Raw genomic sequence first — 56,988 nt, forward strand, 5'->3', positions numbered from 1 at the left:
TAAGAGGGTCCATGCCGACGTAAACAACGTCAGGCAGTGCTTCGATCTCTTCCGCAGGCGCCGATTCTTCGGCCACTTCAGCAGAATCATCCCCCAAAATCATGCCCGAATAGACGGCATAAAATCCGCCGCCGCCGCCAACCAAAGCCAGCACGAGCCCAATGATTAAAGGGAGTTTTGACGCTTTTTTCGGTGCGTCTTCTGTCTCGACAGTTTCGTCAGTCATCACAGGTTCCAAATTCTTTGTCCCTGCAACTTCTCCCATACAGAAACTAACCGATTATTAAGTCTGTTGAGAGAAACAGTTCGTGACGGTCGTGCAGAAGGTGCGATCCCACGGAGAAGAAACGTGCAACAATTTTTGAATATGTGGACAGCAATGGACAATCGGCGAAAGGTGATCGTCGTATTGGCCACGATTGCGGTTTTTGCGACCGTATTGTCTTTGGGTCGGGTCGCCACCAAACCGGGAATGGCCCTTCTATATAGTGGTTTGGAAAGCGGAGCGGCTGGCGATGTCGTCACAGCTCTGGAACAACGCGGCGCCATTTATGAAGTGCGCGGCGGATCTATTTATGTAGCTTCCGGTTCCCGGGATGAGCTGCGCATGACGCTCGCCAGCGAAGGTTTGCCTGCCAATACGACTCAGGGGTACGAGCTTCTCGATTCGCTTTCGGGTTTTGGCACCACCTCGCAAATGTTTGACGCAGCCTACTGGCGCGCCAAAGAAGGTGAGTTGGCTCGAACAATTGTTGTGAGCCCTCTGATCAGCCAGGCACGTGTGCATATTGCAAACGCCTCCTCCAATCCTTTTCAACGGCATATCAAACCGTCCGCCTCCGTGACGATCACCACACCTGCCGGAGATTTGCCCAACAAACATGCGCAAGCGCTGCGGTTTCTTGTGGCCTCTGCGGTCTCCGGTCTCTCTCCCGAAGATGTTGCCATTATTGATGGCAGCGGCGGTCTGGTGGGCGTGGCGGATGAAACCAGCACCAAAGTGGGTGACAATAAAGAAGAAGAAACCCGTCTGGCGGTTCAGCGTATGCTGGAAGCCCGCGTGGGTCCGGGCAATGCGGTTGTCGAAGTCAGCATCGAGACGGTGACCGAGACCGAATCTATCACCGAGCGTATTTTTGATCCTGCGAGCCGTGTGGCGATCAGCACCGACACCGAAGAGCGCAGCACCGATTCTCAAAACGCGGCCGGTCAGGTGACCGTGGCCTCCAATCTACCGGATGGGGATGCCGCCGGAAGCTCTGGCTCCACCAACCAGAACCGCGAAACCCGCGAGCGCATCAATTACGAGGTGTCCGAGACCCAGCGTGAAATTCTGCGTCAGCCTGGCGCGGTGAAACGTATGACTGTGGCGGTGTTGGTGAACGGCACACAAACCGAAAATGATCTTGGCGAGCCTGTTGTAACCCCGCGTCCCGACGAAGAACTCGAAGCGCTGCGTGAACTGGTGGCCTCTGCGGTGGGCTTTAACGAAGCCCGCGGGGACGTGATCACCCTGAAGTCGATGAACTTCCAGCCGGTCCTGCCAATGGGCACCTCTGCCGAATCCTCCATGTTTAAAGGCATGGAACTTGACCTGATGTCGATCATCCAAACCGCGGTGCTGGCGATTGTGGCGCTGGTACTGGGCCTGTTTGTGGTCCGTCCATTGCTGGCCGGTGGCGGCAGTCGCGAACTGAACGAACTGGGTGACGCCCCAATGTTGCCGGATCTTGGCGGTGAAGACGGTGACTTCCCGGCCATGGCGCCAATGATGGGCGACATGGGTGGCGACATGGGCATGCCAATGGCGATTGGCGACATGGGTGGCGACGTTGGTGGCCTGCCTGATCTGGGTGGCGGCCTGCCTGCGCTGGGCGGTGACGGTGGTGGCATGTCGCAATCTGATGCCGCAGACCGTCTGCGTGGCCTGATCAGCGACCGCAAAGATGAAACCGTGGAGATTCTCCGTAACTGGCTCGATGATCGTGAGGAAGCCTGATGTCGATTTCCCATCTGTTTGAAGACTTTGGCGGCATCACCGCCCCAGAGCCGGAACCTGTCGCAACACAGGAGGACGGCAATGAAGATGACATGCTCGAATCCTTTGAGCAGGGCTACAAAGCTGGTTGGGACGACGCGATCAGCGCCAAGTCGGAGGAACACGCCAGTGTGTCTGCTGCCCTCTCCACCAAATTGAACGATCTGTCTTTCACCTACCACGAGGCGCGCGAAGCGATTCTCGCCGATCTCGCCCCCACGGTGGAGAAAGCCATCATGACTGTGCTGCCAGAGGTGGCCCGTCAGGCCGTTGGCGCCTTGGCCGTGGAACAGCTGCACAAAATTGTGCGCGATAACAGTGAAACCCCGGTGGTGTTGTCCACAGCGCCGGATTGCTACCAGCCGGTCATCGACGTCATGCCCGAAGACCAAACATTCCCCGTCGAAGTGGTGCGCGACGAAAACCTGGCAGAAGGCCAGGTGCGTTTTGAATTTGCCCAACGCGAACGCCTGATTGATCTCAGCGAGGTTCTCGAAGCTGTTGCTGAAGCAATGGCTGCGTTCACACATGAAACACGCAAGGAGGCCCAGAATGGCTGATCCAACTCTCAAATCTGAATCCGGCAACCCGTTCACCTCTGTACCTGTGGAGATCACCATCTCCGTGGGCAAGGCACGACCGTTGATCGGCGACCTGCTGAACATGAACGAAAACTCGGTTCTGCCGCTCGACAAACGTGTGGATGACCCGGTGGAGCTTTATGTGGGCGACAAACTCATCGCCCGCGGCGAGCTTGAGGAAATGGAAGGCGGACAGGAAGGCCAGCTGGCCGTGCGCCTAACCGAAGTGGCAGAGTTCGAAAGCGGTCTGTGATGATCCGCGCGGCTTTTCTTGCCGTCACCTTCTCCACCGTCTTTCTCTTTATGGCAGATTCGGCCTCGGCGCAGGATCTGTCCATTCCGATCACCCAAGACGGCTCGCTGACGGCACGCAGCATTCAAATCTTTCTCCTGATCACGGTTCTCAGCCTCGCGCCGGGGATTGCGATCATGGTCACCTGTTTCCCTTTCATCGTGACGGTGCTCTCGATCCTGCGTCAGGCCATTGGTCTGCAGCAATCTCCGCCCAATATGATGATGGTCTCGCTGGCGATGTTCCTGACCTACTACGTCATGGAGCCGGTTTTCACACAGGCCTGGACCACTGGCGTCGAGCCCCTGATGGCGGAACTGATCGACATCGAAACCGCCTTTGAGCTGACCGCGGAACCCTTCCGTCAATTTATGGCCGCCCGCTTGGACCCGGACACCTACACCCATCTGGCGTCGTTGCGCCCGGATACGGTGGACACCGCCCCCGGCCCGGACTCGCCCCTATCGGTTCTGGTGCCCAGCTTCATGCTCTCGGAAATTGCCCGCGCGTTTCAGATCGGCTTCCTGATCTTCCTGCCGTTCCTGATCATCGACCTCGTGGTCGCCGCCGTGCTGATGTCCATGGGGATGATGATGGTCCCGCCCGCGATTGTGTCTTTGCCATTTAAACTGTCTTTCTTTGTGATCGCAGACGGCTGGAGCCTGATCGCAGGCAGTTTGGTGCGCAGCTACTTCTAAAACCGCACGCGCCGCTTCCCTTTTGAGGCGGCGCGTGGCACACATCGGATGACTCAATCCGTTAGCGCAATCAGGCGCGGAGCAGCCCCATGAATCTGAAAGCGACCTTGCTGGCCCTGCTGGCCTTTGCGATCTATTCCACCCACGACGTTGTGGTGAAACACCTCGGCGCGACGTTTTCGCCGTTCCAGATCGTGTTCTTTTCGTCGCTGTTTGGCTTCCCTTTGATCACCCTGATGCTGGTGCGCGACCCCACCCATGGCAATCTGCGCCCGGTGCACCCATGGTGGGTGGCGCTGCGGTCGCTCTGCGTGGTGATCTGCCCCACGGCTGCCTTTTACGCCTTTTCGGTGCTGCCATTGGCGCAGGTTTATGCGCTGCTGTTCTCCACACCTTTGCTGGTCACTGTCCTGGCGATTCCCGTCCTCGGCGAGAAAGTGGGCATCTGGCGTATGTTGGCGGTTCTGGTGGGCCTTTTGGGGGTGATGATTGTTGTTCGCCCCGGGGCAACCGAGTTGAACCTTGGCCACCTCGCGGCTTTGGTGGCTGCAGGCACCGCCGCATTGCAATCCGTTATCGTGCGCAAAATTGGCCAGGACGAGCGCCGTGTGGTGCTGATGCTCTATCCGCTTCTGATCAGCGTGGCCGTTATGTCCGTGGCGATGGCTTTTGTCTATCAGCCGGTTGCCGCGCCAGATCTGGCAGGATTCGCCATTGTGGCGGTGTTTGGCTTCATCGCCACCTTGCTCATGGTCTCCGCCTACACAATCGGCGAAGCCGCCTTGGTGGCGCCGATGCAGTATTCTCAGATCATCTGGGCTGTGATCTTTGGCATGCTGCTGTTTGACGAAACCCCGGATGCGCCGACCTTGATCGGCGCCGCGGTGATTGTTGCCAGCGGCCTCTTCATTATTGCCCGCGAGGCCACCGGCGGCACGTCCGAACAAACCCCCGTTCTGCGCACCCGCTCGCGCGGCCTGTCGCCCGGCAGCTTCCGCGTGAGCCAGGCTCTACGCCGTCCAGCACGCACTGATTTGGACTAGCCCAAGCCACAACGCCGCCGCGAGAGGCGCATAGCAATCACAGGTCTCATTTGAGGGTGCCAAAACAACAAAACCCCGCCAATGGCGGGGTTTTGTTTGAAAGTGGTGAGCCGTATAGGATTCGAACCTATGACCCACTGATTAAAAGTCAGTTGCTCTACCAACTGAGCTAACGGCCCACTCTCTGTGTTGGTGCGCGGTTACTATGCCGACTGACCGAGGGGGTCAACCCGATTCTCGAGAAAAATTTCACGATACTGGAAAAGGCTGTGCAACGGGCGTATATGCGCCCAATGGATACACGTGTTGAAACCCCTTTGGCGTTCATGAAAATGCATGGGCTGGGCAATGATTTTGTCGTTGTCGATGGCCGCATGCGCGCATTTGATCTGACCGAAGGTCAAATCACCGCCATCGCGCACCGGCAAAAAGGTGTGGGATTTGATCAGCTTGCGGTGATCACCCATGGCACAGAGGGCAGCAACGCAGACGCGCATCTGACGTTTTATAACGCCGATGGATCGACCTCGGCCGCTTGTGGAAATGCCACCCGTTGTATTGCGCGGCACCTGATGGATGTGTCGGGCGCTGAGTCGCTGACCCTGACCACGGATCGCGGCACTTTGTTTGCCCGTGAAGCCGGAAACGGTCTGGTGTCTGTGAACATGGGCCATCCGCAGCTTTTGTGGCACGAAGTGCCGCTTGCGCAGGAGATGGACACGTTAGAACTTCCCATCGACGGGACCCCTACGGCCACAGGCATGGGCAACCCGCATTGCACCTTCTTTGTCGACGATGTGGAAAGTGTGGACCTGGTGACCTTTGGCGCTGCACATGAGCATCACCCGCTTTATCCTGAGCGCACCAATGTGCAGGTCGCGCAGGTCATTGGCGAAAACCACATTCGTATGCGGGTCTGGGAGCGCGGTGTCGGCCCAACGCTGGCTTCAGGCTCTTCCAGCTGTGCCACCGCTGTGGCCGCCGCCCGCCGTGGTCTGACCGGCCGCGAGGTTCAGATTGATCTGGACGGCGGCACGCTTTGGATCAACTGGGCTGACGATGGCGTCTGGATGACGGGTGAGACCGAACATGTCATGTCCGGTCAGTTCAACGCTGCCTTTCTGGAGCGGCACAAATGACCGCCGCCGCGCCAAAGTTCACCACACTCGGCTGTCGTCTGAATTCTTACGAATCAGAGGCGATGAAAGACATGGCGCAATCCGCCGGTCTTGAGAACGCCGTGATCGTGAACACCTGCGCGGTGACGGCAGAGGCCGTGCGCAAAAGCCGTCAGGAAATTCGCCGCCTGCGCCGCGACAATCCTGATGCCCAGATCATCGTCACCGGCTGTGCCGCGCAAACTGAGCCTGAGACATTTGCCGCCATGGGCGAGGTCGACAAGGTCATTGGCAACACCGAAAAAATGAACCCCGCCACATGGCAGGGCATGGCCGCCGATTTCATTGGGGAAACCGAAAAGGTCCAGGTCGACGACATCATGTCGGTCACCGAGACCGCCGGTCACCTGATCGACGGTTTTGGCACCCGCGCGCGCGCTTATGTACAGGTGCAAAACGGCTGCGACCACCGTTGCACCTTCTGTATCATACCCTATGGCCGCGGCAATTCCCGCTCGGTCCCGGCCGGTGTGGTGGTCGATCAGATCAAACGGCTGGTGGACAAAGGCTTCAATGAAGTTGTGCTGACCGGCGTGGATCTGACCAGTTGGGGCGCGGATCAGCCGATGCAGCCCAAACTGGGCGATCTGGTCATGCGCATCCTCAAGCTGGTGCCGGACCTGCCGCGTCTGCGGATCAGCTCGATTGACAGCATCGAGGTGGACGAGAACTTGATGCTGGCCATCGCCACAGAGCCGCGCCTGATGCCGCATCTGCATCTGAGCTTGCAGCATGGCGATGATTTGATTCTCAAACGCATGGCGCGGCGGCATCTGCGGGATGACGCCATCCGCTTCTGTGAAGAGGCCAAAAAGCTGCGGCCGGAGATGACCTTTGGCGCGGACATCATTGCCGGCTTCCCGACTGAATCGGACGCGCATTTTGAAAACTCGCTGAAGCTGGTGCAGGAGTGCGACCTCACTTGGTTGCATGTTTTCCCCTATTCCAAGCGCGAAGGCACCCCGGCGGCCAAAATCCCAAGTCAGGTGAACGGCAACGTCATCAAGGCCCGCGCGGCGCAATTGCGCGACGCTGGGGCGGCGCAGGTGGAAAAACATTTGTCTTCGCAGCTTGGCAAGACCCATCACATCCTGATGGAAAACCCCACCATGGGTCGCACGGAACAGTTTACCGAAGTCGCCTTTGGCACCCCGCAAGAGGAAGGGGCGATTGTGACCGCATGTATCCTTGACGTGCGTGGGCAACAGCTGGTGGCCTAACCGCTTGGGGGCCAGCCCCCAAACCCCCGAGATATTTCTGGAATGAGAAAACAAGATGACTGAATTGCCCGCTCTCTATTCCTTTCGCCGCTGTCCTTATGCAATGCGCGCGCGTTTGGCCGTTGCGGTATCTGGCGTGGCAGTTGAACTGCGCGAGGTTCTACTGCGTGACAAGGCGCCTGCGTTTTTGGAGACCTCACCCAGTGGCACAGTTCCTTGCCTGAAAGCGGGGGATCTTGTGATTGACGAAAGTCTCGACGTGATGGTCTGGGCGCTGCAGCGAAAGGATCCGGAAGGCTGGCTGGATATGCCGGACTTGGGACATGAGTTGATTGCCGAGGCAGATGGTCCTTTTAAGGCCGCACTGGATCACACCAAATACCACAGCCGCTATCCGGAGCTGGACCCGGAAGAGTCGCGCGCTCAAGCCATGGCGTTTCTGTCCAAATTGGATCAGCAGATCGGTGACAAACTCTGGCTCTTTGGCGATATGCCGAGCCTGGCCGACATGGCGATTCTGCCGTTTGTGCGTCAGTTCGCATTCATCAACAAATCCCGCTTTGGTGTTGACGCCGGTCCCAATCTGTCCCGCTGGCTGGAGGCCTTTATCGCGTCCGAGCGTTTTGCGGCGATCATGCCCAAACTGCCCATGTGGCGCGAAGGCGATGTGCCACTGCGTTTTGAACGTGCAATTGCGGTTGCCAATCTCTAATCGCCCCTGCACGATCGCGCCAAATCAGAGACGAGGCGCATCATGCATCCCAATCCGGCGTTCCGCGGCACCGCAGAGGACAAGAACCTGGCTTTTGCCAAGGAGCGTGGCTTTGGCATGCTTGCAATCTCCGCAACCGATGCCGCCCCGATGGTGAGCCACGTGCCGTTTCTTATATCCGAAGATGGAAAAACCGCAGACCTGCACCTGGTGCGATCCAACCCAATGGCCCGCGCCGCAAAAAACGCCACACTCGCGCGATTGGCCGTGAGCGGGCCGGACAGCTATGTCTCCCCGGATTGGTACAACGCAGACGATCAGGTCCCAACGTGGAACTATGTCGCTGTACACCTCACCGGCCAGCTGTCCCCGTTGCCTCAGAACGACTTGCCCGATCTTTTGGACCGTCTATCCGCGCATTTCGAAGCCAACCTGTTGCCCAAACCGCCCTGGACCCGGGCTAAGATGACCGGCGACAGTTTCGATCGCATGTTGCGTATGATCGTGCCTTTTCGTCTGACAATCGACGATGTGCAGGGCACCTGGAAGCTTGGCCAGAACAAACCCAATGATGTGCGCCATGCGGCGGCGGATCAAATGGCCGCCTACGGTTTTGGCAGCGAGGCCCGTGAGCTCGCCGCCCTGATGCAATCCCCTTTTGCCGACCACGAAACGGAGTAATTGAGATGTCCAAATTGCAGCTGATCCATTCCCCGGCCTCGCCTTTCGTGCGCAAGGTGCGTGTGACCCTGGCAGAGACCGGCCAGACCGACGACGTCGAACTCACCCGCGTGCACACCACTGCGCTCAACACAGCGGATGAAGCCGCCGCTGCCAACCCGCTTGGCAAAATCCCCGCTTTGGTGCGCCAGGACGGCCCGGCGATTTACGACAGCCGCGTGATCTGTCGCTATCTGGTGGCGCGTGCCGGGGCGGACCTCTACCGAGAAGAGCGCCTTTGGGATGTGTTGACCTTAGAAGCCACCGCGGATGGCATTCTCGAAGCCGCCGTCTTGATGGTCTACGAAAAGCGCCTGCGCCCCGAAGAAATTGTGTTTGACGACTGGCTCACCGCGCAATGGGGCAAGGTCGAAGGCGCGCTGGATGCCCTAAATGAACGCTGGATGAGCCACCTGTTTGGACCGCTCGACATGGGGCAAATCGCCGTCGGCTGCGCGTTGGGCTATCTGGATTTCCGCCATGACGCCCGCAACTGGCGCCAAGGACGGGATGGGTTGGCAGGCTGGTACGCAGAGTTTTCAAAACGCGAAAGCATGCTAACCACGGTGCCAAGTGACTAAATCCCCACGCGTGGAGCCTGTCTAATCCTGGGGTGAACCTGTGGTCAAAATGCTCTAGGCTGATAGCCATAGATTTTTTGACCGCGCTTTTTCTGTTCGGTCCACTTGATTTGAGAAAGAGACTTGGATGCACGACGGACCCGATCCTGTCGAGGAAATGCGACAGGTGAATGTGCAGCAAAAGGCCTATTACGAGGCCACAAGCGCAGGCTGGATTTCTCCGGTGAATTCCTTCGCCACGAACCTGTGGTCCCGCCTGCGCCGCCGCGCGATGGTGGCGGTGTCCCATGAAGCACGCGAAGCTGTCTATGACACGCACAAGGCTTGGTTGGGCGACCTGTCGGATAAGAAAGTGTTGGATCTTGGTGCCGGCGCCGGGTCGCCTCTAAGCGGCTATCTTGCGCACCATGCCAAAGCGTACCACGCGGTGGAACTGAGCGGCATGCAGTTGGATCAGCTACGCGCCAACATAGGCACTGGCCCAACGCGTCATTTTATTGAGGCAGATTTTCTTGATCCAGCCTCAACGGACAGCGATTTTGACGTGATCTATGCCCATGCGGTGGTGCATCATTTTAGGTATCTCGATGTTTTGCTGGATGCATCACGTGACAAGCTGGTGCCAGGTGGGCAGATGATCACTTACGATCCTTGCCAGACCTGGCTTCCGATCCGGCTGTTTCGGGCTCTGTTCCGCCCTTTTCAATCGGATGCTGCATGGGAATTTCCGCTCACGCGTCCCGCAATGAACAGCATCGAAACCCGGTTTCTGGTGTCGCACAGATTGGGGGTCTTCAATCGGGGAAAGTGGGCGTTGATCTTGGGAATCTTTGCACCGAAGCTTGCGCAAAAGCACGGGGATCGCCTGTTCCTGGCAGACTTTGAGCCGGGCGCGGACACCCGGCTCACATCCAGTTTGCATGTGTCTTATGATCTTAGAAAACCCTGACGGAGTTTACTCCGCCGCAATCGGCGGCGTTTCCGCTTTTTCCACTCGCAGCGCCGAGAACTTGAACTCCGGGATTTTGCCGTAGGGGTCCAGCGCGGCATTGGTCAGAATATTGGCCGCCGCCTCAACATAAGCGAAGGGGAGGAACACGTTGTCCTCGGCCACTGCGCGGTCGGCCCGCGCCATCACGGTGAGTGAGCCGCGCCGGGTTGTCAGCTGCACATAGTCTCCTGGTGCGACTCCAAGCTTGCGCAGTGTGCGTGGATGCAAGGAACAGTTCGCCTCTGGCTCCAGCGCATCGAGCGTGCTGGCGCGGCGGGTCATTGAGCCGGTGTGCCAATGCTCCAGTTGACGCCCGGTGATCAGAACCATCGGATATTCAGGATCTGGAGTTTCCGCTGGTGAGACCACTTTCGCAGGGGTGAATTTCGCCCGCCCTTCTGGCCGCGGGAACCCGTCGCCAAACACAATCGCCTGCCCCGGATCCTCAGGGCTGAGGCTCGGGTAGGTCACGGCGGTTTTCTCCAACCGCTCCCATGTGATGTTGTCCAGCGAGCCCATGCCGAGCTTCATCTCGGCAAACACCTCCTTGGGATGCGTGTAGCTCCAATCCAGCCCCAGGCGCTTGGCCAGCTCCACCTCGATCCACCAGTCTTCCTTGGCCTCACCCGGTGGTGGGCACACCGGCCGCCCCATTTGTACTTGACGGTTGGTGTTGGTCACCGTGCCAGACTTTTCGTACCACGCCGAAGACGGCAGGATCACATCGGCATAGTTCGCGGTTTCCGTCAGGAAGATGTCCTGCACCACCAGATGCTCCAGATGGGCCAACGCTGCTCGCGCATGATCCACATCCGGGTCACTCATCGCCGGGTTCTCTCCCAAAATGTACATACCCTTGATATCGCCCTCATGGATCGCATCCATGATCTCCACCACGGTCAGGCCCTTCTGGTTGGAGAAATCTTCGCTCTCCCAAACTTCGGTGAACGCAGAGCGCACGCCGTCATCCATCACCGATTGATAATCTGGCAAGAACATCGGGATCAGCCCCGCATCAGAGGCGCCCTGTACGTTGTTCTGCCCACGCAGCGGGTGCAGGCCAGCGCCTGGGCGACCCACCTGGCCACTCATCAGCGCCAGCGAGATCAGGCAGCGCGCATTGTCCGTGCCGTGCACGTGCTGGCTCACGCCCATGCCCCAGAAAATCATCGCCGCCTTGGCTCCGGCAAAAGTGCGCGCCACATCGCGCAGCACATCCGCTTCAATGCCACAGATCTCTTCCATCTTTTCGGGCGGATAGTCCTTGAGGTGCTCTTTCATCACCTCCCAGTCTTCGGTGTAGGCCTCGATATATTGCTGATCGTAAAGCTTCTCCTCGACGATCACGTTCATGATGCCGTTTAACATCGACACGTCGGCGCCCGGCTTGAACTGCAACATATGGCTGGCAAAGCGTTTCATGCCGTGGCCGCGCGGGTCCATCACGATCAACTTGCCGCCGCGCTTCACAAATTGCTTGAAGTAGGTCGCCGCAACCGGGTGGTTTTCCATCGGGTTACAGCCAATAACAATCGCCACATCGGCGTTCTCGATCTCATTAAATGTCGCGGTCACTGCGCCGGAGCCGACATTCTCCATCAGCGCCGCCACAGAGGAGGCGTGACACAGCCTTGTACAGTGGTCGACGTTGTTATGACCAAAACCTTGTCGGATCAGTTTCTGGAACAGATAAGCCTCTTCGTTGGAACATTTCGCAGAGCCGAATCCGGCAATGTTAGTGCCTTTTTCCGCGCGCAGCCGTGCCATGCCACCGGCGGCAAAATCGAGCGCCTCGTCCCAACTTGCCTCGCGGAAATGGGTCATCAAATTTCCGGGATCTACATTCAGACCTTTGGGTGGCGCATCTTCGCGGCGAATGAGAGGTTTCGTCAGTCGGTGCGGGTGGTCGATATAGTCAAAGCCAAAGCGGCCTTTCACGCAGAGCCGGTTCTCGTTCGCTGGTCCGTCAATGCCTTCGACATATTGGATCTTGTTGTCCTTGACCTTGAATTTGATCTGGCAACCGACCCCGCAATAGGGGCAAACGCTCTCTACTTCCCGGTCAAAATCGGCGCTGTCACCGGCTTGATTTTCATCCAGCATGGCTGCAGGCATCAATGCCCCTGTGGGGCAGGCCTGCACACACTCTCCACAAGCCACACAGGAGCTTTCGCCCATAGCGTCGTCCTGATCAAAAATGATCTTTGCGGTGTTGTTGCGTCCGCTCATACCGATCACATCATTGACCTGCACCTCACGACACGCGCGTACACAGAGGTTGCAGTTGATGCAGGCGTCCAAATTGACGTTCATCGCCACATGCGAGGCGTCGAGCAACGGCACACGCTCTACCTCTTTGGCCGGGAATCGAGACTGTTCCACCCCAACTTGGTCGGCCATATCGGCAAAATGGCTGCTGGCGTCGTGCTTCACTTCGGGCTGATCCGCCACCAAAAGCTCGATCACCATTTCCCGCGCCTTTACCGCGCGTTCCGACTGGGTATTAACCACCATGCCCTCGGTCGCAGGCCGGATACAGGAGGCCGCTAACGTGCGTTCCCCTTCAACCTCCACGACACAGGCGCGGCAATTGCCATCCGGTCGATAGCCCTTGGCCGGTTTGTGGCACAGATGCGGAATCACAAATCCCTGTCCGTTGGCCGCATCCCAGATGGTGGTGCCTTCGGGTACAGTCACATCTTTCCCATCCAGGGAAAACGTCAACGTGTTGGTCTGGCTGGCGTCAAGCATGGCGACCCCTGTTGTCTATCGGTGTTGGTCGATCAAGATGGTATTGCCATCCGGATCTTGCAGCATCAGGCTCGCTGGCCCCTCAGAGGCTTCATCCGCCTCGCTCATCAACTCCAGCCCCTCGGCTTTGAGTTGTTTTTGCATATCCCGCACGTCGGTAAAACTGTCGGTGTTTTGCGCACTCTGATCCCAGCCGGGATTGAACGTCAGAATGTTGTCCTCAAACATGCCCTGAAACAGGCCGATGATGTGGTCGCCGTTCTTTAGGATGCACCAGTTCTCGGTGGGCTGCCCGCCCATCATCTTAAAGCCAAGCTTTTCATAGAAGGCTTTGCTCGCGGCCAAATCCTTCACCGCCAAACTCACCGAAAACGCCCCCAAATCCATGCTCGCCATCCTAAATCTCCTCGCTGAAATGCTTCATCACAAGGCGGATCGGATTGGGCGCAGCCTGCCCAAGGCCACAAATGCTGGCGTCACTCATCACCTGACATAGGTCTTCCAGCAGGGGCTGATCCCAACTGTCCGCATTCATGAGTTTAACAGCTTTTTCGCAGCCCGTCCGACACGGTGTACATTGCCCGCAACTCTCATCTTCAAAGAACTTCAGCATGTTTAGAGCCGCATCTCGCGCGCTATCTTGATCGGACAAGACCACCACCGCAGCAGAGCCAATGAAGGTGCCATGCGGCTGCAATGTGTCAAAATCCAGCGGCACATCGTTGAGCGTGGCGGGCAATAGGCCGGAGGACGGTCCGCCTGGCTGATAGGCCTTGAATCTATGACCTTCCGCCATACCGCCAGCGGCCTCTATGATGTCCAAAATGGTTGACCCGGCAGGCAGCAGGTAGACACCTGGATTGGCCACGCGTCCCGAAACAGAATAGTTGCGCAGCCCTTTGCGACCGTTCTTCTCCACGGAATTGAGCACCTCGGGACCAAACCGAGCAATTCGCGCCACCCAGTAGAGCGACTCGACGTTGTGAACGAGGGTAGGGCGATTAAAAATCCCAACCTGCGCCACAAACGGCGGGCGATGGCGGGGTAAACCACGTTTGCCTTCAATCGACTCGATCATGGCGCTTTCTTCGCCACAGATATAGGCCCCTGCGCCGCGTCGCACCTCGATGTAGTCGGGTGCCACCAGCCCGTCCTCAACCAGCTTGGCGATTTCCTTTTTCAGGATTTTGATGACACCGGGGTTCTCGTCGCGCATGTAAATATAGCAAGTCACCGCTTCCACCGCCCAAGCGGCAATAAGCATGCCTTCAAGGAACATATGTGGATTGCGCTCTAGGTGATGGCGGTCCTTGAACGTGCCCGGCTCCCCTTCGTCACCATTCACAGCAAGGTAGCGAGGACCAGCATTGGCGCGCACAAAGCCCCACTTGGTACCAGACGGAAAGCCTGCGCCGCCAAGGCCGCGCAGCCCTGCCTCAGTGATCTTGGCTTGAACCGCTTCCCAATCGCCGCCGTCGCGCAGGTCTTGAAGCGTCCGGTATCCTCCATCTGCCTTATATTCAGACAGCCCTTGGTAATCGCTGATCTGCGGGTGGGTTTCGCCCGCGTGCATAGCGGCAATTACTTTTTCTTCGGTGGCATGCAGAATGTGATTGTGGCCCAGTTCAATCACAGGTGCGGTGTCGCACCGCCCCATGCAGGGCGCCCGCAACACGCGTACCTGCTCCGGATCCATGCCAATTTCCAAAGCTTTTCGCAGCTGTTCTGCTCCGGCCAACTCGCAAGACAGCGAATCACAGACTCGAATGGTCAGGGCAGGAGGAGGGGTCTCATTTTCGCGTACCACATCAAAATGGGCGTAGAAGGTCGCCACCTCATAAATCTCTGCCTGTGCCAGCCGCATTTCTTCGGCCAGTGCGCGGATATGCGCGGCGGAGAGATGCCCGTAAGCGTCTTGAATAACGTGCAAATATTCGATCAGAAGATCCCGTCGGCGTGGCATATCCGCAAGCAGTGCTTGCACCTCGCTTAGGGCCACATCGTCAACCTGCCGCCCTTTGGGTGTGCGGCGCGATTTGCCCGTGCCTTTCTTCTTCCAAACTCCCTTGGAGTCGTCCAGCGGTACCATGGTCACCTCCCTGCCAGATAGGGTACGGTGACATCACGCAAAATGATAATCAATCATGTAAAACTTAAGTTGCGATCAGATTTTCTTATGACGCAACCAGCCCGAGTGTTCGTCGCAGCGCCTCTACCGTGGACAGTCCAGGGTCGCGATGGGGGGAAACCAGGCTCACGTCTTTCTCCTCCTCCGGCGAGGTGAGCGGCAAAGCAACTGTATTTGGCATATCGCCCAGACAATTGGCCAATCCTGCGGGGATCACAGTTGCGGCCACACCATTGGCAGCCATTAACATGGAAGCAGTGAATTCCCCGGTTTCTGCGACGATGTTGGGCAGCACACCAAGGTCGCGGAAAATTATATCCAAAATTCGCCGGTTCTGCATGCTGGGATCCAGAAGGCTCAACGGCAGCGCAGCGGCTTCTTCCCAGCTGGCGGTGCCGGTCTCACGCGGCGCCAGCGTTTTGGGCGCCAAAAGCAGGTAGTTCTCATTGTACATGTGCTCTACACGCAGCATCTCCGGCGAAATCCCTTCACCATAGGTGATGCCCGCGTCAAACACGCCGTTTTCCAGCCCTTGTTGGATTGCCAGCGACGACACGGTTTGCAGGCGCACAATGATGCCGGGATGATCTGCTCTCAACTTCTGGACTGCCTCGGCCGCGAAACCGACAGCTGTTGGAATGACGCCAATGGTCAATCGGCCTGAGATGTTGCCACCCGCCGAGCGGAACTCCTCTTCCAGCAGCTTCATGTCGTCCATGATCTTGCGGGCATGCCGCACCAGAGCTTCCCCTTCTGGCGTGAATCCCTGAAACCGGTTGCCCCGTTTCACAACCGCCGCATCAAGCCGCTCTTCCAGCTTGCGAATACGCATGCTGAAGGCGGGTTGCGATACGCCGCATTCCTCCGCAGCCCGCGCAAAATGCCCATGGCGCGCAAGAGAAGAGAGAAATTCGAGGTCTTTCAGGCTGATCACGCCACGTCTCCCGTTTTGCAATGGGGCCAAGCTGTAGCGGCTTTCCCGCAAGCAAGCCAGCATTGCTGTTTCCAGCGATTCGACCGGATTTGGGCTCTGATCTTAAGGTGTGGGTAAGATAAGTGCGCTTGAACACCCCATTTGGGCCGCAACAAGCGCGACAGAGAGACGCGACCTTGAAAGATAAGCGAATGTTCGCTGGACGGGTTGCAACACCTTCGTTAAATAGCGGCGGAGAGAGGCTGCGTTTTCGCGGTCCAGTTTTACATAGATCGGCCTTCTGGCCGGTTGTATAGGAGGAACCTCGTGTCCCACGCAGAAGATCACGAAGGCACCCGGAGAGACTTTCTCTACTACGCCACTGCCGGCGCAGGTGCCGTGGCAACCGGTGCCGCCGTATGGCCGCTGGTCAATCAAATGAACCCCTCCGCCGACGTACGCGCGCTGTCTTCGATTCGCGTTGATACGTCTGGCATTGAGCCGGGTACGCAGCTGACCGTTAAATGGCTGGGAAAGCCGGTGTTTATTCGCCGCCGCACACAGCAGGAAATCGATGACGCTCGCGCGGTCAACGTGGACGAGCTGTCCATCGACCAGGGCTCTCAGAACGCCAACAAGCCAGGCACCGATGCGGCGGATGAAAACCGCTCCATGGACGAAGCCGGCGAATGGCTGGTGATGATGGGTGTGTGTACCCACCTCGGTTGTGTGCCTCTCGGCGACGGCGCGGGTGACTTCGGCGGCTGGTTCTGCCCCTGTCACGGCTCCCACTACGACACCTCCGGCCGCATCCGCAAAGGTCCGGCTCCTGAAAACCTCCACGTTCCTGTTGCCCGTTTTGAGGGCAGCGAACTGGTCCTCGGATAAGGAACGCGCGAATGTCTGGTATTCCACACGACCACTACGAACCTAAATCCAAGCCAACCAAATGGGTTGAAAGCCGCCTGCCGGTTATCGGCTTGCTCTATGACACCCTGATGATCCCAACACCAAAGAACCTGAACTGGTGGTGGATCTGGGGTATCGTTCTGGCGTTCTGCCTGGCGCTGCAGATTGTCACCGGCATTGTTCTGGTGATGCACTACACCCCACACGTGGATCTGGCCTTTGCCTCCGTTGAGCACATCATGCGCAACGTGAACGGCGGTCACATGATCCGCTATCTGCACATGAACGGCGCCTCGCTGTTCTTCTTTGCGGTCTACATCCACATTTTCCGTGGCCTCTACTATGGCTCCTACAAGGCCCCACGTGAGATCACATGGATTGTCGGTATGATCATCTACCTGTTGATGATGGCCGCAGGCTTTATGGGCTACGTACTGCCTTGGGGTCAGATGTCCTTCTGGGGTGCAACCGTGATCACCGGCCTGTTTGGTGCGATCCCGTTCATCGGTGAAGCTATCCAAACCTGGCTGCTCGGCGGACCAGCGGTGGACAACGCCACGCTGAACCGCTTCTTCTCGCTGCACTACCTGGTGCCGTTTGTGATTGCCGCGCTGGTGATCGTCCACATCTGGGCGTTCCACACCACCGGCAACAACAACCCAACCGGTGTTGACGTGCGCAAAGGCTCCAAAGAAGAAGCCGAGAAAGACACCCTGCCGTTCTGGCCCTACTTCGTGATCAAAGATCTCGTGGGTCTGGCAATTGTTGTCACCATCTTCTTCGCCATCGTTGGCTTCATGCCAAACTACCTGGGTCACCCGGACAACTACATCGAAGCGAACCCGCTGGCGACACCTGCACACATCGTGCCTGAGTGGTACTTCCTGCCGTTCTACGCGATCCTGCGTGCCTTCACCGCAGACGTTTGGGTTGTGATGTTCACCAGCTGGATCACCGGCGGCATCATCGATGCGAAGTTCTTCGGTGTTCTGGCGATGTTTGGCGCGATCATCGCGATGGCTCTGGTGCCATGGCTCGATACCTCCCGCGTGCGCTCCGGTCGTTTCCGTCCGATGTTCAAGTGGTGGTACGCCCTTCTGGTTGTCGACTTCATCGTTCTGATGTGGGCCGGCGCAATGCCAGCAGAGCCGCCATACTCCACCATCTCTTTGATCGGTGCGACCTACTGGTTTGCTTACTTCTTCGTAATCTTGCCGATCCTCGGCGTGATCGAGAAGCCGCTGACACCACCGGCGACCATCGAAGACGATTTCAACGCCCATTACGGCAAACCTGCCGAACCTGCTGAATAAGAAGGACAACAGCCATGCTTAAGAAGCTTAGCATTTCCGCCCTCGCGGCCCTGTCCCTGTCGGCTGGTGCTGCCATGGCAGCAGGTGGCGCAGGCCACATCGAAGACGTTGCCTTCTCCTTTGAAGGTCCGTTTGGCAAGTTCGACCAGAACCAGCTGCAACGTGGTCTTCAGGTCTACACTGAGGTTTGTGCCGCGTGTCACGGTCTGAAGTACGTGCCGCTGCGCACCCTGGCTGACGAAGGTGGTCCACACCTGCCGGAAGATCAGGTGCGTGCCTACGCTGCGCAGTTCGACATCTTTGATCCGGAGCTGGACGATGATCGCCCACGTAAGGTCACTGACCACTTCCCCGAAAGTGGTCTGCCTGAAGCACCTGACCTGAGCCTGATGGCCAAAGCACGTGCGGGCTTCCACGGCCCATACGGTACCGGCATCAACCAGATGGTCAAAGGCATGGGTGGCGCAGAGTACATCTACTCTCTGATGACCGGTTACACCGGCAAAGAGAAAGAAGAAGCTGGCACCACTTTCTACGAGAACACCGCCTTCCCAGGTGGCTGGATCGCCATGGCACCGCCGCTGTACGAAGACCAGCTTGAGTTTGCGGACGGTCACTCCAACGACATTCACCATGTCGCAGAGGATATCTCTGCCTTCTTGATGTGGACCGCCGAGCCCAAGATGATGGCGCGTCAGCGCGCAGGTCTGACCGGCGTTCTGTTCCTGTCCCTGCTCAGCGTGTTGCTCTACCTGACCAACAAGAAGCTCTGGGCGCCTATCAAAGGCAAAAAGCTCAACCTCTGATGAGCTGATCAGGACCTAAAGTTAAGCGCCCCGCTGGTTTTTTCAGCGGGGCGTTTTCATTTTTTGCTTGGGAAAACCATAGAATCGGGCGCAGACTGGATCAGGCGACGGGACTCACAGGACCGGAGGCTCTAGATGTTTCGACTTTTCTCGGCACTATCGACTTTGCTCATTTGGGGCAGCAGCCCGCTTTGGGCCAACCCAATAACCCTTTCGGATTCAGATGATTGGCGCATTCGCGGCACGCTTGGCCTGTTTGCAGCTGCCAGGACAAATGGCGATGTCACCGTTGCGGGCAATACGGCCGCGCTGGACATGAACTTAAGAGACGCGCTGGAGCATCTGGATTTCACAACCACTGGCCGTCTGGAGGCCTGGCACGGGCGTTTAGGCCTGATTGCCGAGGGCCACTACATCGGACTAAGCGAGACGGCCAATATCTCCGCTGGTCCCGGGGCCGGCCGATCTGCTGAGGTGGATTCCACCCAAAGCTGGCTTGGACTTTTGGTTGGCTATCGCGCCATCAGTGGCGAAATGGGCAATGGGCGCCCCTATGCCTTCGATGTTCAAGGCGGCGCGCGCTACAACCGCCTGACACAAAGCGTTGTCGGCTCTGGCGGGCTGGTGAACGCAGGCGGCACAGAGCGCTGGTGGGAGCCTGTGGTCGGTGCGCGCTATGCGTGGGAGATCGCGGACAGCTGGACGGGCGCAGTGGCGGTGGATGCCAGCGGCTTTGGCGCCAACGGCAACGACCTTGCCTGGAGCGCCAACTTGGCGATCTCCAAACAATTCAACGAACGCTCGTCGGTGGTGTTTGGTTGGCGGCACTATGACATCAACTTTGAAACCACCCGCACGGACGGAGCCTTTGGCGCGGATTTCTACTCAACTGGTCCCTTCATTGCCTACGCCTATACCTTCAAGTGAGCTCCGCATTTGAATAAAGCCAACAAAAAAGCCGCCCAAAAGGCGGCTTCTTCTTCGCTGTGATGTAAGTCCTGAGACTTAGCCCTGGCGTGCTTTGAAGCGACGCTGGGTCTTGTTGATCACGTAAACGCGGCCCTTGCGGCGCACGATCCGGCAATCGCGGTGCCGGTTCTTGAGCGAGCGGAGCGAGTTCTTGACCTTCATGGGCCTTCTCCTCATTTCGCGGCGCTGCGGTGCGCCTGGGGTTACGGGACCTCTCAAATGAGAGGCGATGAATTCATGGTGGGCGATACTGGGATCGAACCAGTGACCCCTTCGATGTCAACGAAGTGCTCTACCGCTGAGCTAATCGCCCTTTACCGACGTATGTTCAATACCCCCTAACAAAAGGGGGCGCGGAAAACCCGCGCCGGTGGCGGTCTCTATAAAAGGAGTCGCAGGGGGGATCAAGGGCTTTTGGCGCAGTAATTTTTGCGGCTATAGTTTGAGGGAACAGGAGAGATGATGCAAACCACCGCTTACCGCATTTTTGAGCCTCAAACCGTGCAAACTTCCGTGGTTTTTGCCTCTCCGCACAGCGGCTGTGACTACCCGGAATGGTTCATCCGCCGCTCTTTGCTCAATGCCCACACGATTCGCTCCTCTGAAGACGCTTATGTGGACCAACTCTTTGCCGACGCCCCAAAGTATGGCGCGCCGTTTCTGGTCGCCCGCGCGCCGCGCGCATTATTGGACCTGAACCGCGCCGCCGAGGAACTCGACCCGGCGCTTATCCAAGGTGTGCGCAAGGTGGGCCACAATCCTCGCGTGGCCTCAGGCCTTGGTGTGATCCCCCGTGTGGTGGCCAATGGCCGCGCGATTTATCACGGCAAGATGACCCGCACCGAAGCTGACGCGCGAATCGACACCTACTGGCGCCCTTACCACAGTGCCCTCAAAGGGCTTCTGGACAACGCCCGACACAGATTCGGTGAAGCGATTCTGATCGACTGCCATTCCATGCCACGCGAGGCGGTGGAAAGCGCCACGCGCCGTGGCGTACAGAGGCCTGAGATTGTGCTGGGCGACCGCTTTGGCGCGGCCGCTGATGTGGAACTGGTGGACCAGATCGAAGCCGCCTTCCTGAAGGCCGGCTTTGTGGTGTCCCGAAACACGCCCTTTGCCGGTGCCTATGTGACGCAACACTATGGTCGGCCCCTCAAAGCCCAGCACGCCATCCAAATCGAGATCGACCGCTCGCTCTATATGGACGAAGCCACCATCCAGCCGCACAGTGATTTTGACATCTTCCGCACCCGTTTGACCGAGGTGGTTGCCCAAATCGCCCGCTTGGGTCAGCCAGGTGCCAACAGCCTCGCCGCAGAATAAGCTCAAACCGTTGACCTGACCCACCAGCTTGGTAAGGCTTCTCGCAAAGACGAGGAGACCAGTATGGCCAGTGCTTTGATTGTGATTGATGTGCAAAACGACTTCTGCCCCGGCGGTGCCTTGGCGGTGCCCGAAGGCGACCAAATTGTCCCCGGCATCAACGCCCTGATGGACGACTTCGATACCGTTGTCCTGACCCAAGACTGGCATCCGGCGGGACACTCTTCATTTGCCAGCAGCCACGACGGCAAAGCCCCCTATGAGCTGATCGACATGCCTTATGGCCCACAGGTGCTTTGGCCGGATCACTGCGTGCAAGGCAGTGCTGGCTCGGGCCTGCATGCTGATCTCAACGTGATCCGCGCCAATGTCATTATCCGCAAAGGCACCAACCCGGCCATCGACAGCTATTCTGCGTTTTTTGAGAACGACCAAAAAACCCCAACCGGGCTAGAAGGTTACCTGAAATCTTTGGGCGTCACAGAGATCACCATGGTCGGCCTCGCAACCGACTTCTGCGTGCAGTTTTCCGCACTGGATGCCGCCCGTTTGGGCTTCAAAGTGACCGTCCGTGAAGACCTCTGTCGCGCAATTGACCTGGATGGGTCCTTGGCGGCTGCACAAAATGCCATGAACGCAGCAGGAATTTCTCGCATTTGAGGGGAAATATTCTAGGTTTGTTAACCAATCATCGGGCATTTACCCATTGTTAGTTGTCTGAGAAGATTGGGAAATGGCTGCGGAAATTCACGAGCTTAACCGGGCCTTGGAGGCTTTTGACCGGCGCAACACGCCGGCGGGGTTGCTGGTGCGCTATGCCCGTGGCCGCTTGCGTTATTTCTTCAGTCGCCAGGCCCTAACGCTTTTTGGCGCGATGATCCTGACCTTCTCGGTCTCCCTACAAACCGGTTTTCTAGCGCTGTTCGTGGCGGTGTTGGGGGATCTAATCGACAGCTACGTGCTGCGCAGTGTGCAAAATCAGTTGCATCGGGGCGTGCCGGTTCAGGACCTCCTGCGAAAAACCACGCTGACGGCTGTCGCTCAGTCTTTTGGCCTATCCGTATTTGTTGCCATCCTATGGCTTGCTATTCCCCACGAAGTCGCCTTGCTTCTGTGCTTGGCCTATATGGGGGCAGGGGCAGTGAACGCGATTATGGCGCTGGCCTATCATCGCACCGCGGCGCTCGCCCGTCTCGCGGTCTATGGCGTCACCGTCACGCTCCTGTTTGCCGCTGATTTCTATGTGCTGGAGCATCAACGCGAGCAGTTTTTCTACAATGTCGCTGCCACACTCATGGTCGCTTACACCATGCTGCCCTTTGTCAGCTACGTCACCACCGGCCGCCTAAGGGACCTGCGCCAACAGCGCCGCCAGATCGAACAGGGCTTAGAGCTGGCCAAGGCGAATGCTTCTCTGGTGGCGCGTCAGCGCGAAGGCCGGTTCTTGTCGTCTATTGCTGAAAACGCTGTCGACAGCATCATCATGCTGGACGCGGAGGCCAACACGCTCTGGGTCAATCCAGCCTTCACCCGCAAAACCGGTTACAAACTGTCCGAGGTGGTGGGCAAGCATCCCTCCGACTATCTTCATGGCCCGCGGTCTGATCCGACAATATTGGAGCGCTTTACCGCTGCGATCAACGAAGGCGTGGCCGCGCATGGCGAGAACGTGAATTACACCAAGATCGGCGCTCCATTCTGGGTGGAGACCAACCTCTCGCCGGTTTTTGATGACAACGGTAAGTTGGAGATGGTGATCTCCGTGGACCGCGACATCACCCTTAAAAAGCAACGCGAGGCTGAACTGGCCGAAGCCAAACGTGCCGCCGAACAGGGGGAACGTGCCAAAACCGCCTTCCTGGCCACGATGAGCCACGAGATCCGCACACCGATGAACGGCATCATCGGTATGTCCGATCTCTTGAGTGACGCCAAGCTCAGCCCTGAGGACGCGCTTTATGTGCAGACCATCCGCCATTCCTCTGAGGCGCTGCTGACCATCATCAACGACATTCTCGACTTCTCCAAACTGCAAGACGGCCACCTGAAGATCAGTTCGGTGGCCTTTGAGCTGCAGCCCTGCCTGGATGAGGTTATGAACCTGATGCGCCCCCAGGCGGCGGCCAAGGGTATCCCGCTCAACGTGGAATGCGCAGCCAACCTGCCGCGCACTGTGTGGGGCGACGATGGCCGCCTGCGCCAAATCCTGGTGAACATCATCGGCAACGCCATCAAGTTCACTGAGACAGGTAGCGTGACGGTGCATGTCGGCACCGTGAAAGAAGGCCCGGACCATGGTTTGGAGATATCCGTTACTGACACTGGTATCGGCATTGCTCCGGATCGCATCGAACACGTGTTTGATCAGTTTGCTCAAGCGGATGCCGCCACCACCCGTCGCTTTGGTGGCACGGGGCTGGGTCTCGCGATCTCACGTCAGTTGGCCCGGATGATGGGCGGGGACGTCGTCGCCACCAGTGCAGTGAATGTTGGCAGCTGCTTTGTAATCACCGTAGACTTCCCTGAGGTCAACCTACCCGCCAAGCGGATTGCGGATCTGGATGTCCTGCCTGACCCGGCAGTCTTCACCGACAAAACCGTGCTTCTGGCGGAGGACAACCGCACCAATCGCTTCCTTGTGCAAAAACTGCTCAAAGACCTGCCGCTCACCCTAATCACTGCCGTAAATGGCAAAGAGGCGGTGGACAAAGTCAAGGAACACAAGCCCGACGTGGTGCTGATGGACATGTCTATGCCGGAGATGGACGGGCTCGACGCCACGCGTTTCATTCGCAGACACATCCCGATGCAGCCGCATATCATCGCTCTCACCGCCAACGCCTATCGCAGTGACCGACAGGCCTGTCTGGAGGCTGGCATGAACGGCTTCTTGCCCAAACCAGTGCGCCGCGGCGACCTTCTGAAGGCCATCGCACAGGGGCTGGAAAGCCGCACCCGCGTGGTTCAGTCGCGCTGACTCACCCATAAGGGCTTCCAGACCCTTGGTTTTCTGGGTATCAACGGCGAAACGAGACTGTGAGGACCAGAGAATATGGTCGATATCGCCACCCGTGTCTGGAACCACAAATGGAAAATTGATCCCATTGTGCGCTCCCTCATCGACAACGACTTCTATAAGTTGCTGATGTGTCAGTCGATTTTCCGCAATCGCCCCGACGCCCATGTCACCTTTAGCTTGATCAACCGCTCCTCCAGCATTCGCTTGGCGGAACTGATCGACGAAGGTGAATTGCGCGAACAACTTGACCACATTCAGTCGCTGTCCCTGAGCCGTGGCGAAAGCACCTTCCTGCGCGGCAATACCTTCTACGGTAAACGCCAGATGTTCCGCCCGGACTTCATGGAATGGTTCGAAAACATGCGCCTGCCGGACTACCATCTGGAAAAGCGCGACGGCCAATATGAGCTGACCTTTGAGGGCAAATGGCATGAGGTCATGTTGTGGGAAATCCCGGCCTTGGCCGTGCTGATGGAGCTGCGCGGTCGCGCGGTGCTGCACGACATGCGCAAGTTTGAGCTGCAAGTGCTCTACGCCCGCGCCATGACCAAGCTCTGGGAGAAAATCGACCATCTGCGTACCCTGCCGGACCTGCGGATCGCCGATTTTGGCACCCGCCGCCGTCATTCCTACCTGTGGCAGGATTGGTGTGTACAGGCGATGGTCGAAGGGCTGGGCGACAAGTTTGTTGGCACCTCCAACTGCTTGATTGCGATGAAACGCGATCTGGAGGCCATTGGCACCAACGCCCACGAATTGCCCATGGTGTTCTCGGCCTTGGCGGATACCGATGACGAGCTGCGCCAAGCGCCGTACAAAGTTCTCGCCGATTGGCATGAGGAGCACGAAGGCAACCTGCGCATCATTCTGCCAGACACCTACGGTACCGAAGGTTTCCTGCAGCGCGCCCCGGATTGGCTGGCGGGTTGGACTGGTATTCGCATCGACAGCGGCGATCCCGCCAAGGGTGCCGAAACCGCCATCCGTTGGTGGAAAGAACGCGGCGAAGACCCGACCAAGAAATTGGTGATCTTCTCTGATGGCTTGGACACCGATAAAATCGCCGAGCTGCACACGCAGTTTGCCGGTCGCGTACGTGTGTCTTTTGGCTGGGGCACCTTGCTGACCAATGATTTCCGCGGTTTGACGCCAGATGATGGCCTCGCGCCGTTCTCCATGGTCTGCAAAGCCATCAAGGCCAACGGCAAACCGACGGTGAAACTGTCAGACAACCCCAACAAGGCCATGGGTCCCGCCAGCGAAATTGAGCGCTACAAACGCGTGTTTGGCGTGGGGCAGCAGGACGAAATGGAAGTGATCGTCTAAGCGGTCTGCATCAGGAAAGTCTGCGCCAAAGCCATCGTGCTTGGGTCCCGCAATATCCGCGTGTGACCCAGGCCCTCGGTGACCTCAAACTGTGCGCCTTTCCAGGCCGCGGCCACCTGATGACCTTCTGCCAACGGCACCTGCTTGTCGTCGCGGTCATGCAGGATCAGGGCGCGCTGATCCAACACCGACGCATTAAGCGGCGTTCGAAACTCATCAAACGCCCGCCCGTACCGCGCCTCGATCAACGCTTGCGCCCGCCCGGTGACCTTGTCCGTGGCCCCGAGCATCCGCCCCGCCTGCGCCAGATAGGTGCCCGGATACACCGGCGGCGCAATCAGAATGGCGCGCTTGGCGGCCATGCCCAGCCGCAAAGCCGTTGCCACCGCCGCACCCCCCATGGAGTGGCCGATCACCGCATCAAACGCCCCCTCTTGCGCGGCAAACATCTCCAGTGCATCGACAAAATCCGGCAAGCCAGCATTGCGCACAGGGGACTTGCCATGCCCCGGCGCATCAAACCCCACAACCTCATAGCCCGCCGCAACCAGCGGCTCGGCCAAGCCGCTCAGCTGGCTGACTCGCCCGCCAAACCCATGCAGCAAAAGCACTTTCGGATGTGGTCCTGCGCCTTCTGGCACCCAGCGGTAGACTGACAGAAACCCCAGTGCGCCAAACCGTCGTCGCGTATAGCGCGCCTGCGCCATGGCCGCGCGCTCCCATGCCCGCACCTTTGGCCGCGGCGGCGTGGTGAACAGATGCGCCAGCCGCACCGCCGCGCGATCCGGTGCACTTCGCGACAGCGCCCACATTTGCCCCCGCAACGCTGCCAACATCGCCAGCTTTTTGATCTGCGGAAGCTTGCGCTGCCGCCGTACGACGGAAGGAACACTGCTGTCGGTCATCACTCTCTCCTGTGCCAAATGCACTTGGGTTCCAAAATAGAACTCACATGGTAGTTTATAAGTTCTAAATCAGAACTGAGTCAAGTTCTGTTTTGGAACCTATTGGGAAATTCCGCCAGAGATGCTACATCAGGCTCATGAAATGGACTGATCTCCCCAACGAAGGCTGCTCTGTGGCCCGCACCATGTCGGTGCTCGGCGACCGCTGGACGCTGCTCATCCTGCGCGACACGCTCTTTGGCATCCGCCGATTTGATGACATTCAGAAACGCCTAAAGATCACGCGCCACGTGTTGTCTGATCGCCTCAAACGCTTGGAATCCCACGGTCTTCTGGAACGCAAACCCTATCAGGAGCGCCCCACCCGCTATGAGTATCACCCAACCCAAGCCGCCAAAGATTTTGTGCCGGTCATGCAGGCCATGACAGCTTGGGCGCAGACACATCTGCCGACAGAGAAGTCGGAGCCCTACCGATTCCTCGACCGCGCAACGCGCACTCCCACGGACCCAAAGGTGATCGACGCCAACACCGGCGCCGAAATCACCTCACAGTCGATTTGGGTGGAAGCGAACCGGGATTAGGACAGATACCGCTGCGCCATGGCTATGGCCCGCTCGGCATAGTCCCGCACCGCCGGATGATCATCGGCATAGCGTCCAATGACCCAACCACACGACGCCATCGCCCGCATCACGGTAAACGCCAGCAACAACTGCTCTGCATCGTCCGGTAAGGCGCGCACCGAGGCATAGCCGCGCAGCAATGCCGCGCCCAACGCTGCCTCATTGGCCTGATCCCAATTCTGGGACATGGCCACGCCCAGCTCATACATTCGGAAGCCAAACACGCCGTCGTCAAAATCGATCAGCCGCGTTTGGCCGTCTTGTACAAGCACATTCTCCCGCAACGCATCCGCATGGATCAGGCCAAAATCACCACCCGCCTCGGCATGCGCACCTATCTCCGACCGCAATTTCTCACGACAGGCCAGCAACAGCGCCACCTCATCTTCAGACAGGCTGGCATTCTCCCAAAACCGTCCCCAGGACGGCGCGTTGCCCAGCAACGCATCCAGATCCAAAACCTCTCGCTCAAACGCGTCAGTCCGCTCCATCGCATCGCTGGCCACATGCAACCGCGCCAATTCCGCCCCCAGCGCCTCATGCAGTCGTGCCTGCTCAGCCGCATCCATCCCCAGCGGCACACCACCTTCGCCCAGCGGCTCCCCGTCCAGCCAGGACACCAGCGAGGCTACACGCTCCCCGCCGGTTGCCAGCACGTCGCCAGCCAAGGTGCGGATTGGCTGCGGCACCACCATGCCGGCGGCGACCAACGCCTCAGACCACCACAGCTCAGAGCGGATCGCATCATCGCTCTGATATCCCGGCCGATGCAGCCGCAACGCCGCGCGCTGCCCATCCGGCCCCGCCGCTTCTAAAACGATGTTCTCACGATTCTTGATCAACCGGGGTGTCATCTCCACACCCCAGGCCTTCAGTGCGTCCTGTGCAGCTACAATGGCTTCTTGATTGTTCATAGCACCGCCTCAAACGCCGCGTTCATGGTCTCCACCAACAGATCCGCATTGCCGCGATCAAACGCACAGGGCGGGCGGATTTTTAACGTGTTGTCATAGCGCCCCTCACTGTGCAGCAGCACGCCACGGTCGCGCATCTCGTCAATCATCGCCGTGCACACTTCTGTGGCCGGCTTCCCGTCGCGCCACAGTTCCACACCAAAGAACAGGCCGGAGCCGCGCACGTCGGCAATCACGTCATAGCGTGCCTGCAGCTCTTTCAACTGCGCCACTGCATAGGCGCCCACATCCGCCGCGTTCGCTACTAGCCCTTCGTCTTCAATCACGTTCAGCACCGCATGCGCCGCCGCCGCGCTCACCGGGTTGCCGCCAAAGGTGTTGAAGTATTTGAAGCCTTCCTGAAACGCGGTCAGGATTTCCGGCCGCGTGATCGTCGCTGCCACCGGATGCCCGTTGGCCATTGGCTTGCCCAGCGTCACGATATCCGGCGCAAAGCTAAGTTTCTGGTGTCCCCACCAATGGCTGCCAATCCGGCCAAACCCCGGCTGCACCTCATCGGCAATCACAATGCCGCCTGCGGCCTTCACCGCGGCAACGGCGTCATCAAGGAAGCCCTCTTCCAATGTCGGGAAACCTTCATTGGCAAAATACGGGCAGATGATCAGCGCCGATAGCCCGTGTTCGGAGGCTTCAAGTTCGGCAATCGCCGCTTGCACCGCCGCGGTGAAGGCCGCCTTTTGCCCTTCTCGGGTGCCACCAACCGGCTGCATATTGTCCGGCGCTGGCACCCGTTTCACATGATCCTTGAAGCCGCCAATCGGCACCTTGGAGCTGTTGAGCTGGCTCACCGCTGAGGTGTTGCCGTGATAGGTATTGTCGGTCGTAATCACCCCGGTCTTGCCGGTCATCGCCTGCGCCATGCGCAGCGCCACATCATTGGCCTCGGACCCGGAACAGACCATCACCATGCTGGTCAGGTCATGGTCAAACTTCGCGGTCAGCGCCTCGCCGTAATCCAAAATCCCATCGTGCACATAACGCGTGTGGGTGTTCAGCGTCGCCGCCTGTGTCGCAATCGCCTCCACCACGCGTGGATGGCAATGCCCGACGTGCGGCACGTTGTTGTAACAGTCCAGATATTTGCGGCCGTCTGTGTCCCACAGCCACACACCTTCACCGCGTGCGAGATGCACTGGCTCTTTGTAAAATGTGGTGACATGTGACCCCAACAGCCGTTTGCGCCGCGCCAATGCGTCCGACATGGCTTGCTCCCTCTATTTGCTCCCGCGCCATTACTGCGCCCGAACTCATGAGGCTGCAACCACCAATCAATCGTCGCGGCCAACCTTCCCACGCATGGCCTTCACCTCGCCACGTTCTTTCTTGGCCTTGAGGCGTCGCTGCTGGCTGCCGTAGGTCGGCTTGGTCTTGATTCGCCGTTTCGGTGCCACCAAAGATTTGCGGATCAACTCCGCCAGACGATCCCGCGCAAGGTCGCGGTTGCGTGCTTGGCTGCGGGTTTCATCACATTGGATGATGATCGCCCCGTCCTTGGTCCAGCGCCGTCCGGCCAGCCGCTTGAGCCGCGCTTTCACAGGTGCGGACAGAGCAGGGGAGCGCGCCGCCTCAAAGCGGAGCTCCACGGCGGTCGCAACCTTGTTCACATTCTGACCACCAGGCCCGCTGGCGCGCATGAACTGCTCGGTCAGCTCCCAGTCTTCAATCGTGATCTCATCGCTGATCCGCAGCATGGCTCTCTCCGCGTTGCGCGGCCTGTTCATTAAGATTTACCGGATTGTATGCGCTGGAAATTCGCACCTCCGCAATACAGTCAAAATACCGACGCAATACCGACGTGGCATTTGAGCGACTTTCAGAGGTTAAAGGGGCAACAAAAAGGGCTGCTTCCCGCGTTGGAAACAGCCCTTCGAGATGATTGGAGGTGCGCCGGTTAGGATCACACCAATTCGGACTTTACGTCAGCCAAGGGCTGCCTCAGCTGCGTTCTCCCCAAACTGTTCCGACCTCGTTCTCCATAGCTTCTCTAGACAATGGGCACCTCCTTTCAGATGATTTCGCGTATCTCCAGCCTGCCACAGGTTGGAGATATGTCAAACAAAATCATGTGGTGCGCGCTGTCAAAGACCCCACGATCATGCGGAACGGCACAAGAGCGAGCAGCGCAAGCGTAAGTTTTACGCACCAATCGGCAAAGCCCAGGCTCACCCACAGTGGCACCACAGGACCCGCGCCCAGCAGAGGCAGCATTTCACCTGCCCAGCTCACATCGTTGCCTGGTTCGATGAAGGAGAGTGCGCCGCTGAAAGCAACGGTGAAGAAGATCGCGGTATCCACAGAGGAGCCGATCAGCGTCGACGCCAACGGCGCCCGCCACCAAGCACCTGCTCGCAGACGATCAAAGATCGCCACATCAAGCAGTTGCGCGGTCAGGAAGGCCAAACCGGAGCCAATCGCGATCCGTAAAGTCACTGCAGGATAGGTGAAGCCGTCGCCTTCGAGCATGATCTTGGTACCAATGAAGGAGCAGATCACACCGACAATGAAACCGGCAAAAACCACTTTGCGCGCGGCGGGCGCGCCATACACGCGGTTCATCACGTCGGTCACAAGAAAGGCGAGAGGATAGGTGAACGCCCCCCAGGTCAGCCACTGACCAAAGAGGAATTGCACAAGAATATTGGAGGCTACAACAATAGCAGCCATGGCAATGATGCCAGGAAGATAGGTCGTTTTCATTTGTCTGAGCCCGTTTTGACAAGGTAGCGGCGACTTGGCCCCGCGACCGTCGCGGGACGCAGCGCTCCTACAGCGCAGACCCCAGCAAATCAAGCTTTATTGCGGTATCACATAGTCCACGATCTCAGTGCGCTGGATCAAACGGAAGTTATCATCCGAGATCATTGTGAGCCGAATGCGCCCGGCCTCGTCGCGCCAAACCGCCAAACCCTCGAGGTTGTCGTGAATGCCTATACCTTTGCGCAGCAACAGTTTTTCATCACTTACCGTGTTGCCTTCCACGGTAAAACTGCGGACACGCGCGCGAAATCCCAGGCCATTAAACCCGCGTTCCAGTACATACAGCCGCCCATCCGGCCCAAAATCTGCGCCCACAGGCTGAAACTGTTTCGCGCGTGGCAAGATAAAGGCCTTTTCCCATTGGCCTTTCTTCAACGTGAAGACCTGCGCCACACTCTCATCGCCAAGCGGCTGCTCGGGGATCGCAAAAATCTTGCCCCAATTGTTGATCGCCAAGGCTTCAAACCCGCCGTTCAACTTCATCCTGTTGAGCTCTTTGCGCCAAGGCATGCCCTGCGCCTTGGCGCCCGGCTGCGCAAAACGGTTCAGCCTGTGCTTACCTTCAAAGGACACCACAAGCTGGCCATTCGTTTGCAAGACCAACCCTTCACTGTCGCGCAATCCCGCCTTTTTGGGGAAATTGCCTTTGGTGTCCAGCACGCGAAAAGCCTCGACGTTTTGAACGCCAAGAACCGCACCGCCCTCGCGTTGCAACGTGCCCGTCACAAACATCCCACGGTCGGAGATCGCCACCATCTCGCGCCCGTCTTCAGACAGCTCGATGCCGGAAAACCCGCCAAACCACCCGTCATGCAGGCGCCAAGTGTAAGTCGAAACATGCTCCGCCAGATCGCTCGACGTGTCGCCGCTCAGGCCACGTCCCGCCAACAAACCCGCGCTGAACACACACGCCGCTACGGCGATTGCAAAACTGCGACGCATTGTTGTGGTAGGTCCGTCATTTGAAGTTCACGCCGTGGTTTTGGTTTGGGCGCATTGGGGTCTGGCGGTGGCGGGAACAATATATCCTGCACCCACTGTCTTGCATCATCACAGCCGTCGCCCTTGGGAGGCGGGTCCTGGTTCACACAGCCAGTTGTGCCATCAGGGCAGTTCAGGCGGACATGGAAATGATAATGGTGCCCCCACCAAGGCCGGATTTTCCGCAGCCACGCACGATCACCTTTGGCGTCATCACACATCTGCACTTTGGCGCCAGGAAACACAAAAATCCGCGCCACACGAGGATCATTTGCGGCTGCTTTCAGGATCTCATGATGCTGTTTCGTCCAACTGCTGTTGACATAAGCGCCCCTGTCCCGGCGCATGGAAATCGAGGAAATGCTCTCACGTTCTGCTGCTGTCAGGTTGAGCCGGTTTGCGGGTAACATCCATATATCAATGTCCAATCCCAGTTGATGGGAACGGTGGCCGGTCAACATTGGCCCCCCGCGAGGCTGGCTGATATCGCCAATATAAAGCCCATTCCACCCTGGCTGCTGCGCGGCCTTGGCAGAGAGGTCTTTGATATAGTCTATCGTGACCGGATGCCCCCAGTTCCGGTTGCGCGACAGGCGCATGGCCTGCCATGTCGGGCCCGTTTCCGGCAGCATATCACCGCCGGCGAGGCAGCCTTTGGAATACCCGCCGAACGGCGCGCTGCTTTGTTGGGAGGCGACAGGTTTGGCACCAAAAAGCTGTTTGGCCTGAACGCCTTGCATGCTTACGGGCACCTGCTGCTGGGTCGATACGGCAACGGTGCGCTCCGGCGCTTCATTCTTACACGCGGCAAGCCCGATCAGGGCCAATACAGTTAAGAAGCGGTAGACCATGTGTCGCTGTCTCCCTTTGGGTTGACCCAGCGTAGCAGGATCAGGCCCAAGAGGAAAAGAGCGATCAGCGGTGTCACGCCAATCTGCTGGCTGCCAGACCAGAGCGTGACAACACCAATCAGGAAGGGCGCAATGAAGGAGGTTGCTTTGCCGGCCAAGGCATAAAGCCCAAAGGACTCCGCGGTTTTGCCCGGCAGTGCCTGACGCACCATCATCGAGCGGCTGGCGGATTGGATTACACCGCCGGCCGCGCCAATCAGCGCGCCCAAGATATAGAATGCCACATCGGGCAACTTGGAGGTTTCTTCGACGGCAAGGCCAAAGACGTTCTCGCGGGAGATAAAGACAATCGCAATGGCCACACCACAGAGCACAAAGATGCAGAATGTGATGACCGGTTTTGGTCCAAGTTTTTCGTCAGCCCGCCCGCCGATCCAAGCAAAGATTGCGCCGGAGATGATTGCCAGAATGCCAAAGATGCCCACATCCACCACTGACCAATTCAACACGCCGGCCGCGTAGATCCCGCCAAAGGTATACATCCCATTCAGCGCATCACGGTAGAACATGGAGCTGCCGAGGTAGGCAAACAATGAAGGCGTCTGTGGTAGGTTTTGAATGGTGCCCCAGACTTCCTTCAACGCACCAGCCGTTGCGCCCTTTACAGGTTTGGTGGGCTTTGGATCACGCACCCAAAGAAAGAACGGGATCATAAACACCGCATACCAAAGCGCGGTCAGCGGGCCAACAAAGCGCGTGCCTTCCCGCTGGCTTGCGTCCAGACCAAAGGCCGGGTCCAACCCGATCATGGTCTTGCCGCTCTGCGCATCCTCGGCAAACAGCGCCAGCATCAGTACAAGTGCAAACAAGCCACCGACATAACCAAACGCCCAGCCATTGCCGGAGATACGCCCCACCTCTTCTTTGGTGCCCAGTTCCGGCAGCATCGAATTGGTAAAGATCGTGGCGAACTCCATACCAATCATGCCAATGGCGAAAAGCAGGAGGGTGGTGTGCAAATCAAAGCTGTCTGGCGCGGCAAACCAAAGGCCAAAGGACCCGACAACATACATCGCTGAGAACAGCCAGATCCAGCGCAGTCGGTTCCCGGAATTGTCCGCCATGGCACCCAGCACCGGCGCGAGGATGGCAATGACAATGCCAGCTGCGGCAACGCCAAATCCCCAGGCTGCTTGAGCCTCGGCGCCGTCACCCATCAAGTCTTTGATGTATGGTGCAAAAATAAAGGTGATGAGGAGGGTGTTATATGGCTGGCTTGCCCAGTCAAAAAAGAACCAACCCCAAATGCGCTTGCGCGCTGAAACTTGTGACATCCGCATCCCCCCGGACTTTCAAATACACTTAGACGGGATGTCACAACCATAGCAAGTTAATCCTGCATTGGGGGCCACGGTCTGGTGGTCTCTGCGGCAATCCAGTTGGCCACCCACTCGGGGGCCGCTGGCGATTGCTCGTCCAAACCCATGGCTTCCATCACCCGATCCGGCGTCACAATCCCGTTCTTGTCGGTCACCGCCGCCCGGTAGAGCGCATGGTTGGCGCATTCACCGTTTTGCTTCCACATGGATTGCTCCAGATAGATAAACCGCGCATCCCAGAACACCGCCCGGCTGCGCATCTCAATCTTCTCGAATGTGCGGATGCGGCGGCGATAGCGCACGGTGGCGCCTGCCATGGTCATGTTCCACTTTTCCCGACGCAATACACTGACCAGGCCAATGCGCTGCGCCAGTGGGATACGACCCAAGTCAAACAAGGTCAGCGTGCGCCCGTTGTTTAACTCCATCCACAGGTCAATGTCAGACGGCCAACAGCGGTGCTCGGACACATGGGTGCCTGTCAACGGCAGCGAGGATGCGTTGCGAAATTTGATCAGCTCTTTGACCATGCGCATGATGGGATACATGGGGCTCTCCTTTGCCTGCCCTTCAATGCCTTCCGCAACACATCGTCAACCGAGATTCCAGCGCAGGCTTGTGCTTTGACGCAACGGTGCTTAACTGTGCCCCAATCGGAGCAAAGGAGCCTCTCATGATGGCAATTTACGGCCCGCTGCGGCTGATCTTGGATATCGCCTTCTTCTTCATGCTGGCACATATCATCATGAGCTGGCTGATCAATTTCCAGGTCCTGAACCTGCGCCAGCCACTGGTGTCGCAAATCTGGACCGGCCTGAACCGTCTTCTGGAGCCAATCTACGAGCCGGTGCGACGTGTGATGCCGGACACCCGCCCGCTGGATCTCGCGCCCTTGGTGGTCTTTGTGATCATCATTTCCCTGCGAGACTACATTCTGCCAGCGGTTCTTCTTGGATAACCTGCGCCTTCGGGCTTGAGGCTCCCGCCTGCCTATGGGACAGTCGCGCGAAACGCAGATTGTCCCAACAAAAGGTGAAAAATGCAGGCCGCAACCACGGTTCTGAGCGATGTTTTTGGCTTTGACGCCTTCCGCCCGGGACAAGAAGACATCGTGGAAGCTGTCACGCGCGGTGACAATGTGTTGGCGATCATGCCAACCGGCGGCGGCAAGTCCCTTTGTTATCAATTGCCTGCCCTCATCCGCGGCGGCGTCACCGTTGTGATCTCGCCGCTGATAGCGTTGATGCGCGACCAGGTACGTGCCCTGCGTGAGGCAGGGGTCGAAGCCGGCGCGTTGACGTCGGGCAATACCGAAGAAGAAACCGCACAGGTATGGGACGCTATCGATGCAGGCCGCCTCAAGCTGCTTTACATCGCGCCAGAACGGTTGGCGTCCGGCGCCGCGCTGGGCATGTTGCGCCAAATAGGCGTGGGCCTGATTGCGGTGGATGAAGCCCATTGTGTGAGCCAATGGGGGCATGATTTCCGGCCGGACTACCTGCGTATTGGCGAGCTGCAACGGGCGCTCGACGTACCAATCGCTGCCTTCACAGCCACAGCAGATGCCGAGACACGCGACGAGATTGTTGAGCGTTTGTTTGGTGGAGTCGCGCCAGAGACCTTTCTGCACGGCTTTGATCGTCCGAACCTGCACTTGGCCTTTGCCGCTAAGGACAATCCCCGAAAGCAGATCCTGCAGTTCGCCGCTGCCCGCAAAGGGCAGTCCGGCATTGTCTATTGCGGCACTCGGGCCAAGACGGAAACCCTCGCCAAAGCGCTGCGAGACGAGGGCCATTTGGCCTTGCACTATCACGGCGGTATGGATCCGCAGGAACGTCGTGACACCGAAGTGCGGTTCCAGCGCGAGGACGGGTTGATTGTTGTCGCTACCGTGGCCTTTGGCATGGGGGTGGATAAGCCAGATATTCGTTGGGTTGCCCATGCGGATTTGCCCAAGTCGATTGAGGCCTATTACCAAGAGATTGGCCGCGCTGGGCGGGATGGCGCGCCGGCGGAAACCCTCACTTTATTCGGCCCTGACGACATTCGGTTACGTCGTTCTCAAATTGATGAAGGTCTTGCGCCGCCTGAACGTCGCGCGGCGGATCATGCCCGCCTCAACGCGTTGCTTGGTTTGGCCGAGGCTTTGGAATGCCGCCGTGCGAACCTCTTGCAATACTTCGGAGAAACTGAGGTCACCTGCGGGAAATGCGACCTCTGTGATACGCCGCCTGAGGTGTTTGATGGCACGGAGGCGGTGCGCAAAGCGCTTTCGGCTATTCTACGCACCGGCGAATGGTTTGGCACCGGTCACTTGATCGACATCCTGCTTGGCAATGAGACCGACAAAGTGCGCGAGCGCGGGCATGATGTGCTGCCGACCTATGGCGTTGGCAAGGAATATGACAAACGCCAATGGCAGGCTGTGTTCCGCCAGATGATGGGGCACGATTTGGTGCGTCCCAACCCGGAACGCCATGGCGCGCTTATGATGACCGAACGGGCGCGGCCCGTGTTGCGGGATGAGGAAACCGTCAAGCTTCGCCGTGATACCATCCGCACTACCTCACGCCGTCCTGCGGCCAAAACCCTGGTCAGCGAAGAAAACGCGCCGCTCATGTCCGCACTGAAAGCCAAACGCCGCGCCTTGGCCGAAGCGGCGAAAGTTCCCGCCTATGTGATCTTCCCGGACCGCACGCTCGCAGAGATGGCCGAGGTGCGTCCAGGTAATCTGGACGACATGGCGCGTGTGAACGGTGTGGGCGCCAAGAAACTGGCGAACTACGGCGATGCTTTTCTGGAGGTTATCAACGGGGAAGCGGAGCAAATGCACCCAAGCCGCCGCAAAATCGCCGGCCGACAGGATGCGGACCTCTACGACCAACTGTTGGAAGCGCAATCCAATCTGCTGCGTGGCCCAGAGGGTATCGACAAACCGATGAGTTGTTCCGCAGGGATGTTGGCCAAAGTTGCCAGCACCAAGCCGCGGGATGCGCAAGCGATGGAGCGCTTGCTTGGGGATCGCCGTGCCGAACGTTTTGGGGATGCCTTTCTGGAAATCCTCCGCGACGCCAACTAGATAGACTTCAAACAGAAGGACCGCCAAATGCTTGTTGTGATTTCGCCCGCCAAACGTCTGAACTGGGATCCTGTTGAGGGCCCAATGACGGAGCCCGCGTTTCAGGAAGATGCCGTGCGTTTGGCCAAGACGGCACGCAATCTGACGCTTGCCGATCTGCGCAAACTGATGGACCTGAGCCCGGACCTGGCGAAACTCAACCGCGATCGGTTCAAGGCCTTTGAGGACGCTCCATCAGCAGACCTCACCCGCCCTGCGGTGCATGCCTTCGCGGGCGACACTTATGTTGGCTTGGATGCGGCCAGCCTTGAAGCGGACGAGATGACCTGGGCACAAGATCACTTGCGGATATTGTCGGGTCTCTACGGGATACTGCGCCCATTAGATGCGATGCAGGCCTATCGTCTGGAAATGGGTAGCCGCCTGAAAACGCGTCGCGGCAAGTCGCTTTATGAGTATTGGCGTCAGGCCCCTGCCAAAGCGTTGCGCGCGCAGGCGGAAGAGTTGAACACGGACACATTGGTCAACTGTGCCAGCCAAGAATACTTCGGCGCCGTTGATTTGAAAGCGCTAAAGCTGCGCGTCATCACACCGGTGTTCATGGAAGAGCGAAACGGCGAGGCCAAGATCGTCTCTTTCTTTGCCAAAAAGGCACGGGGTAGCATGGCGCGTTACGTCATCCATAATCGCCTGACAGAGGCGGAGGGGCTCAAGGATTTTGACTACGGCGGCTATCGGTTCCAGCCGGACCTGTCAGAAGGTGACCGCTGGGTGTTTCTGCGCGATTACCCGGAGGCTTGAAGCGGCAGCTCTTCAGGCTCGGGGAACGGGTCCACAGTCTCGCCGGTATAGACTTCGGCGATCACCTTGAAGATTTCCTTCTTGCGCAATGGTTTGGTGAGGTACCTGTCCAAACCGTGTGACAAGATGTGTTCCTCATCGCCGTCATTGGCCAAGGCAGTCAGTGCGATAATCGGCACATGGCCCTTGGTGGCCTCTTCCAATTCGCGAATTTTCTGCGTGGCCTCGGTGCCATCCATACGCGGCATGGAGATATCCATAAAGATCAGGTCTGGCGCGTAGGACTTGAACTTCTCCACCGCTTCGACGCCGTCGTGGGCAAACTCAAGATCAATGTTCAGTGACTTAAGCAGTTTTTCCAACACCAGGCGGTTCGTCTTGTTGTCCTCAGCGGACAACACACGCATGCGCCGTTTGGTTGGTTTGCTGCGCTGGGAGGCCCCGGCGTTTGCGGCTTTGGCAATGCCGAGGTTCAACTCGGCGCGCGAGCCCGGTTTCTGCAAAATCGCTTTCACCAGCGAGTCCTTTTCCATGCCGGCAAAGACCTTCAAATCACTGGTCAGCGCCAGGATCGGCGTGGTGACTTCCATTTTTTGCAGCTCGGTGCTCAATTCGCGGGCGTTGATGCCGGTCGGGGTGTGGTCCGCCAGAATCAAATCTACATGTGGTGCCAGCAACAGCACCTGGGTTTGATCTGTGCAAATGGTCACTGTCGCGCCCATCTGTTCCAACTGTTTGTGCAGCAGGTCGCTGTTCACTTCCACGTCGGAGGCCACCAAAATGTGCTGGACACTGTCAGGAAGCGGAATTGGCAGCTGTTCGCAGTCTTCCTCAATCGGCATAGAGAGACGGAATCCAAAAGAGGTGCCTTCTCCTACAACAGAATCCACCCAGATTTCGCCGGACATCAGACCTACGAGTTGTTTGGTCAGCGCCAGCCCAAGTCCTGTGCCCTCGAACTCACGGTTCTGGCTAGTGTCGACCTGATTGAATTCGCCAAAGATGTGGTCGAGTTTTTCTTCCGGGATGCCAATGCCCGTGTCTTGCACGGTCACATGGATTACCGCTTCAGAGCCATCATTGGTGATCACACCAACAACCTGCACCTGTACATGCCCGTGATGGGTGAACTTCACGCCATTGCCCACAAGATGGGTCAAGATCTGTCGCATACGCCCGATGTCGCCGACAAATTTCGTGGGCAGGAACAGGTCGTAATCCACCAACAGTTCCACGCCTTTTTCTCGCGCGGAAACCTGGTGCAGCGTCATGACTTCATGGATGCAACGCTCCAGATCAAACGGCTCGGTCCGCAGACCAACGTTTTCGGCGCCTAGCTTAGAGTAGTCGAGCACGTCGTTGATGATGGAGAGCAGCGCCTCGCCTGAGTTTTTGATGGTGGAGGCAAACAGACGTTGTTCTTCGCTCAACGTGGTGTCCATCAACAGGCTGGCCATACCCACCACACCGTTCATTGGCGTGCGCAATTCGTGGCTCATATTTGCAAGGAAGGCGGATTTGGCCTTGCTGGCGGCCTCTGCTTCTTGACGGGCACGCTGAAGTTCCGCTTCTTTGCGCACGGACTCAGTAATGTTCATCGCGAGGCTGGCACGGTCTTCGCCCTGATCACGCTGGTCGATCAGCTTCAGGAATTCCTCGTTCCACAGGCGCACAATCACCGGCTCCGGTTCATCGTCGTGCCAGCGCTGTTCCATCATGTTGCACCAGTCATCGGGCGATGTGTCTTCCAACACAAACAGCCCCTCATGGGCCGCAAACTCCATGATTTCCTGATAGCTGATGCCGGGCTTGATGCGGTCGGCACCTTCAAAAATGGCCAGATACGCCGGGTTGGCGGCGATCATTTTGCCTTTGGCATCAAAAAAAGCGAAACCATCCCGAATCGTGGCGATGGAATGCCAAAGCCGCTGTTCCGCCTTGTCCGCACGCTCTTTGGCGGTTTCCAGCTCGTTGCGGACTTTCTTGTTTTCCTTGACGACGGTCTGGTATTCGGCGCGTGTTTCGACGATTTCATTAGACAATTGCGCAGCATGTTTGCCCAGCTTGCGGTTGGCTGCATAAAGCTCGCGCTTTTTCAGCTCCAGCAAGCGTTCGGCTGCCAAACGTGCCCGTCTTTCGTCCGCAAGTTTTTGCGCCAGCGACATACGCCGATCCCTAAATCGTCCAATCCGTTGTCCGTCGTTCTCTCAAATGTCCATGAATATCTGCTTAATCGGATAGGCTGCATTTGCTGAATCTCTTATCGTTGCCAAGTCCGTGGCCCCCATGGCACCATTGCGTCATTGATTGATGGAGAAGCCTAATGTTTCGCATTTTTGTGGCTGCAATTTTGACTGTTTGTTCTGGTGTGGCATATGCCGAAGACGCTTTTGTGCCTGATCGCCGCATCGTCGTGAGTCGCGACGTTGATTTCTATGGATCGGACCTGCAAAACCTGTTTGATACGACCTACGATGCCTGCATTACGGCCTGTTTGGCCAATCAGGATTGTGTGGCGTTCACCTTCAATCAAAAATCCAACGCCTGTTTCCCGAAATCAGCGATCAGTGACCGTCAGCCCTATGAAGGTGCCTTGTCTGCGGAAGTGTTTGAAACGCCCCGCGGAACGCATTTCTTGGCTGCTGGGCGCGCGGAAGATTTGACGTTTTTGAGAAAGTCGGACTTTGACCGCGCCAAGGATCTGGCCACCAATATCGGACGGTATCATGCGGGCGGTCCTTGGACCGTGCAGGCGATGCTTGACGCTGCGCAAGAGCGCCGCGCTGAAGGCAACAATCTGAGCGCTATGAGATGGACGGGTGGCGCCTTGGCAAAATCAGACCGCAGTGACCTGTGGCACGAATACGCGCGCCTGAACGCTAACTTAAAAAGTGACAAGTCTTCAGAAACCCGGACCTTTCGCGAACGCGCTTTCCTTGGCAGTATCAATGCTTACTTGCGTGCTGAAGATCGGGCTGAGCGCGTGAATGCTCTGATTTTGATGGCGGATCAACTGGAAGAGCAAGAACGCGGTAAAGCAGTTCTGCGCAGCTTACGGCTTGCAGAGTCGATCCAGCCTCGGACCGATGTTGCACAACGTTTGGACGCGGCGATCGGCAAATACGGGTTCCGTGTATCTGAGCATGTTGTGGATAGCGATTTTGAAGAGCCGCGGTTTTGCGCGGAGTTCAATGAACCGCTGATCAAAGCCGGGCAGGATTACGCGCCGTTTGTAAAGCTCCCAACCTCACAAATGGCTATAAGCGTTGAAGAGCGCCGTATTTGTGTTGACGGCCTCACACATGGGCAGCGCCTTGAGGTAACTTTCCGCGCAGGTCTGCCCGCACAAAGTGGCGAAACGCTGATCAAGGACATCACGCTCAATGCGTATGTGCGCGACCGCAGCCCAAGCTTGGCCTTTGGAGGGCGGGCCTATGTTTTGCCGCGCAGCCAGGATGCGGGGCTGCCAATTGAGACCGTCAATCTGAATGAGGTGGACCTGACCTTGCAGCGCGTGAATGACCGCAACATTCTGCGCGCCATTCAGGACAGCTATTTTGGGCAACCTCTAAGCTACTGGCAGGTCGATGATTTTGCCCGCGATGTGGCAGAAACCATCTGGACGGGGACCGGAGAAGTTCAAAATACACTGAACCAGACCGTGACAACCCGCCTGCCGATGGCGGAATTGGTCGCAGGCCAACCGGCCGGCGTCTACGCGTTGACCGCTGACCTTCCTGGGGCGGACAAATACGACGAAACGTCCGCGACACAGTGGTTCTTGCTGTCTGACATTGGCCTAACCAGCCTGAACGGCACCGACGGCTTGCACGCCTTTGTACGCCGCTTGTCGGATGCGACCGCCATAGATCAGGCCAAGGTGTCGCTGATTTCTCGGGCCAATCGCGTTTTGGGAACGGTTTCCAGCGATGCAGAGGGTTACGCGCGGTTTGATGCGGGTTTGACACGGGGCACGGGCGCGCAAGCGCCTGCGTTGTTACTTGTGGAAACGGGAGAGGATTTTACGTTCCTGTCCCTAACGGACCCTGCTTTTGATCTGTCTGACCGAGGTGTTGAGGGGCGCCCGGCCGCACCGCCAATTGATCTCTTTGTAGCAACGGATCGTGGTGCCTACCGCGCAGGCGAGACCATCCATGTGACAGCTTTAGCTCGCGGGCCCGTGGCCGAAGCCCTGCCGTCTTTGCCAGTGACAGCCATTCTGACCCGTCCCGATGGCGTGGAATACAGCCGCGAGGTGTCCACTGCAGGTGTGGCTGGTGGTCATGTGTTTGACATGCCTCTTGGCGCAACCGTGCCACGTGGCCGCTGGACGTTGGAGTTTAAGTCCGACCTGGAGGCCCCAGCTTTGGCCACAGCCAAGGTGTTGGTCGAGGATTTCCTGCCAGAACGCATCGATTTTGAGATGACGCCGCCAAGTGGGCCTTTGACCGAGGATGATCCCGCGCCGCTTGAACTCGAAGCGCGGTATTTGTTTGGCGCGCCAGCGGCGGACTTGAGTGTCGAAGGGCAGCTCACTCTGCGGGCGCAGTCCGAGATTGAAGGGTATGAAGGCTATCGCTTTGGCCGATATGACCAGCCGTTCTATGGTCAAACCGAGTATTTTTATGGCGATGTGACAGATGCCGAAGGCCGCGCGGATATCTTCCTGCCGCTTCCATCTCAAGATGCGGCAGGGCGCGCGCTGTCGGCGGACATCACAATGCGTGTGCTTGAAGGCTCTGGCCGCCCAGTGGAGCGCCGTTTGTCTCATCCGGTGGCCGCGCAAACCGCGCTGATCGGGATCAAGCCGCAATTTGACGAAGATGTAGTGCCGGAAGGGGGAACAGCTCGGTTTGAATTGTTGGCCTTGGCATCCGACCTGTCGCGCACGCAGATGCCGGTGCAATGGACCGTCAACCGTGTGGAAACGCGCTATCAGTGGTACCAATTGGGGGGCAGCTGGGAGTGGGAACCAACCACGCGCCGCACAGCTGTGGCCAGTGGATCTGCAACGCTGGGTGACGCTGTTGTGGAAGTTGCTACACAGGTGGATTGGGGCCGCTACGAAATTGTGGTGGAACAGACCGGCGGCGATTTTGTGTCTAGCGCCGTTGAGTTCTACGCGGGGTGGTATGCGCCGGTGGATGCGAGCGAAACCCCGGACACGCTGGAACTGTCGTTGGACAAAGACATGTTCCGCAGTGGCGATACTGCCCAGCTGCGTCTGGTGCCGCGTTTTGCAGGAACGGCGCTTATCTCTGTTATGTCCAACCGGTTGATTTCGATGCAGGCCGTGGAAGTTAGTGAAGGCGAAAATCTGATCCCGCTGACCGTCACGGATGAATGGGGGGCAGGCGCATATGTAACTGCGTCGGTGATCCGGCCGTCAGATGTGCCAGCTGGCAAGAACCCGGCGCGGGCATTGGGGCTCAGCTACGCAAAGGTAGATCCGGGCGCCAAGCAGCTGTCGGTTGACCTCATTGCTCCGGCGCAAATTGCGCCGCGAGGACCGCTGGATGTGTCGCTCAATGTGGATGGTGTTGCCGAAGGCGAAACAGCTTTTGTGACTTTGGCCGCTGTGGATGTGGGCATCCTCAACTTGACAAGCTTTGAGAGCCCCGATCCGTCCGAGCATTACTTTGGCCAACGTCGATTGGGGATGGAAATTCGCGACATTTATGGACGCCTGATCAATGGCATGACCGGCTCCATGGGGGCTTTGCGGTCTGGCGGTGATGCCAATGCCGGGTCCAGTTTTGACTCGCCGCCGCCGACAGAAGAGCTTGTGGCCTATTTCCAAGGTCCCATCGAAGTTGGCGCTGATGGCACGGCACAGGTGCAGTTCGACATTCCGGAGTTCAATGGCGCCGTGCGACTGATGGCCGTGGCCTGGTCCGCAACCGGCGTAGGGCAAGCTGAACAAGAGGTGCTTGTGCGCGATCCAGTTGTGGTGACAGCCAGCTTGCCGCGGTTCTTGGCTCCGGGTGACGAAAGCCGTCTTTTGTTGGAGTTTGTGCATGCCGAAGGTCCCTCCGGGCGCATGGGTTTGGATGTGGTGGCGAGTGACGGTGTGACACTGGCGACGGATGCAGTCCCGTCCGGTTTGACATTGGAAGACCTGGGCTCTGCCCGTTTGTCCGTGCCACTTGTGGCGCAAGATGTTGGTGACCACAGCATTGACGTCGCGCTGACGACGCCGGACGGAAAACTGCTCACCAAGAAACTTGTGCTGCCGGTTCGAGACAACGACCCAGCCATAAGCGAAACCCGTCAGGTGGTGTTGGCGGCAGGCGAAAGCCTCACGTTAGGCTCTGATCTGTTTGCGGATTTGCGGCCAGGCACAGCCGAGGCGGTCTTGTCGTCCGGAGCGTTGGCACGGTTTGACGCGCCGGGTTTGATGCGGGCATTGGATCGCTATCCGTACGGCTGCACCGAGCAAGTCGCGTCCCAAACTCTGCCGCTCTTGTATTTCGAGGATGTGGCCGATGCTCTCGGATTGGCGGCAAGCCAGACATTGGACAGCCGGATTGCCGACGCCATCGAGCTGGTGCTCACCCGTCAGTCCAGCAACGGGGCCTTTGGCCTCTGGCAGCCAGCGTCGGGTGATTTCTGGTTGGATGCCTATGTGAGCGATTTCCTGTCTCGTGCAAAGGCAAAGGGGCATGCGGTGCCCGAGTTGGCCTTTATGCAGGCCATGAATAACCTGCGCAATCGCGTGAACTATGCGCCGGACTTTGACAAAGGTGGCGAGGACTTGGCCTATGCGCTGATGGTTCTGGCCCGTGAAGGCGCGGCGAACATGGGCGACTTGCGCTACTACGCTGATGTAAAAGCGGAGGCCTTTGCCACACCTTTGGCCGCGGCACAACTTGGCGCAGCTCTAGGCTTTTACGGCGATCAGACCCGTGCCGACTTCATGTTTCGACAGTCCGCGCGGCTGATTGAGGGACAATCGCAGAGCAACGAGAGCCCATTGTGGCGTGTCGATTACGGCACCAACCTGCGTGACGCCGCTGGTGCATTGACGCTGGCCGTTGAGGCGGGCAGTGAAGCGGTGGATCGCAATGCCCTGCTGACACGGGTGACGGCGCCGGGGCGTGATCTTTCTACGCAGGAATCGGTGTGGTCGCTTATGGCAGCACATGCTCTGATTGACGACGCCGGGTCCAATACGCTGAGTCTGAACGGCGCGGCTTTGGATGGGCCGTTGTTGGAGCGTGTGCCGGACAGCGCCTTGACCTCTGATTTTGCATTGAAAAATGAAGGAAATGCGCCGCAACCGGTTACGGTCACCACCGTTGGTGTGCCGACGTACAAAATCCAGAGCGGCGGCTATGGGTACCAGCTGTCGCGCCAGTATTTCACCATGGAAGGCGTAGAGGTCACCGGCGCGCAGGTGGCGACGGGCGACCGTTTTGTCACCGTGCTGACCGTTACGCCGTCCAGCAAAGTTGGCGCGCGGTTGATGGTAAATGATCCGCTGCCAGCAGGGTTTGAGATCGACAATCCAAACTTGCTCTCGAGTGGCGATGTGCGGGCTTTGGACTGGCTGCAACCCACCTATGCCGAGCACAGCGAGTTCCGCTCCGATCGGTTCCTGGCTGCTGTGGATTGGCAATCAGATCAACCCTTTAGATTGGCCTACATTGTACGCGCGGTGTCGCCGGGTGCGTATCATCATCCGGCTGCGTCAGTGGAAGATATGTATCGTCCACAATACCGTGCCAACACCGATGCGACCCGTCTGATCGTGACCGAGTAACATGCGGTTTGCGCCATTTGTCCTTGTCGCTGCGCTGCTTTTAGCAGCCGCAACGCGGGATGGCGTGGACCGGTGGGTGGCAGAGACTGAGCTGCCAGATCTGTTGATCGACACCTCGGTAGAAGTGGTTGATCGCGATGGGAAACTGCTGCGGGCTTATACAGTGGACGACGGCCTGTGGCGCATGGGCAGTGGTCTGGAAGCTGTTGATCCTGGTTATATCGACATGCTGGTGGCCTATGAAGATGGGCGCTTTTGGTCTCATGCCGGTGTGGACCCTTGGGCGGTTGTGCGGGCCGTGGGGCAAGCGGTTTGGCATGGGGAGGTAATCTCTGGTGGATCGACGTTGACCATGCAGGTTGCGCGGTTGCTCGAGGATTCCGGCACCGGAGCGTGGCAAGGCAAGTTGCGGCAGGTGCGGGTGGCCTTGGCGTTGGAGAAAGCTCTGAGCAAAGAGGAAATTCTTGCACTTTATCTGTCCCATGCGCCGTTTGGTGGGAACCTGGAAGGAGTACGCGCGGCAACCTTGGCGTGGTTTGGCAAAGAGCCGTATCGGTTGACGCCCGCGCAGTCTGCGCTGTTGGTTGCCTTGCCACAAAGCCCCAACGGACGGCGGCCTGATCGGCATCCCAAAGCCGCAGCAGAGGCACGGGAGCGCGTGTTGCAACGTGCTGTGATTGCTGGGATTTTGACCAAAGACGCTGCGTCGGCGGCTAGAACGACATCGGTGCCAAATCAGCGGCGGGCGTTTCAGAGCTTTGCGCCGCATATGGCGGACCGCGCTGTGGCGCAGCGGCCAGAGGCGGTTGTGCATCATGTGACGTTGTCGCGTGATCTGCAAATCTCGCTAGAAGCGCTTGCGGCCAAGGCCTTGCGAGGTCTGGAGGATCGCGTATCGATTGCCATGGTTGTGGCGGATCATTACAGCGGGGAGATTCTCGCGTCCGTGGGATCGGCCGGGTTTTCTGGTGGAGACCATCGGCAAGGATTTGTCGATATGACACAGGCCAAGCGCTCGCCGGGATCCACTCTTAAGCCATTGGTCTATGGGCTTTCTTTTGATCAAGGTCTGGCGCATCCGGAGACCTTGATCACCGATGCGCCGGTGCGGTTTGGGACCTATGCACCGCAGAATTTTGACGGGCGCTTCCGGGGGGAGTTGCGGGTGCGAGAGGCTTTGGCGCAGTCGCTGAATTTGCCGGTGGTTTTGCTAACGGATGAAATTGGACCGGCCAATTTGATGGCAGCTATGCGCAAGGCAGGGGCGGCGCCGGAGGTGCCTGGTGGTGTGGCTGGATTGGCTGTCGCGCTGGGGGGCGTGGGGTTGTCGCTGGAAGAGTTGGTGCAGCTATATGCTGTGATCCCGCAAGGTGGATTGGCGCAGAAGTTGCGCTGGCGGTTGGATGAAGAAACCTCAATAAAGCAAAGGGTTATGAGCCGATCGGCGGCGTGGCATTTGGGGGATATCTTGTCCGGGATAGCCCCGCCAAAAGGGGCGGCGCGCAATGGGTTAGCGTATAAAACCGGGACGTCCTATGGGCACCGGGATACTTGGGCGATTGGATTTGATGGTCAGCATGTGGCCGGGGTCTGGATTGGGCGGCCGGACGGGACGCCGGTGCCGGGGGCCTTTGGGGCAGAAATCGCCGCGCCGGTATTGTTTGAGGTGTTTCAGCGCATTGCGCCGGAGTTGACTCCACTCGGCCCTCCGCCGCCCGAGACATTGATTGTCAGCACGGGCCAACTGCCTGCACCGCTTCGGAAATTTCGCGGTCGCAATGCGCTGTTTGAGAAGTCTGAAGATGCGCTGGCGGTGGCGTTTCCGCCGGATGGGGCGACCTTGGAGGGCGGCAACAGCGAGGTCATTCTGAAAGTCAAAAACGGTGCCTTGCCCTTCACCGTGTTGGCCAATGGCGCGCCGATTGTGCAGCAAAGTCGGTTGCGGGAAATGGCGGTGCCGTTGGCTGGAAAAGGCAGTGCAACGGTGACGGTGATTGACGCCAAAGGGGCGTCGGATCGGGTCACATTTTGGGTGGATTAACCACTGGTTTTGCACGTCGGTATTGCGTCGGTATCGCGACTGTTTTGCGGAGGTGCGCCATTTGACGGGGCCAAAGGCGTTAACCTTTGGCCCTGAGGGCTTCGCGGCCAGTTAGATGCGCTCAATCGCGATGGCGATGCCCTGACCGCCGCCGATGCACATGGTGATAAGACCTTTTGAGCCGCCGGTGCGCTCCAGCTCATACATGGCTTTCACCGTGATGATCGCGCCGGTTGCGCCCACTGGGTGGCCCAGTGCAATCGCGCCGCCGTTCGGGTTCACTTTGGCGGGATCAAGGCCGAGGCCTTTGTTCACGGCAATCGCTTGGGCTGCGAAGGCCTCGTTGGACTCGATGACGTCAAAGTCGGCAATGCGTAGGCCGGTTTTGGTCAGCAGGTTTTCCACCGCAGGCACCGGGCCAATGCCCATGACCTCTGGGCGGACGCCAGCGTGGGCGTACCCCAACACGCGGAACTTCGGCGTTAGGCCAGCTTTATCGGCCGCTTCGGCGCGGGCCATGACGATGGCGGCGGCACCGTCGTTGATGCCCGAGGCGTTGCCTGCGGTCACGCGACCGTCTTTCTTGAACACGGCGCGCAGTTTGCCGAGGCTCTCCATGGTGGAGGCAGTAGGGTGTTCGTCACGGGCAAAGGGCACCATGTCGCGCTTCACTTTGACCTCAACCGGCACAATCTGCTCGTCGAAGTAGCCAGCCTCGATGGCCGCGGCGGCGCGTTCTTGGGAGGCCAGCGCAAAGGCATCCATGTCTTCGCGGGTGACATCGTTTTCATCAGCGACGTTTTCAGCGGTGATGCCCATATGTCCGGTGCCAAACGGACAGTTCAGCGCCCCCAGCATCATGTCCAGCGTTTTGACGTCACCCATTTTCTGGCCCCAGCGTTGGGACTGCATGATGTAGGGGCTGCGTGACATGTTTTCTGCGCCGCCAGCGACGGCAAAATCCGCATCGCCCAACATCAGGGACTGGGTGGCGGAGACAATCGCCTGTGCACCGGAACCACAAAGGCGGTTCGCGTTCATGGCTGGGGTGGTGTCCGGAATGCCGACCTGCATCGCGGCCACGCGTGATAGGTACATGTCACGTGGTTCGGTGTTGATCACGTGACCAAAGACCACGTGGCCGATTTGACCACCTTCCACGCCGGCGCTTTCCATGGCCGCCTTGGTGACGGTGGCGCCAAGATCAATGGGGGCGGTGTTGGCAAGGGATCCACCAAAGGTGCCAATGGCGGTGCGTGCGCCGCCGAGAATTACGATGTCCGACATCTGTCGTCTCCTCCTGAAATCGTGTTGGCCACAGTATGCAGGCGCAGCATCGGCGAGTCAGGTGGAACGGTGCGTCACAGTTTTATTGCCCGTAGTCTTACGGAGGTGTGTTTCGCGGTTCGATTGACAAAAGGAGGTAAGTTCCCGCATTTGGGGGCATGAGTAACGATCTGCCGATCTTGGAACTTTTGCCCGCACGGTTGCGGGAGGCCCGCCGTGCGCAAGGGCTGTCGCTGGACGCGGTGGCAAAGCTCTCTGGCGTGAGCCGCTCGATGGTGAGCCAGATTGAGCGTGGCGAAAGCAGCCCGACAATTGCCACCCTGTGGAACCTGACGCGGGCCTTGCAGGTGGATTTTGCCGGTCTGCTGGATGCACAGGCGGGGGACAAGGTGGATGTGCTGCGCGCGTCCGATGTGCCACGTTTTGACAATATGGGACATCTTTGCCTCATTCGGATTCTGTCGCCCCCCGAAGATGTTGGGGGGCATGAGGTCTATGACATCTCCTTTGAGGCAGGGGGCAGCCTAAAAAGCGCGCCGCACACCCGTGGGGCGACGGAGCAGCTGACCGTGCTGTCCGGTGCCGTATCGGTGACAAGCGGGACAGCTGTGCAGGACTTGGCGGAAGGCGACACCGCGCGCTATGCGGCGGATGTGGCCCATGCGATTGAGGCAACAGAGCCTGCGCGGGTGTTTCTGATTGTGAAGAACGCTTAGCGGAAAGTGCTGCGCCTGACCCTGGGTGGGCGCTGTCGCATCGCTAGACACTGGCTTGAATCGAAGATCAATCACACGATTTGTTTTGTTCCCAAGGTAGCAGTGCGCCCTCCCGTGGGGAGGGTCGGGCGCAGCACGGGCTTACAGCCCGCGCTAAAGGGCGGGTTACTCTTCTGTTTAGGGTGTATCTTAAATTTCGGATTTTTGTCCGTTATAATGAATTTCCCTCTTCACGGACATAAATCCGTTATGGTAGATGGTCGTCCATCATTATGGAGAACCCCATGTCTGACGCTTTCTTGACCGACATCCGCGACACGCTCACCACCATTGAGGCCGAGGGGCTGATGAAGAGAGAGCGCATGATCACGTCGCCCCAAGGCGGCGAAATTCAGGTGGGAGATCGGGCGGTCATCAACCTGTGCGCCAACAATTACCTTGGGCTCGCGGACAACCCAGCGCTGATTGCAGCTGCAAAGGACGCCATGGACCCGCGTGGGTTTGGTATGGCCTCGGTGCGGTTTATCTGCGGCACACAGGACATTCACCGCGCGTTGGAGCAGAAGCTGGCGCGCTTTCTGGGCAAAGACGACTCAATCCTGTTTGCCGCTTGTTTTGACGCCAATGGCGGGTTGTTTGAGCCGCTGTTGACCAAAGAAGACGCGATTGTGTCGGACAGTCTGAACCACGCGTCGATCATTGATGGCATCCGCCTGTGTAAGGCCAAGCGCTATCGCTATGCCAACAACGATATGGCGGATTTGGAAGCGATGTTGCAGCACGCACGCAACGAGGGCGCGCGGCATATTATGATTGCCACGGACGGGGTGTTTTCGATGGATGGTTATCTGGCGAACCTGCCGGAGATCACGCGGTTGGCCAAGAAATACGATGCGGTGGTGATGGTGGATGATTGTCACGCCACTGGATTTATGGGGCCAAACGGCGCTGGCACACCGGATCACTTTGGCGTCGACGTTGATATCCTGACCGGCACCTTGGGCAAGGCGCTGGGCGGGGCGATTGGCGGCTATATTGCCGGGCCGCAGCCGGTGATCGATCTGTTGCGCCAACGGGCGCGGCCATATCTGTTTTCCAACTCCTTGCCGCCCAGCATTGTGGCGGCGGGATTGGAAGCGATCCGTTTGGTCGAAGAGGGCGCCGAGGACCGGGCGCGGTTGCGCGAGAATGCGCAGTATTGGCGGGCAGGGTTGGAGAAGCTGGGGTTTGAGATCTTGCCAGGGGAGCATCCGATCATTCCGGTGATGTTAGGCGAGGCGACCTTGGCGCAGGAGATGGCGGCGAAGCTGTTTGAGGAAGGGGTCTATGTGTCGGGCTTCTTCTTCCCGGTGGTGCCGCGTGGACAAGCGCGGATCCGCACGCAGATGAATGCCGCCCTGACGCGGGATGAGCTGGACCGGGCACTGGCGGCCTTTGGCAAGGTGGGCAAGGTGCTGGGGATTGTCTCATGAGCAAACCCAACACGATGACCGCGCTGGAGAAATCCAAGCCCGAGGAGGGGCTGTGGATGGTGCAGGCGCCGGTGCCTGAGATTGGGCCGGACGAGGTGCTGATCAAGGTCAACAAGACCGGGATTTGTGGCACGGACATTCACATTTGGAACTGGGACGACTGGGCCAGCGCAACAGTGCCGGTGCCGATGATCACGGGCCATGAGTTTGCCGGTGAGATTGTCGAGATGGGCCGCAATGTGGATGGGCTCAGCATAGGCCAGCGCTGTTCCGGTGAAGGGCATGTGGTGGGCCATGAGAGCCGTCAGGCGCGGGCGGGAAAGTTTCATCTCGATCCCGGCACGCGCGGGATTGGGGTGAACGTACAGGGGGCGTTTGCGCAGTATTTGCGGCTGCCCGCGTTTAATGTGGTGCCTTTGCCGGATGACATTCCCGATGAGATTGGCGCGATTTTGGACCCGCTGGGCAATGCCGTGCACACGGCCTTGAGCTTTGATTTGCTGGGCGAAGATGTGCTGATCACCGGTGCGGGACCCATCGGGATTATGGCGGCGGCAGTGGTGAAACATGCGGGGGCGCGGCATGTGGTAATCACGGACATCAATCCAGACCGGCTGGCGTTGGCGGAGCATGTGGTGCCCAATGCGCGGGTGGTGAATGTCGCCAATGAAGACCTCAACGACGTGATGCATGAGCTGGGGCTCAAAGAAGGGTTTGATGTGGGCCTTGAGATGAGCGGCTCGCAAGCGGCGCTGGATCAGATGGTCGAAGCGCTGGTGATGGGGGGCAAGATTGCGCTTCTGGGCATTCCGCCGGGCAAATCGCCGGTGGATTGGTCGCGGATTGTGTTTAAAGCGATCACGATCAAAGGGGTCTATGGTCGCGAAATGTTTGAGACCTGGTACAAGATGATTGCGATGTTGCAAAACGGCTTGGACGTTAGCCGGGTGATCACCCATCAGATGCCAGTAGGCGATTTTAAAGAGGGCTTTGCGGCGATGAACAGCGGCAAGTCGGGCAAGGTTGTGCTGGATTGGACCACCTGAGGGGGCTTTGCCCCCGTCCCATCGGGGATGGGACTCCCCCAGGATATTTGGGGAAGGAGAAGAGTGGGCGGCTGTCTGTGCTGTGGTCAGTCGTCTCGGCGTTTGTCTAAGAAGGCGCGGATTTCTTCGAGCAGCGGCAGGGCTTCGGCAATGCGTTCTGGCGGGAAGTGTTCCGCCACATCCATCAGGTCTGGGCCAAGTGCGGTGATGGCATCCTCTCGGAATTGCCGCCCTGCTTTTGTCAGCATGACACATTTGGAGCGCGCGTCTTTGGGATTGGGCTCCAGTGTGATCAACCCGGCTTTGCTGAGGCCAGACAGGGTGTGGGTCAGAGAGGTTTTGGGCACCTGAAGCGCAGTGGCGATGTCCATTGGCGTGCGCCCGTCGCCCAATCGTGTCAGGTGATTGAGCACAGTGAAATGAGACACCAGAAACCCGTCCGGCAGACGGGTTTCAAACAGGCGGCTTGAGAGCTGATTGATAATCCCCACTTCGTTGAAGAAGCGAAAAATAGTTGGGATTGTCTGCTCAGGTTTGGGCAATCTTTGCCTCCAATGGCCAACGTGGACTCGGCGCCACCTGGGGACCGTATCCGATACGTCCCAGCATTTGAACCGTTCCGCCGTTTGGCGCAAGGCGGTTGTGAATGGTCTGATAGGGGCTGTCCATTTCGGGGTATTCTTGCAGCACCTGGCTCAGCGGCTGCAGGCCGAGGCCAAGGGCGGTTGTGGCCAGATTGACCCGTACCCAGCTTTGACCAGCGATGATTTGATCCTGCCGGGTGTTGGTTTCCGTAACCAGCCAAACATGCCCCATGGCGGTGTCGGTGTTGGCAAAGACGGCGTCGAGACCGGATTTATAGGCTGTAGAGGTGGTGTCCGTCACAGTTTCGCGGGTGAACAGGCCGGTGAGGTGTAGCGTTTCAAACAGAGGGCCGGAGAAGTCGATGCCATCGGGATTGGCGTTGACCTCGCGATGGCCAATGCGGAACAGATCCACGCTTTCCTGATAAGTGTGGGGTGTTTCGACCTCGATCTGAAGCGCGGTGTGGGTGAGGTCCCGCAGTTCTGCGACGTCTTGAGCATCCACGGAACCGCCAAACTGTACGCCATGGCCAACTGCACTGGCCAGTTGAGCCAACGCGTCGGGCATGACGGCACGGGAGGTGTCAAACGGCTCCTTGTTGGAGCGGCGGGCCATAACGTATTGGAACAGCGGATCGGGTTTTTGACTGGCGTCTTTGGTGAAGACCGCATGGGCGATGGGGCGTGTGTCCAAATGAGAGTCGTTTTGACCTTCGGGGAAGAGCGTGAGGTCAATGCCATAGCCGTCTTGCGCGGCGGCCATGCGCATAATCTCAAGGAAGCACCCCAACCCAATGGTGATTTGGCGGTTCAGCGGATCGGTTTCGGGCAGCAGCTTGGTCAGATCGGCAAACAGGGTGACTTCGCTGTCTTTGGAAAGATCTACGATCCATGGTTGGCGATTGTGCGGGTTGGGCGCCAGCAGCGCGAAGGACAGGGCTTTTTTGCGGGGGTCTGAGTAGGTTCCGGCCAAGTCCCAAGGCGCGAGGGCCTCCGAAGGGCTGCGGGTTACGGCATATCCGGTGGCGGCGGCTGCGGTGATGACACCGCCGCCAATCAGGGCGAGCGTTTTTCGACGGGTGATGTTCATAGGTGACCTCAGTTTGTGCGATATCGTACTAAGTAGTGCGAAATCGTACTAAGTCAAGCGGGGAGCCCGCCTAGGGGGTGTCGCGAAAGAAATTTAACAAGCGTACTATTGAAAAACGGGGGCAGCATTCCCATTTACGGATTGAGGAAAGGAGACACGGTCCCGCCTCCGAGAGGCCAAAGCCAAGGCGCTCGCCATCGCTCCGCAAAAGGAGACTTCTGACATGCTCTATGTGCTTTACGTTGCACTTGTGATTGCCCTGCCTGCGGCTCTGGGAGCCCAGATGGTGGCACGGAATATCAACCGCAAAGACCCCAGCGCCGGGTTCATGTTGCTTTTGTTGGCCGCGGTGCCGGCCTTTGGATTTGCGTTCTTTGCCCCGCAGGGCATCATCTCGCCGTTCCGGTTTGACATCGGTGCTCCTGGCGCCTTCGGACTTGGTGTTATTCTGGGCGCTGGAATGGGTGCTTTCCAGCGTTGGATGCCGCAGCGGGCGTAAGAGTTCTCGCGTAAAACGTGTGAGGTTGCTACAACGGTTCTGCGTTTCAGGAGGCAGGACATGGGTGTGATCCGACCGGCAACTTTGGCTGATCAAGAGCGGCTTTATGAGGTGGTTGTGCAAACCGGCGTGGCCGGTAAAGATGCAACGCCCCTGTATCAAGATCCTAAAATGCTCGGACATATTTACACGGCGCCTTACGTGGTTTTGGCGCCGGAGTTGGTGTTTCTCGCTGAGGTTGACGGGCAGGTCGAGGGCTATGTCTGTGGCGTGGTCGACAGCCAAGCCTATGAGGCGCGGCTTGAGGAGATATGGTGGCCCACTTTGCGGGGGAAATATCCGGCCCCTGATGTGGAGCAGCGGGCAGCGTGGTCCGAGGATGAGAAGCGGGCCGATTGGATTCACCATCCGGTGCCCACACCGGACTATGTGGTCGATCCATATCCGGCGCACATGCACATGAACTTGATGCCGGAAGCGCGCGGTGGCGGGTTGGGGCGGCGGCTGTTTGACACCTAGCTGACTGCGGCGCAGGCATTGGGTGTGGGGCCGGTGCATATTGGCGCGGACCCGAAGAATGACGGGGGTATCGCCTTTTGGCAAGCGATGGGATTTGAACGGTTGCGGCAGCCGGACGGAACGTTTGCGGAGAACACTTGTTGGATGGGGCGGCCTTAGAGCGTTTTTAAAGACCATTGGTAGATTGGGGATTTCACGTGGCTGCAAACTCAATGTTGGATGTGATTGGCGGGACGCCGTCCGTGTGGTTGGATCGCATGGTGGCGGCGCGAGGGCTTAATGGGCGTATTCTGGCGAAGCTGGATTATCTGAACCCGGGGTTTTCCAAGAAAGACCGGGCGGCCAAGGGTATTATTGAACGGGCGGTTGCGGATGGATCGTTGCGCCCGGGTCAGACCGTGGTGGAACTGACCAGCGGCAATATGGGTACGGGGTTGGCGATTGTCTGCGGGCTGATGGGCTTTCCATTTGTGGCGGTGATGAGCCGGGGCAACTCGGTGGAGCGGGCGCGGATGATGGCGGCGCTGGGCGCTGAGGTGGTTCTGGTGGATCAGTTGCCGGGATCGACGCTGGGGCAGGTGTCTGGCGCGGATTTGGCGGAGGTGGATCGCGTGGCGCGGGAGATTGTGGCGGCGCGTGGCGCGTTTCGAGCGGATCAGTTCCATCACGTAGGCAATGCGGCGGCGCATTATGAAACCACCGCCCCGGAAATTTGGGTGGACAGTGATGGCATGGTCACGGCGTTTGCGGATTTCGCGGGCTCGGGGGGGACGTATGGCGGGACCATTGCGGGGCTTCGGGCCAAGAACCCGGAGGTGCGCGGCTATTTGGTGGAGCCGGAGGGCGCGGCGGCTTTGGCTGGTGCAGAGGTCACCGCGCCGGATCATCCGATCCAGGGCGGGGGCTACAGCATGGCAGCGTTGGACTTCCTGCAAGATGTATCTGTTGACGGCTACCTGACCGTGGATGGCGAGACGGCGCGGGCTACGGCGCAGGCTTTGGCAAAGGAAGAGGGTGTCTTTGGTGGGTTCTCTGCCGGGGCCAATGTCGCTGCGGCGTTGCAGCTTTTGGCGGGGCCAGAGAAAGGCGGCGTTGTTGCGGTGGTGATCTGTGACAGCGGACTCAAATATCTGTCGACGGATTTGTGGGGCTAGGAGCCAGCACCTCTCGACGCTCAATAAATGTATCCAATATACATTGAATCAAGTTTTATTGGGGCCTGACGAGGGTCTTGTTTGCGCAAGCCGCTCCGCCTAGGGTGCATGTCGCAAAGTGAACATCTGTTCACTGCGCCAATAAAGTAAGCCAACGGGACACCGAGCCACATGCGCGAGAAGATTTTAGACGCCACCGCAGCGATGCTGGTGGCACATGGCACACAAGCGTCGATGAGTAAGATTGCCAAGCAGGCCGGAGTTGCGACCGGCTCGCTCTATAATCATTTCGAAAACAAAGATGTGCTGATCCGTGCGGTCTATGAAGAGTTGGGCGCGATTGTGGAGCAGGCCTTGGTGGCGGGCGATGATCCAAGCTTGCCTGCAACAGAGCGGCTGAAGGCCTACATTGATCGTCAGATTGACTTTGTTTGGTACAATGAAAACCACGCCGACCTGCATGAGTACCTGTCCAATGTGCCGTTGTTGCCGCGTGACGAGGTGCTCGACAGTTTCAACCGGACATCTGATTTCATCGCGGGCCTGCTGCGGCAGTTGCAGGACGAGGGCTGGGTGATTGCAGGCGATGTGGGGGTGATTGGCGGCTACATCGGTGGTGGCGTGCGCAATACGTTAAAATGGCAGCGCTCGCTGGGCGTGACGCTGACCGATGAGATGCGGGAACTGGTGCATAGGCTGTGTCTGCACGGGGTGCGGACGGAGGCCTAAGCTGGATTAATAGTCGCGCTGGAAGAAGATGCCGATGCCGGTGTCATCATCTGAGCCCACCTTGCCCTTTACCGTCAGGCTATCGGTGACGTCGAGGTTGAGGCTGATCGAGCTTTTGCCTGTGCTGTCCACGCCGACCTCTGTGTATACGTTTTCATTGATGTATTTGCCGGCGCGCAAACCGGGCGTGCCGGATTCGTCGAAGGTCAGTCCCAGGTCATC

The 56,988-nt window shown here is 58.4% G+C and carries 52 protein-coding genes and 2 tRNA genes (2 of these 54 cut by a window edge); 32 read left to right on the top strand and 22 right to left on the bottom strand.

What is annotated here, in order from left to right:
• Nucleotides 1-226, bottom strand: partial view of a flagellar basal body-associated FliL family protein gene (locus MK208_RS07660; RefSeq protein WP_294115557.1) — the start only. Its footprint begins 269 nt before the window's first position; the window shows 226 of its 495 coding nt (coding positions 1-226); the start codon lies at nt 224-226; the stop codon falls past the left edge of the window.
• 141 nt (nt 227-367) lie between these two features.
• Here MK208_RS07660 and fliF point away from each other — a divergent pair, with 141 nt between their 5' ends.
• The 5 genes from fliF (at nt 368) to MK208_RS07685 (ending at nt 4,652) form a co-directional block, all read left to right on the top strand.
• Nucleotides 368-1,999 carry a flagellar basal-body MS-ring/collar protein FliF gene (gene fliF / locus MK208_RS07665; protein ID WP_294115792.1) on the top strand — a complete coding sequence of 544 codons (1,632 nt, stop codon included), beginning with the start codon at nt 368-370 and terminating at the stop codon, nt 1,997-1,999.
• Nucleotides 1,999-2,598 carry a hypothetical protein gene (locus MK208_RS07670; RefSeq protein WP_294115558.1) on the top strand — a complete coding sequence of 200 codons (600 nt, stop codon included), beginning with the start codon at nt 1,999-2,001 and terminating at the stop codon, nt 2,596-2,598. The genes fliF and MK208_RS07670 overlap by 1 nt, the downstream gene beginning before the upstream one ends.
• Nucleotides 2,591-2,872 carry a FliM/FliN family flagellar motor C-terminal domain-containing protein gene (locus MK208_RS07675; protein ID WP_294115559.1) on the top strand — a complete coding sequence of 94 codons (282 nt, stop codon included), beginning with the start codon at nt 2,591-2,593 and terminating at the stop codon, nt 2,870-2,872. Before MK208_RS07670 ends, MK208_RS07675 begins: the two co-directional genes overlap by 8 nt.
• On the top strand, nt 2,872-3,609 hold the full coding sequence (fliP, locus tag MK208_RS07680; RefSeq protein WP_294115560.1) for a flagellar type III secretion system pore protein FliP: 738 nt from the start codon (nt 2,872-2,874) through the stop codon (nt 3,607-3,609). The genes MK208_RS07675 and fliP overlap by 1 nt, the downstream gene beginning before the upstream one ends.
• An 89-nt stretch (nt 3,610-3,698) precedes the next feature.
• Entirely contained in the window at nt 3,699-4,652 is a 954-nt protein-coding gene (locus tag MK208_RS07685; RefSeq protein WP_294115562.1) for a DMT family transporter, read from the top strand.
• 103 nt (nt 4,653-4,755) lie between these two features.
• Here the strand turns inward: MK208_RS07685 and MK208_RS07690 are convergent.
• Nucleotides 4,756-4,831: transfer RNA gene (locus tag MK208_RS07690), tRNA-Lys, on the bottom strand.
• A 105-nt stretch (nt 4,832-4,936) separates the two neighbouring features.
• Here MK208_RS07690 and dapF point away from each other — a divergent pair.
• From dapF to MK208_RS07720, 6 genes are all read left to right on the top strand, one after another.
• Nucleotides 4,937-5,791, top strand: coding sequence for a diaminopimelate epimerase (gene dapF / locus MK208_RS07695; RefSeq protein WP_294115566.1), 855 nt, complete (start codon nt 4,937-4,939; stop codon nt 5,789-5,791).
• A complete protein-coding gene (gene mtaB / locus MK208_RS07700) occupies nt 5,788-7,050 on the top strand; it encodes a tRNA (N(6)-L-threonylcarbamoyladenosine(37)-C(2))-methylthiotransferase MtaB (RefSeq protein WP_294115569.1) in 1,263 nt (420 codons plus the stop codon). Before dapF ends, mtaB begins: the two co-directional genes overlap by 4 nt.
• Nucleotides 7,051-7,105: 55 nt before the next feature.
• The gene (locus MK208_RS07705; RefSeq protein WP_294115571.1) at nt 7,106-7,762 is read left to right on the top strand and encodes a glutathione S-transferase; all 657 of its coding nucleotides are present in this window, start codon (nt 7,106-7,108) and stop codon (nt 7,760-7,762) included.
• 42 nt (nt 7,763-7,804) lie between these two features.
• Complete coding sequence (locus MK208_RS07710) at nt 7,805-8,443, top strand: FMN-binding negative transcriptional regulator (protein ID WP_294115573.1); 639 nt, start codon at nt 7,805-7,807, stop codon at nt 8,441-8,443.
• A gap of 14 nt (nt 8,444-8,457) precedes the next feature.
• A complete protein-coding gene (locus MK208_RS07715) occupies nt 8,458-9,063 on the top strand; it encodes a glutathione S-transferase (RefSeq protein WP_294115793.1) in 606 nt (201 codons plus the stop codon).
• A 127-nt stretch (nt 9,064-9,190) separates the two neighbouring features.
• The gene (locus MK208_RS07720) at nt 9,191-10,012 is read left to right on the top strand and encodes a class I SAM-dependent methyltransferase (RefSeq protein ID WP_294115576.1); all 822 of its coding nucleotides are present in this window, start codon (nt 9,191-9,193) and stop codon (nt 10,010-10,012) included.
• Nucleotides 10,013-10,018: 6 nt separating this feature from the next.
• Here MK208_RS07720 and fdhF read toward each other — a convergent pair whose 3' ends face one another.
• From fdhF to MK208_RS07740, 4 genes are all read right to left on the bottom strand, one after another.
• Nucleotides 10,019-12,805 carry a formate dehydrogenase subunit alpha gene (fdhF, locus tag MK208_RS07725; RefSeq protein ID WP_294115578.1) on the bottom strand — a complete coding sequence of 929 codons (2,787 nt, stop codon included), beginning with the start codon at nt 12,803-12,805 and terminating at the stop codon, nt 10,019-10,021.
• A 15-nt stretch (nt 12,806-12,820) separates the two neighbouring features.
• The gene (locus MK208_RS07730) at nt 12,821-13,201 is read right to left on the bottom strand and encodes a VOC family protein (RefSeq protein ID WP_294115580.1); all 381 of its coding nucleotides are present in this window, start codon (nt 13,199-13,201) and stop codon (nt 12,821-12,823) included.
• A 1-nt stretch (nt 13,202) separates the two neighbouring features.
• Nucleotides 13,203-14,894, bottom strand: a complete 1,692-nt coding sequence (locus MK208_RS07735) for an NAD(P)H-dependent oxidoreductase subunit E (RefSeq protein WP_294115583.1) — start codon at nt 14,892-14,894, stop codon at nt 13,203-13,205.
• 85 nt (nt 14,895-14,979) lie between these two features.
• On the bottom strand, nt 14,980-15,867 hold the full coding sequence (locus MK208_RS07740; RefSeq protein WP_294115584.1) for a LysR family transcriptional regulator: 888 nt from the start codon (nt 15,865-15,867) through the stop codon (nt 14,980-14,982).
• Between the two features lie 306 nt (nt 15,868-16,173).
• Here MK208_RS07740 and petA point away from each other — a divergent pair, with 306 nt between their 5' ends.
• The 4 genes from petA to MK208_RS07760 all read left to right on the top strand — a co-directional run bounded on the left by petA (nt 16,174) and on the right by MK208_RS07760 (nt 19,801).
• On the top strand, nt 16,174-16,734 hold the full coding sequence (gene petA, locus MK208_RS07745) for a ubiquinol-cytochrome c reductase iron-sulfur subunit (RefSeq protein WP_294115586.1): 561 nt from the start codon (nt 16,174-16,176) through the stop codon (nt 16,732-16,734).
• 11 nt (nt 16,735-16,745) lie between these two features.
• Nucleotides 16,746-18,068, top strand: a complete 1,323-nt coding sequence (petB, locus tag MK208_RS07750) for a cytochrome b (protein WP_294115588.1) — start codon at nt 16,746-16,748, stop codon at nt 18,066-18,068.
• 14 nt (nt 18,069-18,082) lie between these two features.
• Nucleotides 18,083-18,874 (top strand): cytochrome c1, encoded by a 792-nt coding sequence (locus tag MK208_RS07755; protein ID WP_294115590.1) that lies wholly within the window; start codon nt 18,083-18,085, stop codon nt 18,872-18,874.
• Nucleotides 18,875-19,009: 135 nt separating this feature from the next.
• Entirely contained in the window at nt 19,010-19,801 is a 792-nt protein-coding gene (locus tag MK208_RS07760) for a hypothetical protein (protein WP_294115593.1), read from the top strand.
• Between the two features lie 78 nt (nt 19,802-19,879).
• On the opposite strand, the gene ykgO is transcribed toward MK208_RS07760, so the two are convergent.
• Nucleotides 19,880-20,005, bottom strand: coding sequence for a type B 50S ribosomal protein L36 (ykgO, locus tag MK208_RS07765; RefSeq protein ID WP_054004448.1), 126 nt, complete (start codon nt 20,003-20,005; stop codon nt 19,880-19,882).
• A gap of 76 nt (nt 20,006-20,081) precedes the next feature.
• Nucleotides 20,082-20,156, bottom strand: a tRNA-Val gene (locus MK208_RS07770).
• 149 nt (nt 20,157-20,305) lie between these two features.
• On the opposite strand from MK208_RS07770, the gene MK208_RS07775 reads away from it, so the two are divergent.
• The 4 genes from MK208_RS07775 to pncB all read left to right on the top strand — a co-directional run bounded on the left by MK208_RS07775 (nt 20,306) and on the right by pncB (nt 25,514).
• Nucleotides 20,306-21,169: an N-formylglutamate amidohydrolase gene (locus MK208_RS07775; protein WP_294115609.1), complete on the top strand. Its 864-nt coding sequence runs from the start codon at nt 20,306-20,308 to the stop codon at nt 21,167-21,169.
• Between the two features lie 63 nt (nt 21,170-21,232).
• Complete coding sequence (gene pncA / locus MK208_RS07780) at nt 21,233-21,829, top strand: bifunctional nicotinamidase/pyrazinamidase (protein ID WP_294115610.1); 597 nt, start codon at nt 21,233-21,235, stop codon at nt 21,827-21,829.
• Nucleotides 21,830-21,902: 73 nt separating this feature from the next.
• The gene (locus MK208_RS07785) at nt 21,903-24,146 is read left to right on the top strand and encodes a PAS domain-containing hybrid sensor histidine kinase/response regulator (protein ID WP_294115611.1); all 2,244 of its coding nucleotides are present in this window, start codon (nt 21,903-21,905) and stop codon (nt 24,144-24,146) included.
• Nucleotides 24,147-24,221: 75 nt separating this feature from the next.
• The gene (gene pncB, locus MK208_RS07790; RefSeq protein ID WP_294115612.1) at nt 24,222-25,514 is read left to right on the top strand and encodes a nicotinate phosphoribosyltransferase; all 1,293 of its coding nucleotides are present in this window, start codon (nt 24,222-24,224) and stop codon (nt 25,512-25,514) included.
• On the opposite strand, the gene MK208_RS07795 is transcribed toward pncB, so the two are convergent.
• Nucleotides 25,511-26,419 (bottom strand): alpha/beta fold hydrolase, encoded by a 909-nt coding sequence (locus MK208_RS07795; RefSeq protein WP_294115613.1) that lies wholly within the window; start codon nt 26,417-26,419, stop codon nt 25,511-25,513. The two genes, pncB and MK208_RS07795, sit on opposite strands and share 4 nt — an antisense overlap.
• 137 nt (nt 26,420-26,556) lie before the next feature.
• Here MK208_RS07795 and MK208_RS07800 point away from each other — a divergent pair, with 137 nt between their 5' ends.
• The gene (locus MK208_RS07800; protein ID WP_294115615.1) at nt 26,557-27,003 is read left to right on the top strand and encodes a helix-turn-helix domain-containing protein; all 447 of its coding nucleotides are present in this window, start codon (nt 26,557-26,559) and stop codon (nt 27,001-27,003) included.
• Here the strand turns inward: MK208_RS07800 and MK208_RS07805 are convergent.
• The 8 genes from MK208_RS07805 to MK208_RS07840 form a co-directional block, all read right to left on the bottom strand.
• Entirely contained in the window at nt 27,000-27,959 is a 960-nt protein-coding gene (locus MK208_RS07805; RefSeq protein ID WP_294115616.1) for a phosphotransferase, read from the bottom strand. The two genes, MK208_RS07800 and MK208_RS07805, sit on opposite strands and share 4 nt — an antisense overlap.
• Entirely contained in the window at nt 27,956-29,221 is a 1,266-nt protein-coding gene (locus MK208_RS07810) for an aminotransferase class III-fold pyridoxal phosphate-dependent enzyme (RefSeq protein ID WP_294115617.1), read from the bottom strand. Before MK208_RS07810 ends, MK208_RS07805 begins: the two co-directional genes overlap by 4 nt.
• 66 nt (nt 29,222-29,287) lie before the next feature.
• Entirely contained in the window at nt 29,288-29,710 is a 423-nt protein-coding gene (gene arfB / locus MK208_RS07815) for an alternative ribosome rescue aminoacyl-tRNA hydrolase ArfB (RefSeq protein ID WP_294115618.1), read from the bottom strand.
• Between the two features lie 370 nt (nt 29,711-30,080).
• The gene (locus MK208_RS07820) at nt 30,081-30,716 is read right to left on the bottom strand and encodes a queuosine precursor transporter (protein WP_294115620.1); all 636 of its coding nucleotides are present in this window, start codon (nt 30,714-30,716) and stop codon (nt 30,081-30,083) included.
• A gap of 96 nt (nt 30,717-30,812) precedes the next feature.
• On the bottom strand, nt 30,813-31,718 hold the full coding sequence (locus tag MK208_RS07825) for an esterase-like activity of phytase family protein (RefSeq protein WP_294115622.1): 906 nt from the start codon (nt 31,716-31,718) through the stop codon (nt 30,813-30,815).
• Nucleotides 31,691-32,608, bottom strand: a complete 918-nt coding sequence (gene mepA, locus MK208_RS07830; protein WP_294115624.1) for a penicillin-insensitive murein endopeptidase — start codon at nt 32,606-32,608, stop codon at nt 31,691-31,693. The genes MK208_RS07825 and mepA overlap by 28 nt, the downstream gene beginning before the upstream one ends.
• Nucleotides 32,590-33,942, bottom strand: coding sequence for an MFS transporter (locus MK208_RS07835; protein ID WP_294115626.1), 1,353 nt, complete (start codon nt 33,940-33,942; stop codon nt 32,590-32,592). Before MK208_RS07835 ends, mepA begins: the two co-directional genes overlap by 19 nt.
• Before the next feature lie 56 nt (nt 33,943-33,998).
• Complete coding sequence (locus tag MK208_RS07840; protein ID WP_294115630.1) at nt 33,999-34,535, bottom strand: acyl-CoA thioesterase; 537 nt, start codon at nt 34,533-34,535, stop codon at nt 33,999-34,001.
• 125 nt (nt 34,536-34,660) lie between these two features.
• On the opposite strand from MK208_RS07840, the gene MK208_RS07845 reads away from it, so the two are divergent.
• The 3 genes from MK208_RS07845 (at nt 34,661) to yaaA (ending at nt 37,867) form a co-directional block, all read left to right on the top strand.
• Nucleotides 34,661-34,945 carry a YggT family protein gene (locus MK208_RS07845; RefSeq protein ID WP_294115632.1) on the top strand — a complete coding sequence of 95 codons (285 nt, stop codon included), beginning with the start codon at nt 34,661-34,663 and terminating at the stop codon, nt 34,943-34,945.
• A gap of 81 nt (nt 34,946-35,026) precedes the next feature.
• Nucleotides 35,027-37,066, top strand: a complete 2,040-nt coding sequence (gene recQ / locus MK208_RS07850; RefSeq protein ID WP_294115635.1) for a DNA helicase RecQ — start codon at nt 35,027-35,029, stop codon at nt 37,064-37,066.
• 27 nt (nt 37,067-37,093) lie between these two features.
• On the top strand, nt 37,094-37,867 hold the full coding sequence (gene yaaA / locus MK208_RS07855; RefSeq protein ID WP_294115639.1) for a peroxide stress protein YaaA: 774 nt from the start codon (nt 37,094-37,096) through the stop codon (nt 37,865-37,867).
• Here the strand turns inward: yaaA and MK208_RS07860 are convergent.
• A complete protein-coding gene (locus MK208_RS07860) occupies nt 37,852-40,032 on the bottom strand; it encodes a response regulator (protein WP_294115642.1) in 2,181 nt (726 codons plus the stop codon). The genes yaaA and MK208_RS07860 overlap by 16 nt on opposite strands.
• Nucleotides 40,033-40,190: 158 nt before the next feature.
• Between MK208_RS07860 and MK208_RS07865 the strand changes: the two genes are divergently transcribed.
• Together MK208_RS07865 and pbpC are read left to right on the top strand one after the other, a co-directional pair.
• Nucleotides 40,191-45,629 (top strand): alpha-2-macroglobulin family protein, encoded by a 5,439-nt coding sequence (locus tag MK208_RS07865; protein ID WP_294115645.1) that lies wholly within the window; start codon nt 40,191-40,193, stop codon nt 45,627-45,629.
• A 1-nt stretch (nt 45,630) separates the two neighbouring features.
• Nucleotides 45,631-47,670 carry a penicillin-binding protein 1C gene (gene pbpC / locus MK208_RS07870; RefSeq protein ID WP_294115647.1) on the top strand — a complete coding sequence of 680 codons (2,040 nt, stop codon included), beginning with the start codon at nt 45,631-45,633 and terminating at the stop codon, nt 47,668-47,670.
• A 111-nt stretch (nt 47,671-47,781) separates the two neighbouring features.
• Here pbpC and MK208_RS07875 read toward each other — a convergent pair whose 3' ends face one another.
• Nucleotides 47,782-48,957: an acetyl-CoA C-acyltransferase family protein gene (locus tag MK208_RS07875; protein ID WP_294115649.1), complete on the bottom strand. Its 1,176-nt coding sequence runs from the start codon at nt 48,955-48,957 to the stop codon at nt 47,782-47,784.
• Between the two features lie 158 nt (nt 48,958-49,115).
• On the opposite strand from MK208_RS07875, the gene MK208_RS07880 reads away from it, so the two are divergent.
• From MK208_RS07880 to tdh, 3 genes are all read left to right on the top strand, one after another.
• On the top strand, nt 49,116-49,673 hold the full coding sequence (locus MK208_RS07880; protein ID WP_294115651.1) for an XRE family transcriptional regulator: 558 nt from the start codon (nt 49,116-49,118) through the stop codon (nt 49,671-49,673).
• 284 nt (nt 49,674-49,957) lie between these two features.
• Nucleotides 49,958-51,145 carry a glycine C-acetyltransferase gene (locus tag MK208_RS07885; RefSeq protein WP_294115653.1) on the top strand — a complete coding sequence of 396 codons (1,188 nt, stop codon included), beginning with the start codon at nt 49,958-49,960 and terminating at the stop codon, nt 51,143-51,145.
• A gap of 14 nt (nt 51,146-51,159) precedes the next feature.
• A complete protein-coding gene (gene tdh / locus MK208_RS07890; protein ID WP_294115795.1) occupies nt 51,160-52,191 on the top strand; it encodes an L-threonine 3-dehydrogenase in 1,032 nt (343 codons plus the stop codon).
• 86 nt (nt 52,192-52,277) lie between these two features.
• On the opposite strand, the gene MK208_RS07895 is transcribed toward tdh, so the two are convergent.
• Both MK208_RS07895 and MK208_RS07900 read right to left on the bottom strand, forming a co-directional pair.
• On the bottom strand, nt 52,278-52,733 hold the full coding sequence (locus MK208_RS07895) for a MarR family winged helix-turn-helix transcriptional regulator (RefSeq protein ID WP_294115655.1): 456 nt from the start codon (nt 52,731-52,733) through the stop codon (nt 52,278-52,280).
• Complete coding sequence (locus tag MK208_RS07900; protein WP_294115658.1) at nt 52,720-53,865, bottom strand: twin-arginine translocation pathway signal protein; 1,146 nt, start codon at nt 53,863-53,865, stop codon at nt 52,720-52,722. The genes MK208_RS07895 and MK208_RS07900 overlap by 14 nt, the downstream gene beginning before the upstream one ends.
• A 223-nt stretch (nt 53,866-54,088) precedes the next feature.
• On the opposite strand from MK208_RS07900, the gene MK208_RS07905 reads away from it, so the two are divergent.
• From MK208_RS07905 to MK208_RS07920, 4 genes are all read left to right on the top strand, one after another.
• Entirely contained in the window at nt 54,089-54,364 is a 276-nt protein-coding gene (locus MK208_RS07905) for a hypothetical protein (protein ID WP_294115660.1), read from the top strand.
• A gap of 60 nt (nt 54,365-54,424) precedes the next feature.
• Nucleotides 54,425-54,883, top strand: a complete 459-nt coding sequence (locus MK208_RS07910; RefSeq protein WP_294115662.1) for a GNAT family N-acetyltransferase — start codon at nt 54,425-54,427, stop codon at nt 54,881-54,883.
• Between the two features lie 197 nt (nt 54,884-55,080).
• Nucleotides 55,081-56,037, top strand: coding sequence for a cysteine synthase family protein (locus MK208_RS07915; RefSeq protein ID WP_294115664.1), 957 nt, complete (start codon nt 55,081-55,083; stop codon nt 56,035-56,037).
• Nucleotides 56,038-56,208: 171 nt separating this feature from the next.
• Complete coding sequence (locus tag MK208_RS07920; RefSeq protein ID WP_294115666.1) at nt 56,209-56,766, top strand: TetR/AcrR family transcriptional regulator; 558 nt, start codon at nt 56,209-56,211, stop codon at nt 56,764-56,766.
• Between the two features lie 6 nt (nt 56,767-56,772).
• On the opposite strand, the gene MK208_RS07925 is transcribed toward MK208_RS07920, so the two are convergent.
• Nucleotides 56,773-56,988, bottom strand: partial view of a translocation/assembly module TamB domain-containing protein gene (locus MK208_RS07925; RefSeq protein ID WP_294115667.1) — the 3' portion only. Its footprint extends 3,213 nt past the window's final position; only the last 216 of its 3,429 coding nucleotides appear in the window; the start codon falls outside the window, past its right edge — the gene reads right to left on this strand; the stop codon is at nt 56,773-56,775.

The sequence above is a fragment of the Shimia sp. genome (genome assembly GCF_022448905.1).
Taxonomy (GTDB): Bacteria; Pseudomonadota; Alphaproteobacteria; order Rhodobacterales; family Rhodobacteraceae; genus Shimia.

Excerpts from the sequence above, each read along its gene's own strand:
- MK208_RS07760 (WP_294115593.1), top strand. The coding sequence starts at position 19,010 with ATGTTTCGACTTTTCTCGGCACTATCGACTTTGCTCATTTGGGGCAGC.
- MK208_RS07795 (WP_294115613.1), bottom strand. The coding sequence starts at position 26,419 with ATGACCGACAGCAGTGTTCCTTCCGTCGTACGGCGGCAGCGCAAGCTT.
- MK208_RS07675 (WP_294115559.1), top strand. The coding sequence starts at position 2,591 with ATGGCTGATCCAACTCTCAAATCTGAATCCGGCAACCCGTTCACCTCT.
- MK208_RS07865 (WP_294115645.1), top strand. The coding sequence starts at position 40,191 with ATGTTTCGCATTTTTGTGGCTGCAATTTTGACTGTTTGTTCTGGTGTG.
- pncA (WP_294115610.1), top strand. The coding sequence starts at position 21,233 with ATGGCCAGTGCTTTGATTGTGATTGATGTGCAAAACGACTTCTGCCCC.
- MK208_RS07720 (WP_294115576.1), top strand. The coding sequence starts at position 9,191 with ATGCACGACGGACCCGATCCTGTCGAGGAAATGCGACAGGTGAATGTG.
- pncB (WP_294115612.1), top strand. The coding sequence starts at position 24,222 with ATGGTCGATATCGCCACCCGTGTCTGGAACCACAAATGGAAAATTGAT.
- MK208_RS07885 (WP_294115653.1), top strand. The coding sequence starts at position 49,958 with ATGTCTGACGCTTTCTTGACCGACATCCGCGACACGCTCACCACCATT.
- MK208_RS07905 (WP_294115660.1), top strand. The coding sequence starts at position 54,089 with ATGCTCTATGTGCTTTACGTTGCACTTGTGATTGCCCTGCCTGCGGCT.
- mtaB (WP_294115569.1), top strand. The coding sequence starts at position 5,788 with ATGACCGCCGCCGCGCCAAAGTTCACCACACTCGGCTGTCGTCTGAAT.
- MK208_RS07900 (WP_294115658.1), bottom strand. The coding sequence starts at position 53,865 with ATGAACATCACCCGTCGAAAAACGCTCGCCCTGATTGGCGGCGGTGTC.
- MK208_RS07840 (WP_294115630.1), bottom strand. The coding sequence starts at position 34,535 with ATGTATCCCATCATGCGCATGGTCAAAGAGCTGATCAAATTTCGCAAC.
- MK208_RS07775 (WP_294115609.1), top strand. The coding sequence starts at position 20,306 with ATGCAAACCACCGCTTACCGCATTTTTGAGCCTCAAACCGTGCAAACT.
- recQ (WP_294115635.1), top strand. The coding sequence starts at position 35,027 with ATGCAGGCCGCAACCACGGTTCTGAGCGATGTTTTTGGCTTTGACGCC.
- MK208_RS07730 (WP_294115580.1), bottom strand. The coding sequence starts at position 13,201 with ATGGCGAGCATGGATTTGGGGGCGTTTTCGGTGAGTTTGGCGGTGAAG.
- MK208_RS07845 (WP_294115632.1), top strand. The coding sequence starts at position 34,661 with ATGATGGCAATTTACGGCCCGCTGCGGCTGATCTTGGATATCGCCTTC.
- MK208_RS07800 (WP_294115615.1), top strand. The coding sequence starts at position 26,557 with ATGAAATGGACTGATCTCCCCAACGAAGGCTGCTCTGTGGCCCGCACC.
- MK208_RS07810 (WP_294115617.1), bottom strand. The coding sequence starts at position 29,221 with ATGTCGGACGCATTGGCGCGGCGCAAACGGCTGTTGGGGTCACATGTC.
- MK208_RS07820 (WP_294115620.1), bottom strand. The coding sequence starts at position 30,716 with ATGAAAACGACCTATCTTCCTGGCATCATTGCCATGGCTGCTATTGTT.
- arfB (WP_294115618.1), bottom strand. The coding sequence starts at position 29,710 with ATGCTGCGGATCAGCGATGAGATCACGATTGAAGACTGGGAGCTGACC.
- ykgO (WP_054004448.1), bottom strand. The coding sequence starts at position 20,005 with ATGAAGGTCAAGAACTCGCTCCGCTCGCTCAAGAACCGGCACCGCGAT.
- MK208_RS07785 (WP_294115611.1), top strand. The coding sequence starts at position 21,903 with ATGGCTGCGGAAATTCACGAGCTTAACCGGGCCTTGGAGGCTTTTGAC.
- MK208_RS07755 (WP_294115590.1), top strand. The coding sequence starts at position 18,083 with ATGCTTAAGAAGCTTAGCATTTCCGCCCTCGCGGCCCTGTCCCTGTCG.
- MK208_RS07910 (WP_294115662.1), top strand. The coding sequence starts at position 54,425 with ATGGGTGTGATCCGACCGGCAACTTTGGCTGATCAAGAGCGGCTTTAT.
- fliP (WP_294115560.1), top strand. The coding sequence starts at position 2,872 with ATGATCCGCGCGGCTTTTCTTGCCGTCACCTTCTCCACCGTCTTTCTC.
- MK208_RS07710 (WP_294115573.1), top strand. The coding sequence starts at position 7,805 with ATGCATCCCAATCCGGCGTTCCGCGGCACCGCAGAGGACAAGAACCTG.
- MK208_RS07805 (WP_294115616.1), bottom strand. The coding sequence starts at position 27,959 with ATGAACAATCAAGAAGCCATTGTAGCTGCACAGGACGCACTGAAGGCC.
- MK208_RS07705 (WP_294115571.1), top strand. The coding sequence starts at position 7,106 with ATGACTGAATTGCCCGCTCTCTATTCCTTTCGCCGCTGTCCTTATGCA.
- MK208_RS07735 (WP_294115583.1), bottom strand. The coding sequence starts at position 14,894 with ATGGTACCGCTGGACGACTCCAAGGGAGTTTGGAAGAAGAAAGGCACG.
- MK208_RS07685 (WP_294115562.1), top strand. The coding sequence starts at position 3,699 with ATGAATCTGAAAGCGACCTTGCTGGCCCTGCTGGCCTTTGCGATCTAT.
- MK208_RS07880 (WP_294115651.1), top strand. The coding sequence starts at position 49,116 with ATGAGTAACGATCTGCCGATCTTGGAACTTTTGCCCGCACGGTTGCGG.
- MK208_RS07825 (WP_294115622.1), bottom strand. The coding sequence starts at position 31,718 with ATGCGTCGCAGTTTTGCAATCGCCGTAGCGGCGTGTGTGTTCAGCGCG.
- MK208_RS07860 (WP_294115642.1), bottom strand. The coding sequence starts at position 40,032 with ATGTCGCTGGCGCAAAAACTTGCGGACGAAAGACGGGCACGTTTGGCA.
- fdhF (WP_294115578.1), bottom strand. The coding sequence starts at position 12,805 with ATGCTTGACGCCAGCCAGACCAACACGTTGACGTTTTCCCTGGATGGG.
- MK208_RS07875 (WP_294115649.1), bottom strand. The coding sequence starts at position 48,957 with ATGTCGGACATCGTAATTCTCGGCGGCGCACGCACCGCCATTGGCACC.
- MK208_RS07670 (WP_294115558.1), top strand. The coding sequence starts at position 1,999 with ATGTCGATTTCCCATCTGTTTGAAGACTTTGGCGGCATCACCGCCCCA.
- MK208_RS07835 (WP_294115626.1), bottom strand. The coding sequence starts at position 33,942 with ATGTCACAAGTTTCAGCGCGCAAGCGCATTTGGGGTTGGTTCTTTTTT.
- dapF (WP_294115566.1), top strand. The coding sequence starts at position 4,937 with ATGCGCCCAATGGATACACGTGTTGAAACCCCTTTGGCGTTCATGAAA.
- MK208_RS07920 (WP_294115666.1), top strand. The coding sequence starts at position 56,209 with ATGCGCGAGAAGATTTTAGACGCCACCGCAGCGATGCTGGTGGCACAT.
- pbpC (WP_294115647.1), top strand. The coding sequence starts at position 45,631 with ATGCGGTTTGCGCCATTTGTCCTTGTCGCTGCGCTGCTTTTAGCAGCC.
- tdh (WP_294115795.1), top strand. The coding sequence starts at position 51,160 with ATGACCGCGCTGGAGAAATCCAAGCCCGAGGAGGGGCTGTGGATGGTG.
- petB (WP_294115588.1), top strand. The coding sequence starts at position 16,746 with ATGTCTGGTATTCCACACGACCACTACGAACCTAAATCCAAGCCAACC.
- yaaA (WP_294115639.1), top strand. The coding sequence starts at position 37,094 with ATGCTTGTTGTGATTTCGCCCGCCAAACGTCTGAACTGGGATCCTGTT.
- mepA (WP_294115624.1), bottom strand. The coding sequence starts at position 32,608 with ATGGTCTACCGCTTCTTAACTGTATTGGCCCTGATCGGGCTTGCCGCG.
- fliF (WP_294115792.1), top strand. The coding sequence starts at position 368 with ATGTGGACAGCAATGGACAATCGGCGAAAGGTGATCGTCGTATTGGCC.